This is a genomic window from Azospirillum terrae (genome assembly GCF_053470425.1).
In genome coordinates this window covers 218,971-273,677 of the sequence record NZ_JBPXMR010000005.1, presented here as the reverse complement: position 1 = coordinate 273,677, position 54,707 = coordinate 218,971, and the positions used below count along the sequence as shown (strand labels likewise).

The window sequence follows — 54,707 nt, the reverse complement described above, 5'->3', positions numbered from 1 at the left end:
CGGCGCGAGGCCGAAGCGGCGCCGAAGCGCATGGTGGAGCGCGCCGTGCCGAGGCGCCGGGCGGGCCAGCCGTAACTACCTCTCCGCTCCATCCGCCGCCGCGGCGACGATCTCCAGAAGGTCGGCGGGGACAATGGGCTTGTGCAGCAGCCACAAGCCGCGCGCCGCCGCTTCGCGCAGGCGGTCCGGGTCGGTGTCGCCGGTGATGATGACCGAGGGGATGCGGCGCTCCAGCCGCTCCGCCACCCGCTCGACCAGATCGGCGCCGGTCAGCGGGCCGGGCAGGCGATGGTCGGTGACGATGAACTCCGGCATCGCCTCCAGGCGCGCCAGAAGGTCGAGCGCGTCGGTGCCGTCGGCGGCGGAGGCGACCTCGTGGCCGGCATCCTCCAGAATGCGGCGCAGGGCGGCGCGCTGGTCGGCCTGGTCCTCCACCAGCAGGATGCGCAGGCCGCGCACCGGCGCCCGGCCGCGGTCGGCCGTGCGCGGTGGCGGAAGCTGCGCGGTGGAGGCCGCCAGCGGCACGGTGACGGCGAACAGCGAGCCGCGGCCAACGCGCGAGCGCACGGTCAGCGGATGCCCGAGCAGCCGGGCGGTGCGCTGCACCACCGACAGCCCGAGGCCCAACCCGTGCCGGTGGTCGCGCGCGGCGTTCTCCACCTGATAGAAATCCTCGAAGATCGCCTCGATCTTGTCTTGCGCGATGCCGATGCCGGTGTCCCACACCTCGATGCGCAGCTGCGAGCCGCGCGTGCGGCAGGCCACCAGGATGCCGCCGGCCTGGGTGTAGCGCACGGCGTTCGCCAGCAGATTGCCGACGATGCGGCCGAGCAGCAGCGGGTCGCTGCGCACCATGGCGGCGCAGGGGCGCTGGTGCACCGTCAGCCCCTTGGCCTCGGCCAGGGGGCGCAGCTCGGTCAGCTTGGCGTCGAGCAGGTCGCGGATGGGCAGGTCGGAGACCTGCGGCCGCACCGTCCCGGCCTCGAGCGTCGAGACGTCGAGCAGCGCGTTCAGCAGCATCTCGCCCGACTGCATGGCGGTGCCGAGCTGGCGGTGCGCGTCGTGCGCCCGCTCGCCGGCCAGACCGGCCTCCAGCAGGTAGTGGTAGAGGCGCATGGCCTGGAACGGCTGGCGCAGATCGTGGCTGGCCGCGGCCAGGAAGCGCGATTTCGACGCGTTCGCCAGTTCCGCCTCGCGGCGTCGGCGCGCCTCCTCGGCCAGCAGGAAGGCGCGCTCGGCGCCGGCCTCGTGCAGGCGTCCGCCAGCGTTGGCGATGGCGGCGGCCAGCTCGTCCACCTCCCGCACCCCGCAGCGGGCGAGTGGCGGCACCGGGCGGTCGTCCTCCAGCGCCCTGGCGGCCCGGGCCAGCGCGCGGATCGGTTCGGCGATGCGGCGGCCGGCGCGCAACGCCAGCAGCACCGCCACGGCGACCAGCCCGGCGCCGGGCAGCAGCATCAGCGCCAGATTGCGGTACAGCGGCTCGACCAGCGCCGCCTCGGGCGCCGCGAAGCCCAACGTCCAGCCGGCGACGGCGGAGCGCCGGAAGGCGATGGTGATCATGTGGCCCTGCACCGCGCGGCCGGTGACCAGCCCCTCGTCGGCGGCGCTGGTCGCGGCGCCATACCAGTCGGGCGAGGGTCGCGCGACATAGGCTTCGGGGTTGCGGGCGCGGGCGACGGCGATGTTGTTCTGGTCGACGATCGCGCCGACCCAGCCGTCCGGCACCTGCTGGTCGGCGAGGAGCCGGCTCCAGCGCTCGGCGTGCAGCACGGCCCCGACCACGCCGTTGACCACGCCGAAGCGGACCAGCGGCACCGCCACCGCCACCAGGGGCGGCTTGCTGGCCGAATTGGGGCTGGCCGAATTGGAACTGGCCGAGTCGGAGATGATCGGCGAGACCGCCGGCTTCGCCTTGATGATCGCCTGACGCACCGTTTCGGTGAAGGCCGGCGGCGGCTGGCCGTGGCGCGCGGCGGTGTCCATGATCGGCGTGCCCCAGGCGTCGGCCAGGAACACCGACTGCCAGAACGGGTGCGTCTGCTGGAGCATCGCGGCGGCGGCCTGGAAGCGGGCCGGGTCGTCGCCGGCAAAGCCGCTGGCCAGCGCCGCGCCCTCCAGCGCGTTGACGATGCCCGTGAGGTCGGCGTCCAGCGCCAGCACCAGGGCGCGCGCCGTCTCGCGCAGACTGCTCTCGGCCGCCGCGCGCTGGTCCAACGCGTTGCGCGTGACCAGAAAGCCGGCCAGCAGCAGCATCGGCAGCAGTGCGGCCAGCACCAGCGCCATCAGGTGCCGCCGCAGCGAGCGCGACGGACCCGGCGCGGTGCCGGTGCCGTTCTCCGGCGTGCGTGGTGCGGGGAGTTGGAAACGCTGTCGCATGGCTCCGACCTTACCGTCGTTGCCGAACGGGTCCGTGTGAAAATTGGGAGATTCGCCCACGACTCGGGTGTGGCACCCAGACTGCGGCGGTGCGCGCCTTTACGCGGAATGGCCGAACGGTTAAGGTTACCCGCAGTGCCCGATCCGCACACCCCCCGTCCGTTCCGGAGCCGGGAATGCCCGATGACTCGCTGCTCGAATTGACCGAGCAGGACTACCTGAAGATGGAAGAAGCGCTGTCGCAGACCTCGCGCGGCCGTGCTTTCCTGCGCATGCGCGACCGCCGCACGCGGCTGGTGGCGGTGGACGAGTTCCACCACGTCGCCGGCCTGCTGGAGCAGCAGGTCCAGCGCTTGGCCGCCGGTGACTTCGCGCCGGCGCAGCGGGCCGCCGCACCCGCCGCCGAGGGCCAGCTCGCCCGCATCCAGGAGGAACTGAGCGCGCTGCACGCGTTCGTCGATCAGGCGCGCGACGACATGGCCGCGCTGCGCCCCGCCGACGGCGGCAACGACCCGATTCTCGCCGCCACCGCCGAGTTGGACGCCATCGTCCAGGCGACCGAGCGCGCGACCACCGAGATCCTCGACGCCTCCGACGCCATCCAGGAATTCACCATCCGCATTCCGCGCGACGACCCGGATTGGGCCGAGCTGGCCAACGGCATCGAGATGCAGTGCATCGAGATCATGACCGCGTGCTCGTTCCAGGACATCACCGGCCAGCGCACCACCAAGGTCATCAACACGCTGCGCTACATCGAGGAGCGGGTGAACGCGCTGATCGAGGTGTGGGGCGTCGACCGCACGGGCAGCGGCGCCGTGCCGGACGTGGCGGCGGCGCACCGCAAGCTCAACGACGACCGCCCCGACGCGCACCTGCTCAATGGCCCGCAGCTGGAGGGGCAGGGGGTCAGCCAGAACGACATCGACGCGCTGTTCGACAACATGGCGACCGAGAACCCGCAGGTGCTCTCCCGCGCCGAGAGCGTCCCCGACACCGCGCCGGCCCCAGAGCCAGCCCCCGAACCAGCCCCGCAACCGAAGACGAAGTCCGCAGCGAAGAAGTCGCCCCCGCCGCCACCCCCGCCCGAGCCGCCCCCCGCGGAAGAGCCGGCGGCCGGCGGGGCGCCGATCTCGCAGAACGACATCGACGCGCTGTTCGCCTGATCCGCCATGGCATACGACGGCCACATCAACACCCGCATCCACCTGACGCAGGAGCAGCTCGACCGCGTCTGCGAGCGGCATGTGCGATTCATCGAGGGCCGGCCCGGCGGATCGCGGGCCAACCTGCCGTTCTTCGACCTGAGCGGGCTGGACCTGTCCGGGCGCAACCTGACCGGCGCATATCTGGCCGGCGCCGTCCTGTGCAGGGCCAATTTGAACCGCACGGTGCTGGACCACGCCGACCTGTTCGGGGCGGACCTGCGCGGCGCCGACCTGCGCGGCGCGCGGCTGTTCCGCACCGACCTGCGCGGCGCCAACGTGCGCGCCGTCAACATGGAAGGTGCCGCCATGGTCGAGGTGGACCTGCGCGACGGCGGCACCGTCAACAGGAACAGCATCGGCGAGAAGATGGTGGTCGGCTTCCACCCCGGCCCGGCGGACCTGACCGCGGCGCGTCTGGTCAACACCGACATGGCGCGGGCCAAGCTGACCGGCAGCTTCGCGCGCGCCGCCGACTTCACCAACGCGACGCTGAGCGGCGCCCGGCTGGAGCGCGTGGACCTGCGCGACTGCAACTTCGTCGGCGCCGACATGCACGGCGCCAACCTGACCGGGGCCGATCTGCGCGGCGCCAGCCTGGACGGCGCCTTCCTGAACGAGCTGGATCTGATCGCCACCGCCCGCACCGACGCCGAGGCCACAGCGATCAAGGCGCTGCCGCCGCTCCCCGTCGAGAACGAGGACGACACCCCGCCTCCCACCGAGCCCGAGGCGCTGGACGAGATGCTGCGCCAGCACCTGCTGTGGCTGGGCTCCAGCGGCAAGGTGGGGCGGCAGCTCGACCTGAGCGGGATAAACCTGTCCGGCGCCAACCTGTCGGGCGCAGTGCTGACGCTGGCGCGCGGCACCAAGGTGCAGATGCGCAAGGCCAACCTGCGTGGTGCCCAGCTCCAGGCCGCGCACCTCGACGGCGCCGACCTGCGCTCGGCCGACCTGCGCGGCGCCGACTTGCGCGGGGCTACGCTGAACCGCGCGGTGCTGATCGACTGCCAACTGGACGGCGCCAACCTGTCGCCGCTGGCGATCTCGGCGACGCATCAGGTCATGCGGGCGTCGATGGTGCGCGCGCGCTTGGCGGGTGCCTCGCTGGCCGAGGCCAACCTGACCGGCTGCGACCTGACCAACGCCGACCTGACCGGCGTCAACCGCACCGGCGCCACCCTGGACGACGCGGTCCTGGATGGCACGCGGATGACTGTCGAAGGCGGTTGAGCCCGGCGGCAGCTCCACAAGAAAAAGGCCCCTTCCCATCGGGAAGGGGCCTTTTTGCGGAAGGGGGCTAGCGGGCCGCTTCGACCGCCATGGGCGGGAGCGCGGTGACCGTCGCCGCCGGTTCCGGCGGTGCCAGATGCAGCGACACCCGCGGCGTCTTCCACTCCAGCGTGTCGAAGGCGTTGCAGTTGCCGCACAGGCCGGCCCATTCCTGGCTGACCGCACCGCAGCTGCGGCAGGTCCATGCCGGGTCGGGCGCCGCGGACGCCGCCTGGACCAGCCAGCCGCGCGCCGCTTCCTCGCTGCCGTGCTCGGAGCGTTCCAGGTCGGCCAGCAGATGGTAGACGCGGCGCGACGGCTGCACCTCCAGCGCCTTCATGAGGTGGCTGCGCGCCTCCCCCCACAGCTCGGCGTCCAGCGCGGCGCGGGCGACGGCCAGATGGCCCTCGACGTTGCCGGGCTTCTGCGCCGCCAGCTTCTCGAACAGCTTGAGGCGGGTCAGCGGGTCGTAGCCGGAGAGAATCTCGCGGTAGACGTCCGCCAGTTCCTGCGCCGGATGCTGCCGCCACGCGCGCTCGACCGTCTTGGAGGCCGGCTTCTGCCGGCCGGCGGCCAGCAGCAGCCGGGCCAGACGCGCCGCCGCCGGCACGAAGCCCGGCAGCAGATCGTGCGCTGACTGCGCATGGTAAAGCGCTGAGTCGCTCCGCCCGCGCCGCTCCGCCTCGAAGCTGCGTTCCAGCAGCAGCGCGGCGCGGCGATGGCGGCCCTCCTCGGCCGGGATGGCGCCGGCCTGCACGGCCGATTGCAGCGTGCCTTCCGCCGCCGCCCAGTCGCCCGAGCGCGCCTCCAGGTCATACAGCGTCGCCAGCACCCAGGGGGTGTTGGGTTGCAGCTTGTGCGCCCGGCGGGCGAGGCTCAACGCCTCCACCCGGTCGCCGGTCTTCATCGACTGCGTGAGCAGGCCGCGCAGGCCGAGGAACGCCGTCTCCGGCCGCTCCAGCATGGCGTGGAAATACTCGCCGGCGGCCTTGTCGTCGCCCTGCAGCTGGGCGGCCTGCGCCGACAGCAGCATGGTGAGCGGCGGCTCGTTCAGCAGGCCGTCGGCCTTGCGCGCCATCTTGCGGGCGGTGACCGGGTCGCCGGCGGCGACCGCGACCATGCCCTGGGTGAGCGCTCGGTAGCCCTTCTCCCGCCGCCGCGAGCGGCTGTGGTTCCGCAGGCTGCGCGGGGCGCCGACGATGGCGCGCCAGAACCGGTAGAGCAGCGCCGCGGCGCCCAGCGCGCCGACCGCGACCAGCACCATCATGGCGAAGCTCGTCTCGACGACGTAGCCCTGCCACGTGACGGCGACACTGCCGGGATGCTCGGCGAGCCAGATGGCGATCGCGACGAGGATCGCGACCTTGATGAGGAACCAGATGGCGCGGATCATTGCGACACCTTCCCGCCAGACGCCGCCGACATCAGCGCGATGGAGCGCCCGGTGAGCTGCTGCCCGGCGGTGTTGGCAGCCAGACGTGCCTTGGCATCGGCAAGCCAGCCGCTTGCGGCCTGTGCGGCGGGACCCTGGAGCGTGGACATCTCGTCCACCGCGCCCTTCAGGTTGCCGTCGTTCAGCGCGGCCTGGGCGCGGGCGACGGCGGCCTCGGGCGTGTCGCCGACCACGTCGCCGCCCTGGCGGCGCACGGTCACCAGCGTCGACAGCGTGCCGGTCACCTCCTTGATCCAGTTGCCGCCCTCGCCCTTGAGCGCGGCGCGGACGATGTCGCCGGCCTGCCGGTCGAGCCGGTCGGCAAGCTGCGCCTGCGTCGGGATGCCCTTGCCGGCGTACGGCGCGATGGAGTCGAGCGCCTGATTGAGTTGGGCGTCGCTGCTGCCCAGCGCCTTGACGGCCTGAAGCTCGCCCTGGAACGGGCCGCTGCCCGACAAGGCGCTGCGCAACTGCCCGGCGGCGAGCACCAGCGCCTCGGCGCTGGCCGCCGTGTCCTGCTTGGCGGTAGCCTGCTGGGCCAGCGTGGAGACCTGCTGCTTGAGCGCCGTCACGTCCTGGCCGAGCGTCGGGTCGGCCGCCGGCTTGCTCTCCAGCGCCGCGAGGCGGTCGGACAGGCCCTTGACCACCGCCGGATCGACGGAGGGCGCAGCGGCAACCGGAGCCGGGGCGGGCCGCTTCTCCAGCGCGTCGAGGCGCGCGGTGAGCGCCGACAGGTCGGCGGACGCGGCGGCGCTGCCGTTGCCGGAGGCGGCGGGGCGCTGTTCCAGCTTGGCGATGCGGTCGTTCAACTGCTGAACCTGGGCACTCAGGCCCGGATCGGCGACCGGCGCGACGGCCGTCGTCGTGGCGGCGGGCGGCTTCGGCCAGCCCGGCACGCGCGGCGACCACCACGGCTCGCTCAGCGCGGCGGCGCCGACCAGCAGCGCCAGCAGCGACACGGCGGTGGCGAAACCGGCGCCGGAGCGGCGCTCGACCACCGGGGGCGGGGTGTGGACCGTCTCGCGGTGTTCGATCACCGGCGGTTCGGGCCGCGGCTCGGGGGCGGCTTCGACCGTAACCGGCTCGACCACCGGCTCACCGGCGGGCGGCACGTCGGACGCGGCGACGATGGTGTCCGCATCGGCCGGCTTGTCGTCGGTGGTGTGCCGGTCCTCGGCCGGGGTCGCGGCCTCCAGGTCGGCTTCGTCGAGCGTGACGTCGTGCTTGGCGGCGGCGGCGCGCAGGTCGGCGTGGCGCGACAGCGGAATGGCGCCGCGCTTCTTCCAGCCCTGCACCGTGGTCACCGGCGTGTCGAGCTTGTGAGCCATGGGGCGGATGCCGCCGAAGCGCTCGATGAGGCGCTCCACGGCGGAGGCGCCGGGGGTGGCGGAGGAGTCCGAAGCCGGCTGGGCGTTCGGGTCCGTCTCGGGCTGATCGGAGCCTGGGCGAGAGGTCATGAAAGCCTTCTTGGTCGCGATTTTTGGTTGTGGGCGACGCGTTTCCTCGAAACCTGGGCAGCGTCGTCCCTGCGGAACGCCGTGTACGGCCGTGGCCCGATGGACCCGACCGGCTCTTGTAAGCCTGCCCTTAAGCCCCGCCGCGGCCCCGACCCGGCAGCAGAGCGAGCAGGCTGTCCTGTTCCGGCCGTTCGGCGACCTGTACGCTTCGCCACGGAACCTGTTCCGCGTCACACGTACGGGCGGCCTCCGCAACCGCCGGACTGAGGCAGAGCACATCGACTGTACGACAGCGGTCGAGCAGCCCGGCCTCCCGTACCAACCTAACAAACGAACGCGCCGTACGGGGAGAAAAAATCAGTACGGCGTCTATCTCACTTTTGGCCAGTCCGGCCGCCGTCGCACCCCCCAGAACGGCAGAGGGGCGGGCCTCGTACATGGCCTCCCGACGTACATCAAAGCCCTTGGCGCCCAACAGTCCCGACAGGTCGCCGGCCACCGTGGTGCCTGCGACATGAAGCAGCACCCCGGCCTCCGGGCGGCACCGTTCGCCCACCAGCGCGGCCAACGCGTACACGTCGCCCTGCGCGCTCGCCACGGACGCAAATCCGGCTTCGCGCGCGGCGCGGGCGGTGGCGTCGCCGACCGCATAAGCGGGGCGGTCGCGCCGTGCCGTACGTCGAACGAAGGCCCGTACGCCATTCGCGCTGGTGAAAAGGAGGGCCTGTACGTCTTCCAGATCCGGCGCCGGGCCGTCCAGCCAGACCATGTCCAGCATCGGCTCGATCAGCGCGGCGTGGCCGAGCGCGCGCAGACGCCCGGCCAGCGGCTCGGCGTCCTCCGCCGGCCGCGTGATGAGGAGCCGTAAAGCCCCTCCGCTCACGGCAGGAAGAAGTCCGGCGGCAGTTGCGCCTTGATCTCCGCCCCGGCGTCGGCGCCGAGTGCGGCGGCGTCCGCCGCCTTGCCCGTGCGGTGCGCCGTGAACACCTGCCGGCCGTCCGGCGACAGCACCTTGGTCTTGAACGTGAGAGTGTCGCCGTCCAGCACCGCCAGCGCCGCGATGGGCGTGCGGCACGAGCCGTCGAGCATGGCGAGCAGCGCCCGCTCCGCCGTCACGCGGGCCGCCGTTTCGGCGCAGTGCAGCGGGCCGAGCAGCGCGCGGGTCTTGTCGTCGCTGCTGCGGATCTCGATGCCGATGGCGCCCTGCGCCACGGCGGGCAGCATGGTCTCGGGTTCGAGGATCGCGGTGATGCGCTCGGTCAGGCCCAGGCGGCGCAGCCCGGCCAGCGCCAGCAGCGTGGCGTCCACCTCGCCGGCGTCCAGCTTCTTCAGGCGCGTCTGCACGTTGCCGCGCAGCGGCACGACCTTCAGGTCCGGCCGGCGTTCGAGAACCTGCGCCTGCCGGCGCAACCCGGCGGTGCCGACCACCGACCCGGCGGGCAGCGTGTCCAGCCCGTCGCCGGTGCGCGAGAAGAACGCGTCGCGCGGGTCCTCGCGCGGCAGCAGGGTGGAGATCTCCAGCCCGTCCGGCAGCCAGGTCGGCACGTCCTTCATGGAGTGCACGGCCAAATCGACGCGGTTGCCGAGCAGGGCGTCTTCCAGTTCCTTGGTGAACAGGCCCTTGCCGCCGGCCTCGGCCAGCGTGCGGTCGAGGATCTGGTCGCCGGTGGTCTTGATGACCACGATCTCGATAGCGTCCGGGGACGCCAGATGCGGGTGAGCCGCGGCCAGGCGGTCGCGGGTCTCGTGGGCCTGCGCCAGCGCCAAGGGGCTGCCGCGCGTGCCGATGCGGAGCGGAGTTGTCATGGGTCCGTTTCTATGCCGTTCCCCGCACTTTGCAAACCCCCGCCGTCGGCGCCTTGACCGAAATCAGTCGCGGCGCGCCGTCACCACCATGCGCCGGCTGTACGGCGTCCAGACGGTGCCCTCGAAATCGCCGGTCAGCGTGTCGGGCGTAAATCCGGCTTCGCGCAGCATCGGCTCCAGCTCGGCGTGGAAGATCATGCGCCAGTGGAAGGCGAAGTCGCTGCTGTGCACCGTGCCGCCCGGCAACAGCTCGTCGTACCAGCCGCAGACGAGCTGGCGCTGGCGGGTGTCGAGCCCGGTGTTCATGCCGTAGCGGACGTAGCGGTTGCCGGTGTCCGGCGCGGTGCGCGGTTCGGTCGGCGCCGGAGTGCGGTCGGCCTCCAGAGTCAGCGTCGGCGGGTTCATCACATCGAACGCCAGCGTGGCGCCCGGCGCCATGTGGGCGGCGATGGCTGCCAGCGCAGCCCGCTCCTCGTCCGGGTCGGGGATCAGCATCAGCGTGTTAAACGGCAGCAGCGCCAGCGCGAACCCGCGCTCGGGCAGGGCGAGGCACGCCGCGTCCTGCTGGACGACGCGCACGCGCGCCTGCACGGCGGGCTCCTCGCGGGCCAGCTTGGCGCGGAGCTGGGCCAGCATGCCCGCCGACACGTCCACCGCCCACACCTCCATCCCCAGCCGGGCCAGCGGGATGGTCAGGCGCCCGGTGCCGCAGCCGACCTCCAGCACCGGACCGCCCCCCTGAGCCAATATCCGGGCCGCCAGCTCCTTGTAGAAGCCGACGTCGCCGAGGATGCCCATGCGCTCCAGCTGCACCACGTGCTCGGCCAGCGGTTCGCCGATCTCCAGCGACGGGTAGTCGCTGTCGTAATAGCGGATCGCCGCGTCGTTGTCGGGGGTGTCTCTGTTCATGGGGCCCTGTTCATGGCGGAAGACCCTATACCGACACGGGCGCAACGGCTAGGTTGGCGGCCATGATCGTCCTTGGAATCGAAACGAGCTGCGACGAGACGGCGGCGGCCATCGTCACCGACGCGCGGGAGATCCGCGCCGACGTCGTGCTCTCCCAGATCGCCGACCACACGCCGTACGGCGGCGTGGTGCCGGAAGTGGCGGCGCGCGCCCATTTGGAGCACCTCGATGGCCTGATCCGCCGCGCGCTGGACGAGGCGGGGGTGGGGCTGTCCGACCTCGATGCGATTGCCGCGACCGGCGGGCCGGGGCTGATCGGCGGCGTCATCGTCGGCGTGATGACCGCCAAGGCCATCGCCGCGGCGCGCAAGCTGCCCTTCGTCGCCGTCAACCATCTGGAGGGGCATGCGCTGACGGCGCGGCTGACCGACGACGTGGCGTTCCCCTACTTGCTGCTGCTGGTGTCCGGCGGGCACTGCCAGTTGCTGGTGGTGGAGGGAGCGGGGCGCTACCGGCGCCTGGGCACCACCATCGACGACGCGGTCGGCGAGGCGTTCGACAAGACCGCCAAGCTCATCGGCCTCGGCTACCCCGGCGGCCCGCAGGTGGAGATCGCGGCGGCCGAGGCGACCGATCCCGGCCGGTTCGAACTGCCGCGCCCGATGCTGGGCCGGCCGGGCTGCGACTTCTCGTTCTCCGGGCTGAAGGCGGCGGTGCGCCGCGTGGCCGAGGGGCTGCCCAAGCCGCTGACCCCGGCGGACCGCGCCGATCTGGCGGCGGCGTTCCAGCGCGCGGTGGCCGACGTGATGGCCGACCGCTGCAAGCGCGCCATCCGCCTGTTCAAGCAGGCGCACCCGCAGGGCGGGGCGCTGGTGGTGGCCGGCGGCGTGGCGGCCAACAAGGCGCTGCGGGCGCGGCTGTCGGAGCTTGCGGCGGGGGAGGGCATGCCCTTCGTGGCGCCGCCGCTGCGGCTGTGCACCGACAACGCGGCGATGATCGCCTGGGCGGGCATCGAGCGCCTGCGGCTGGGCCAGACCGACAGCCTGGACTTCGCGCCGCGCCCGCGCTGGCCCCTCGATCCCACCGCCAAGCCGGCCATCGGCCGGCCGGACGTGGGGGCGGGGGTGAAGGCATAACCAAGAAAGTACCAAGGGGATACATGGCGGACGAACGACCCACCACCTTCCACCGAATCGGCGTCGTCGGCGGCGGCGCCTGGGGCACGGCGCTGGCGCTGGCGGCGTTGCGCGCAGGGCGCGAGACGCTGCTGTGGGCGCGCGAGCCGGCGGTGGTGGAGGCCATCCGGCGCGACCGCGAGAACCGCGACTATCTGCCCGGCGTGGAGTTGCCCGCGGCGTTGACGGCCACCGCCGACCTGGGCGACCTGGGGGCCTGCGACGCGTTGCTGCTGGTCACCCCGGCGCAGCATCTGCGCTCGGCCTGCGCCAAGCTGGCGCCGCACCTCAAGCCCGGCGCACCGGCGGTCATCTGCGCCAAGGGCATCGAGATCGACACGAGCGCGCTGATGTGCGAGGCGGTCGAGGCGGCGCTGCCGGCCGGCACGCCGGTCGCCATCCTGTCCGGTCCGACGTTCGCGGCCGAGGTGGCGCGCGGCCTGCCCACCGCGGTGACGCTCGCCTGCAAGAACCACGGCATCGGCGCGGCGCTGGCCGAGGCGCTGGGCAGCCGGACGTTCCGCCCCTACCTCACCGACGACGTAGTCGGCGCGCAGGTCGGCGGGGCGGTGAAGAACGTGCTGGCCATCGCCTGCGGCGTGGTGGCCGGGCGCAAGCTGGGCGACAACGCGCGCGCCGCGCTAATCACCCGCGGACTGGCGGAGATCACCCGGCTCGGGCTGCGGCTCGGCGCGCGGCCGGAGACGCTGATGGGGCTGTCGGGGCTGGGCGATCTGACGCTGACCTGCTCCAGCCTGCAATCGCGCAACATGTCGCTGGGCGCGGCGCTGGGCGAGGGCCGCACGCTGGACGAGGTGCTGGGCGAGCGCCGCTCGGTGGCGGAGGGCGTCTACACCGCCCGCGCGGTGGTGGCGCTGGCCGACCGGCTGGGCGTCGAGATGCCGATCTGCGCCGCGGTGGACGCCATCCTCAACCGCGGCGCCAGCGTGGACGACACCATCCAGGGCCTGCTGGCGCGGCCGTTCCGCGAGGAGGCGGTGTGAAGGCGGCGCTGCCCATCTTAAGTCTGCTTGGGCTGGCACTGCTGGGGGCTGCCCCGGCGCTGGCGGCGTGGGAGAACCCGGCCGAACTGCCGGGCCTGGGCGCCACCGACCGCCGGGTGCCCGTGGACGTGGCGCAGGACCCCTGGCGCTCGGTCGGCAAGGTGCAGACCAACCTGGGCACGCGCTGCACCGGCGCGCTGATCGCGCCGCGGCTGGTGCTGACGGCGGCGCACTGCCTTTTCAACCCGCGCACCCAGGCGATGCTGCCGGCCTCGTCGCTGCACGTGCTGTTCGGTTACAGCCACGGCGACTACCGCACCCATGTGACCGTCGAGCGCTACGCCTCCGATCCCGCCTTCGACGGGCGCAAGAACCGCGGCATGCTGTCGCCCGACAACGCCCATGTGGACTGGGCGCTGCTGACCCTGGCGCCCGCGCCGAAGGTGACGGAGCCGGTGCTGCCGCTGGCCGCCAAGCCGCTGCCGGCCGGCACGCCCTTGGCGCTGGGCGGCTTCAACCAGGACCGTTCGCACCAGTTGATGGCCGATCTTGCCTGCACGATTCTTGGCTGGGGCAACTTCCCGAACGGCGCGCCGATGATGCTGCACGACTGCTCGGCGACGCGCGGCACCAGCGGCGGCCCGATCCTGGCCCGGCGCGACGGCCGGTGGGAGGTGATCGGCATCAACGTCGGCGCCTCGCCCAAGGCCAATCTGGCGCTCCCCGCCGCGGCCTTCGCCGCCGAGGCCGCCAAGGCTCCCTGATAAATCCCCCTGACGCCCGGCCGTGGTTGCGCTACGGTCCGGGCGGTCAAAGAAACGGGAGGGTTTTCCGCATGCTGTTCATGTTCCACTGCACCGACAAGGCCGGTGCTGCCGACGTGCGCGCGTCCAACCGCAACGCGCACCTCGACTATCTGGAAGCCCACAAGGACCGCATCTTCGCCGCCGGGCCGTTGCTGAGCGACGATGGCAACGGGATGGTCGGCAGCCTGCTGGTCATCGAGTGCGCCGACAAGGCCGCGGCCGAGGACTTCGCCGCCAACGACCCCTACGCCAAGGCCGGCCTGTTCGAGAAGGTCGAGATCCGCGCCTGGCGCCGCGTCTTCCCCAAGGCCTGAGGGGGGCGGCGCGCATGGTCCGCTGGCTTCTGAAGTCCGAGCCGACCAAGTATGCCTGGGACCGCATGGTCGCCGATGGCCGCACCCATTGGGACGGCGTGCGCAACCATCAGGCGGCCAACAACCTGAAGGCCATGCGCGTCGGCGACCGCGCCTTCTTCTACCATTCCAACGAGGGGATGGAGGTGGTGGGCGTGGTCGAGATCGCGCGTGAGTACTACCCCGATCCCTCCGACGAGAGCGGCCGGTTCGGCATGGTGGACGTGGCGCCGGTGATGCCGGTGATGACCCCGGTCACCTTGAAGCAGATCAAGGCCGACCCACAGCTGGCCGGCATGGCGCTGGTGCGCCAGTCGCGCCTGTCCGTCTGCCCGGTCACCGACGCCGAATGGGCGCGGGTCTGCGAACTGGCCGGGATCGACGGTTAGTTCGCGGTGGAGCGGTGCCCCGCCCTACTCGGCGGGCACCGGCTCGATGGTGGCCTGGAAATCCTTGGCGGCCTGCATCATGCGGCGCGACAGCGCGCGGATCTCCGCCGCGGCCTCGGCGTAGTCCTGCTCATCCCCGGGCAGGGCGCCGAGCGTGGCGTCGATCACCATGAGGTTGGTGCGATTGCCCATCTGGTTGAGCCGCCCGACGATGTCGAGCCCACCCTTGCCGTCCGCGCTGGTGGTGCTGGCCATGGATGAATTCCGTCCGCATGCTGGTTCTGAATGCTCCCGGACGCTAATCCAAGCTGGTTAAGGCTGGGTTAAAGGCGTTCGCATGGGCGCGAACCGTCCGTTGATGCGACAAATGGCCGCGCCACATTCGGTCTATGCTGAATGTCTGGGGGTTATAAAGTTTCGCTGCGGCGCACAAAAACGGCCTCATAATTCGAAGGTGGGTGGAAGCCGGGCGGCCGAGCGACTTGTCGAGCCCTCTCCATGTGTGGATAATGCCGGCCAAAGGGGGCGGTCGGCAAGGCCGCCCTATAACGCCTACACGGGCAACCAGAAGTCAGCGGGGGAATCGCAAGCAAATGACCGATAACACGTACTTTCCTGTAAAGCCGGAGGTCGCCAAGGCCGCCTGGGTCGACGAAGCCAAGTACAAGGCCATGTACGAGCAGTCGACCAAGGATCCCGAGGGCTTCTGGGCCGAGCATGGCAAGCGGGTCGACTGGATCAAGCCGTACACCAAGGTCAAGGACGTCAGCTTCACCGGCGATGTGCACATCCGCTGGTTCCAGGACGGCACGCTGAACGTCTCCGCCAACTGCATCGACCGTCACCTCGCGACGCGCGGCGATCAGACCGCCATCATCTTCGAGGGCGACGACCCCGGCGTTTCCAAGCACATCACCTACAAGGAACTGCACGAGCAGGTCAGCCGCCTCGGCAACGTCCTGAAGAAGAACGGCGTCAAGAAGGGTGACCGCGTTACCATCTATCTGCCGATGATCCCCGAGGCCGCCTACGCCATGCTGGCGTGCGCCCGCGTCGGCGCCATCCACTCCATCGTGTTCGGCGGCTTCTCGCCGGACAGCCTGAAGGACCGCATCGTCGACTGCGACAGCCACTTCGTCATCACGTCGGACGAGGGTCTGCGCGGCGGCAAGCGCGTTCCGCTGAAGGCGAACGCCGACAAGGCCGTGGCCGGCGCGCCGATGGTCAAGAACGTGCTGGTGGTCAAGCACACCGGCGGCGACGTCGCGTGGACCGCGGGCCGCGACCTCTGGTACCACGAGGAAATGGCGTCGGTGTCCGCCGACTGCCCGCCGGAAGAGATGAACGCCGAAGATCCGCTGTTCATCCTCTACACCTCGGGCTCGACCGGCAAGCCGAAGGGCGTGCTGCACACCACCGGCGGCTATCTGGTCTACGCGTCGATGACGCACCAGTACGTCTTCGACTACCACGACGGCGACGTGTACTGGTGCACGGCCGACGTGGGTTGGGTGACCGGCCACAGCTACATCGTCTACGGCCCGCTCGCCAACGGCGCCACCACGCTGATGTTCGAGGGCGTGCCCACGTACCCGGACGTCTCGCGCTTCTGGCAGGTCGTCGACAAGCACAAGGTCAACATCTTCTACACCGCGCCGACCGCCATCCGTTCGCTGATGCGCGAAGGCGAAGGCCCGGTGAAGAAGACGTCGCGCGCGTCCCTGCGCGTCCTCGGTTCGGTTGGCGAGCCGATCAACCCCGAGGCGTGGCTGTGGTACTACAACGTGGTCGGCGAGGGCCGTTGCCCGATCGTCGACACGTGGTGGCAGACGGAGACCGGCGGCATCCTGATCACCCCGCTGATCGGCGCCATCGGCCAGAAGCCGGGTTCGGCCACCAAGCCGTTCTTCGGCGTCCAGCCGATCGTGGTGGACAACGAGGGCGCCATCCAGGAAGGCGAGACCGAGGGCAACCTCTGCATCGCCGACGCCTGGCCGGGCATGATGCGCACGGTGTACGGCGACCACGAGCGGTTCGTGCAGACGTACTTCTCGACCTTCACCGGCTACTACTTCACCGGTGACGGCTGCCGCCGCGACGCCGATGGCTACTATTGGATCACCGGCCGCGTCGACGACGTGATCAACGTGTCCGGTCACCGCATGGGCACCGCCGAGGTGGAGAGCGCGCTGGTGGCGCACCCGAAGGTCGCGGAAGCGGCCGTGGTGGGCTATCCGCACGACCTCAAGGGCCAGGGCATCTATGCTTACGTGACGCTCAACGCCGGCGAGACGCCGTCGGAAGAGCTGCGCAAGGAGCTGGTGAACTGGGTCCGCAAGGAGATCGGCCCGATCGCCTCGCCGGACCTGATCCAGTGGGCGCCCGGCCTGCCGAAGACCCGTTCGGGCAAGATCATGCGCCGCATCCTGCGCAAGATTGCCGCGAACGAGCACGACGCGCTCGGCGACACCTCGACGCTCGCCGATCCGGGTGTGGTCAACGAGCTGGTCGACAACCGCATGAACCGTGCCTGATCGTCCTGATCGGAAGCGGTGAGTTACGGACCAGGGGCCTTCGGGCCCCTGGTTTCGTTTCGGGATGCGGGATCGCCGGCCAGTCCCCTTCGCATGACTTGACCATTGTCAGGTTCGCCCGCCGCCCAGCCAACTAGGATGGCGCCGATTCTCATCGCGGAGACATCCAATGCTGCGCCGTCTGCCCGTCCTTGCCATCCTGCTAGCCTTCGGTTCACCCGCCTGGGCCGAGACCCTGTCGTGCCCCGACATGAGCCAAGCCGTTCAGGCCGGGTCCTGCCCGACCAAGGCCGAGCTGGAATACGGCTTCAACGGGTATTGCAGCGACAATGCGCGGATGATGGACAAGGAGACGATCTGCAACGATTTCGAGCTGTACCGCCAGTTGAAGGACAATTCCCTCTGGGAGGCTGGGGAGTTCCACGGCTATCTGTCCTGCAACCTGAAGCCCGACCAGATCCGTGGTGCCAAGGCGGTGTCGGTCTCCGTCGGCCGCGCGCCCGGAACCATGCAGCGGGTCGCGTGCACTTACGACAACGGCATGGTCATGGCGACCCGCACCCGCAGCACCTGCACCTCCAGCGGTGCCACCAGCGTGGAGTGCACGGCGCCGGCGCCCCGTGGCGCCGCCCCCTCCGACACGCGCAGCCCGGCGCAGTAGCCGGTTTCGTCTCGGGGAGCGGGCTGGACGCGTTCAGGGCGAGCGATTACCTTGAACGGCAACACCGTTGCATCGGACGCCGCTGATGGCCCTCGCACTGACCCAAGACCAGAAGGACGCGATCTGGTTCGTCCTGCGCCGGAATTTTGGTCCCGACGTGAAGGTCTGGGTCTTCGGATCGCGCGCCTTGGGCGAGGACACGGGTGACATCGATCTCTACGCCGAGGTGAGCGACGAGACAGACGCGATCATCGTGCCGCGCGGGCGGGCGCGCCGCCAACTCGAAGCGCTCCTCGACAACAAGGTCGACTTGATCGTCCGCCGCAGCAGCGGCCAGAAGAGCGTGTTCGACGAGGTCGCCCGGAAGCGCGGGGTCGCACTCCAGCCATGACCGACCTCGATCGCCGCCGGCTTTTCGCGGAGCAGTGCCGCCACCTTATGAGAGCGGCCATGCACCTCGGCTACACGCTCGGCCGGTGCCAAGGTGTTCTGCCGCATGGGGTGGCCGCACTGTCCCGCATTTCGGAGGAACACCTTGAGCGGCTCGATGCGCTGGCTGTGCGCTTCGCCCGTTGCCAGGAATTCACTGGGACGACGATGCGTGCCGAGGCCATTTTGCTTGGCGAAGCCTTCGAGGATTACCCGAAGCTGCTGGATGCACTGCGCAAGCGCGGTCTTCGGGTGTCCATCGGTGAATGGCAAGTTCTGCGCGATTTGCGCAACGACGTCGGCCACGCGTACCTTGGGACCGATGAGGAGTTCTTCGATTTTTATCGGGAAGTGCTCCAGCACGCGCCGAGCCTTATCGAGTCAGCGTGCCGGATGTACGACCATGCCGTGACGGACCTGGGCTTTGCCGAAACGGAACTCGGTGCCCGTCCCGTTTGAGCCTTACCCCGCCGCCCCCTCGCACCAGGGCTGCCGCTTTTCGCCGTGATACGGGCGCACCAGCCCCGCATCGAGCATCAATTGCGACAGGTCGGCCCCTGTGGAGGTCAGCACCCGTGCCCGCACGCGGCCGCCGTACTTGTCGGCCTGCACGTCCATGAGCCGGGCGCGGCCGTCGGCCAGCAGGCGGCGGGCGAAGTCGCGGGCGGCCTCGGCCTTTTCCTTTTCCTGGGCGCAGCGGGCGCGCATCTCCGGCGCGTCGATGCCGGACAGGCGCACGTGCGTCTCCACCGCCTGACCCAACCAGATCGTGGCGCGCACGGCGATGGTGTCGCCGTCCAGAACGTCGAGAATCTCGGCCGGGATCGGCCCCGGCAGGGGCGGCTGACCGGCAAGCGCCGGGGCTGCGACCAGCATCGCCAGCAACGCGGAACGAAGCAAAGGGGAGCGCACGGGCATGGCCTCCACACGAGCGGGCGTCACGCCCGGAACGCGCAAAGGCTACGCTCAAGCTAGGAACAAAGCAAGCGCGCAATAGGCATAAGATCCTGCACACAATTGTGTGCAGGTCATAAGTCCTAGAAATCCGAGCAGCGGCCCTTGAACTGCCAGTCGCCGTAGCGGGTCGGCTCCGGCCCCTTGGGGCCGCCGATCTCGCCGGGCTTCTGCTCGGGGCCTTTGCCGAGGGTTTCCGTGGGGGGCGTTTCGGGAACGGTGCCGACGGAGGTGTCTGCGGTCGGGGTGGGCTTGTCGTCGCTCATGATCGTGCTCGCGGGCATCTTGAACGGGGCGCTGAGCCAAGCCCATATCACCGACAGGACGTGGCGGGAAGCCCCGTCCGCAGGAATTGGGGCTCACAGGGACGTATGACCAGTTATCTGAAGACCACCGTGCTGCTTGCCGGCCTCACCGCGCTGTTCGTCGGGCTGGGCTATCTGCTGGGTGGGCAGGGCGGCATGCTGATCGCCTTCATCGTGGCGCTCGGCATGAACTTTTTCGCCTACTGGAACTCCGGCAACATGGTGTTGGGCATGTACGGCGCCCAGGAGGTCGATGCGTACTCCGCGCCGGAATACTACGGCATCGTCCAGCAACTGGCGCAACGCGCCGGGCTGCCGATGCCGCGCGTCTACGTCATCCACTCCGACCAGCCCAACGCCTTCGCCACCGGCCGCAACCCGGAGAACGCCGCCGTCGCCGCCACCACCGGCCTGCTGAACCGGCTCAGCGCCGAGGAGGTTGCCGGCGTCATGGCGCACGAACTGGCGCATGTGAGGAACCGCGACACCCTCGTCATGACGGTCACCGCGACCATCGCCGGCGCCATCTCCATGCTGACCAACTTCGGCATGGTCTTCGGCGGGTCCTCGAGCGGCGAGGACGGGCGCGGCGGCAACCCACTCGGCTTCGTCGGCGCGCTGCTGGTGATGATCATCGCACCCTTCGCGGCGATGATCGTGCAGATGGCGATCAGCCGCACCCGCGAGTACGAGGCCGACCGCATCGGCGCCGAGATCTGCGGCCAGCCGAACTGGCTCGCCTCTGCGCTGTTGCGCATCCACGAGGGCGTCGCCCACATCGCCGAGCCGCACGCCGAGGCCAACCCGGCCACCGCGCACCTGTTCATCGTCAACCCGCTGCACGGCGGCTCGTTCGGCAGCCTGTTCTCGACCCACCCCGCGGTCGAGGACCGTGTGGCGCGGCTCTACGCCATGAGCGGCTATGCGCCGCAGCCCGCCAGTCCTTGGGGTTGAGGATTGCGTCCACCATGGACCATGACTACCTTGCCTGACCCCAACGATTGGGGCAGGGCAATGGGGGAAGCATGGCCGAGGATCAGAAGTACCGTCTCGTCACCCGCTCCGACTTCGACGGGCTGGTGTGCGCCGTCCTGCTGAAGGAGTTGGACATGGTGGACGACATCAAGTTCGTCCATCCCAAGGACATGCAGGACGGCAAGGTCGAGATCACGGCCCGCGACATCACCACCAACCTGCCCTACGTGGAGGGCGCCCACCTCGTCTTCGACCACCATCTGTCGGAGACCATCCGCGTCGGCAAGCAGCCCAACCACATCATCCACCCCGAGGCCCCCTCGGCCGCCCGCGTCGTCTACGACCATTTCGGCGGCAAGGAGCGGTTCCCCAGGGTGTCGGACGAGATGATGCGCGCCGTCGATCAGGCGGATTCGGCGCAGTACGACCGCGACGACATCCTGAACCCGGTGGGCTGGACGCTGCTGAACTTCCTGATGGACGCGCGCACCGGCCTTGGCCGCTTCCGCGAGTTCCGGGTGTCGAACTATCAGCTGATGATGGAGCTGATCGACTACTGCCGGCAGCACGACATCGACCAGATCCTGGCGCTTCCCGACGTGGTCGAGCGCGTCGAACTCTACGCCCAGCACCGCGAGCTGTTTGCCGACCAGCTCAAGCGCTGCGCCACCGTGCACGGCAACGTCGTGGTCCTCGACCTGCGCAACGAGGAGACGATCTACGCCGGCAACCGCTTCATGATCTACGCGCTGTTCCCGCAGACCAACATCTCCATCCACGTGCTGTGGGGCCTGAAGCAGCAGAACACGGTGCTCGCCTGCGGCAAGTCGATCCTCGACCGCTCGTCGAAGACCAACGTCGGCGCGCTGATGCTGGAGTACGGCGGCGGCGGCCACCACGCGGCCGGCACCTGTCAGGTCGACAACGACAAGGCCGAGGCCGCGCTGGCGGAGATCGTCGGGCGGATGCGGGCGGACGGCTGACGCCGTTTGTCCATCGACACCCCGCCCCCGGCGCGCTACATCCCCCGCATGACCGATGCCTCCCTCGCCGCGCGCGTGATCGCGCTGGACATCCTGCGCGGAGTGCTGCGCAAGAACCTGCCGCTCGATGACGTCTTTGACGCTCACCCCAAGCTGGCGGATCTGGAGCCGCGCGACCGCGGTTTCGTGCGCATGCTCGTGTCCACGGTGCTGCGCCGGTTGGGGCAGATCGACGCGCTGATCTTCGCCTGCCTGAAGGAGCCGGGCCTGCCCAAGGCCTTGGTGCACGACGTGCTGCGCCTGGGCGCGGCGCAGCTCGTCTTCCTCGGCACGCCGGCGCACGCAGCGGTGGACACCACCGTCGAGCTGGCCGTCGCCAACGAGGCGCCGCAGTACAAGGGCCTGATCAACGCCGTCATGCGCCGTCTGGCGCGCGAGGGCGTCGAACTGGTCAAGGCGCAGGACGCCGGCCGGCTCAACGCGCCCGACTGGCTGTGGCTGTCCTGGCGGAAGGCCTACGGCACCGCCCGCGCCCGCGGCATCGTCGATGCGCACCTGCACGAAGCGCCTTTGGACATCACCGTCAAGTCCGACCCGCAGGGCTGGGCCGAGCGGCTGGAGGCGACTGTGCTGCCCACCGGCTCGCTGCGCCGGGCGGCCGGCGGGTCGGTGACCGAGCTGCCGGGCTTCGGCGAGGGCGCGTGGTGGGTGCAGGATCTCGCCGCCTCGCTGCCGGCCAAGCTGATGGGCGACATCAAGGGCAAGCGCGTCTACGATCTGTGCGCCGCCCCCGGCGGCAAGACGGCGCAGCTCTGCGCCGCCGGTGCCGACGTGGTGGCGATCGACCGCTCGGCCAAGCGGCTGGAGCGGGTCGGCGAGAACCTCGCCCGCCTGAACCTGACCGCCGAACTGATCGCCGCCGACGCCGCCACCTGGGACCCCCTCGAACCGGCCGACGCGATCCTGCTCGACGCGCCCTGCACGGCGACCGGCGCCATCCGCCGCCACCCCGACGTGATGCGCCTGAAGAGCGCCGAGGACGTGGCGAAACTCGCCAAGGCGCAGGGCCGGCTGCTGGCGCACGCGGTGGATCTGCTGATGCCCGGCGGCATCCTGGTCTACTGCACCTGCTCCATCCAGCCCGAAGAGGGCGAGGCGCAGATCGACCGCCTGCTGTCCAGGGACAGCCGGGTCGAGCGCGTGCCGGTCACCCCGGCCGAGCTGGACGGCCTCAAGGAGCTGATCAACGAGCGCGGCGAGGTGCGGTCGCTGCCCGGCATGCTGGCCGGGCACGGCGGCATCGACGGGTTCTTTGTGGCAAGACTGAGACGGTCGGAATAAACATTACCGGCTCTCTTGCGGCCTTCGCGGCGAATTGATACCACACGAACCATGTCGTTGATGAACAGTCGTCGCACGCCCGCTTCCGGCCGGGCCGGCTCCGCACGCCGCGGGCCGGGGTGAGCACCATGTCCGGGTCCCGCGACACGTTCGGCCGGTTCCGCGAAGGCGTCGCGCAGATCGCCTACGGCAACCCCATCTACCAGCTGACATTGGGCGGCCGGGCGCCGACGGCGCTGTCCGTGGTGCCGCCCGATCCCTGGCCCGGCGATGCCGGCGAGGGCACGGCGCTGCTGTCCGGCCTGTACCGCTTCGCCGGCCAGACGCTGCACGGCGACCCGGCCGGCGAGCCGCACTGGCGCCCGCTCGGTGCCGGCGCCGCGTGGCGCAACGCGCTGCACGGCTTCGAGTGGATGCGCGACCTGCGCGCGGTGGGCGGCGACGCGGCGCGGCGGCGGGCGCGGGCGATGGTGCTGTCGTGGATGGACCACAACGGCTCGTGGAACGCGCAGACCTGGGCGCCGGAGGTGCTGGGCGCCCGCATCGCCAACTGGATCGGCCTGCACGACTTCTACTGCGCCTCGGCGGATGACGAGTTCCGCGTCCGCGTCTTCGACAGCCTCGCCCGCCAGACCCGCCACCTCGCGCGCGTCACGCCGGGCACGCTGGAGGGCGCCGACCTCATCACCGCCATCAAGGGGCTGGCCTACGGCGGCCTGTGCCTGCCGGGCAGCGAGCGCCTTGCCGGCGACGCGCTGCGCCTGCTGGAGCGCGAGCTGCCGCGTCAGGTGCTGCCCGACGGCGGCCATATCGAACGCAGCCCGTCCGTTCAGCTTCGCGTGCTGCGCGACCTGATCGACCTGCGCGCGGTGCTGCGCGTCGCCCGCGTCGAGACGCCGGAATCCTTGCAGCACGCCATCGACCGCATGACCCCGGCCCTGCGCTTCTTCCGCCACGGCGACGGCGGGCTGGGGCTGTTCAACGGCGGCCGCGAGGAAGACCCGACGCTGATCGACGCCGTGCTGGCGCAGGCCGACGCCCGCGGCCGGCCGCTCAAGAGCGCGCCGCACGCCGGCTTCGAGCGGCTGATCGCCGGCCGCACGCTGGTGCTGATGGACACCGGCGCGCCGCCGCCGCCGGGCATGGACGCCCACGCCCACGCCGGCACGCTGTCGCTGGAGGTGTCGGTCGGCAAGGAGCGGCTGATCGTCAACTGCGGCGCCCACGCCGCCCCCATCGGCCCCTGGCGCGCGGCGCTGGCTGGCACGTCGGCGCACTCCACCGTGTCGGTGGCCGACACCAATTCATCGGAAGTGCGCGAGGACGGCGGCCTGGGGCGCCGCCCCGGCCTCGTGTCGTGCGAGCGGCAGGAGATCGACGGCGCGGTGCTGGTGGTGGCGACGCACAACGGCTACGCCCGCAACTTCGGCTATCTGCACCGCCGCCGCATCTATCTGGGCGAGAACGGCGAGGATCTGCGCGGCGAGGACATACTGGAGCCGCTGCTGGGCGCCAACCCCGGCTCGCAGATGTTCACCGCGCGCTTCCACCTGCACCCTCTGGTGCAGGCATCGGTGATCCACAACGGCCAGCAGGTGCTGCTGCGCCTGCCCAGCGGCGCCGGCTGGCGCCTGCACGCGGCCGGCGGGTTGTTGGAACTGGCGGAGAGCATTTATCTGGCATCGGGCGATGAGCCGCGCCGCACGACGCAGATCGTGCTGACCGGCCAAGCCGACGCCAACGGCACCACCGTCAAATGGGCCTTGCGCCGCGAGCGCAAGGGGGCGTGACAGCACTCTCCTTGCGCTTCGCTCCCTGAACATCATATCATTACGGGCATAATGATGGAGGTGGGCGATGCCGAGCGTTGTCACCATCAACCGACCTGACGTCGTCGCGCTGATCGAACAGGCGGCGAAGCTGACGGACGGCAACAAGACCGAGGCTGTTGCGCTGGCGATGCGGCGCCTGCTGGAGCAGGAAGCGCGCGGTGGCTCGCTGTTCGGCGCACATCGTGGATCGGTGCGCACGCGGCCGGGCTTCGACCTGACCGCGCCGCTTCTCGACGATGAGTCGGATGCAGAGACGGGACGGGAAGTCCGCCGATGACCGATGGTCTGCTGCTCGACACGCACATCGCGCTGTGGCTCGACAGCGGTGACGAGCAGCTTCGGCTGTCCACGCGTGACGTTATCGATGCCTGTTGGCGGCGGGGTGGTGCCATCTATCTCAGCGCCGTCAGCGCATGGGAGATCGCGGTGCTGGTGGACAAAGGGCACATCTCCCTGGACCTTCCCGTGGATCGGTGGATGTCGCGCTTCCTCGGGCGTCCGGGAGTCGAGGCGGTGCCGCTCGACCACCAAGCCGCCATGCGTGCCCATCAACTCCATCACTTGGAACACCGCGACCCAGGCGACCGTCTGCTGATCGCCAGCGCTATCGGACTGGGCTGCCCGCTCGTCACCTACGACGAGCGCATCCAGCGCTTCGGCCAATCGCATGGGTGGCAGTACGGCTTCACGGTTGCCGTATAGCCACATGACCCTTGCGCCGCGAGCGCAAGGGGGCGTAAATCCCGCGGCATTCCATGGCTCCCTCTTACGAGGGGGCCCTTTGTCGTTTTTTTGGGTCGTTTTTGGGAGCCGCCGCCATGACCGTCGATACCGTCCGCATCACCCGCGCCCTCATCTCCGTGTCCGACAAGACCGGCCTCGTCGCGCTGGGGCAGGCGCTGGCGGCGCGCGGGGTGGAGATCCTGTCCACCGGCGGCTCGGCCCAGCGCCTCGCCGAGGCGGGCGTGCCGGTGAAGGAGGTCTCCGACCACACCGGCTTCCCGGAGATCATGGACGGCCGCGTCAAGACGCTGCACCCGCGCATCCACGGCGGCATCCTGGCGCGTCGCGACACGCACGCCGCCGCCATGACCCAGCACGACATCCCGCCCATCGATCTGGTGGTGGTCAACCTCTACCCGTTCGAGGCGACGGTGGCCAAGGGCGCCGGCTTCGAGGATTGCGTCGAGAACATCGACATCGGCGGCCCCGGCATGATCCGCGCCGCCGCCAAGAACCACGACTTCGTCGCCGTGGTCACCGACCCCGAGGATTACGAGGCGCTGCTCGGTGAGCTGGACCGCAACGACGGCGCCACCACGCTCTCCCTGCGCCGCACGCTGGCGCAGCGCGCCTACGCCCGCACCGCCGCTTACGACGCCGCCATCTCCGCGTGGTTCGCCGGGCAGCTGGGCGAGACGTTCCCGCCGCGCTACTCCATCTCCGGCCAGCTCAGCCAGACGCTGCGCTACGGCGAGAACCCGCACCAGCAGGCGGCCTTCTACGTCACCGGCGAGCTGCGCCCCGGTGTGGCGACCGCCATCCAGCTCCAGGGCAAGGAGCTGTCCTACAACAACCTGAACGACACCGACGCCGCCTTCGAGCTGGTCGCCGAGTTCGAGCGCCCGGCCGTCGCCATCATCAAGCACGCCAACCCCTGCGGCGTCGCCGAGGGCGGCAGCCTGCTGGAGGCGTACAACCTAGCGCTCCGCTGTGATCCGGTCAGCGCCTTTGGCGGCATCATCGCGCTGAACCGCTCGCTGGACGCCGTCACGGCCGAGGAAATCGCCAAGCTGTTCGCCGAGGTGGTGATCGCCCCCGATGCCGACGATGCGGCGCGCGCGGTGCTGGCGTCGAAGAAGAACCTGCGCGTGCTGCTAACCAAGGACATGCCGGACCCGGCGGCGGCGGGCATGATGATCAAGGCGCTGTCCGGCGGCTTCCTGTTGCAGAACCGCGATTCCGGCCGCGTCTCGGCGGCGGAGCTGAAGGTGGTCACCAAACGCGCCCCCACCGAGCAGGAGATGCGCGATCTGCTGTTCGCCTTCCGCGTCGCCAAGCACGTCAAGTCGAACGCCATCGTCTACACCAAGGACGGCGCCACCGTGGGCATCGGCGCCGGCCAGATGAGCCGCGTCGACAGCGCCCGCATCGCCGCCATCAAGTCGGCCGAAGCCTCCAAGGCTGCCGGGTTCGCCGAGCCGCTGACCAAGGGGTCCGTGGTGGCGTCGGACGCGTTCTTCCCGTTCGCCGACGGCCTGCTGGCGGCGGCCGAGGCGGGTGTGACGGCGGTCATTCAGCCCGGCGGTTCGATCCGCGACAACGACGTCATCGCCGCTGCCGACGAGAAGGGCTTGGCGATGGTGTTCACCGGGATGCGTCACTTCCGGCACTGAGGTTTTTCTCGCCCTCTCCCGGCTCGGCCGGGAGAGGGGAGGGCAATATTACCGCTGTCCGAACATCATGCGGCTGAACAGGCCGGCCATGGTCGTCGGCGCAGCGGGCTCCGTGGCCTGCTCGCCCTCCGCGGCTTCCACGGACTTCGCACCATCCTCGGCCCCCGGCTGCGCCGCCTCAGCCTTCGCTGGCCCTTCCGCCGAAGCCTGTGCCGCCGCCATCAGGCGCGCCAGCAGGACAGCGGGGTGGTTCGACAGGTCGGCATCGCCCTCGCCGTGCGCGGCAGTACCGGACGCGCGGAACAGCGACTCGTTGATGCGGGCGAAAGCCTCGATGTCCTTGATGTGCAGCATACGCCGTGTCCTGCGCTGAAATCCCTGCGACGGCCGAACTCTATTGTGCGCCGCAGCAATGTATTTTGCCACAGGGAATGGACTCTGGAAACACACTCTTCCGTTCTAGGGCGTGGCCCGCAGCGGCTCGCGCACGCCCAGCATGACGACGAAACCTAGGGCGAAGAACACCATGATCGAGGCCATGCCGGCGCGTTGGCTGGAAAAAAACTCGGTGGCCCAGCCCAGCGCCAGCGGCCCGAAGAACCCGACCACCCGGCCCGACAGGCCGTAGAGCCCGAACATCTCACCCTGCATGTGCGGCGGCGACAGGCGCGCCATCATCGACCGCCCGGCCGCCTGCGCCGGTCCGAAGAACAGCCCCAGGCCCAGCGCCAGCACCCAGAACCATTGCTTGTCGCTCACCAGCAGCAGCGGCACGCCGGAGGCGATCAGCCCGGCGACGCTGATCAGGATGGTCAGGCGGGCGCCGATCCAGTCGTCGATCCAGGCGAACCCCACCGCCCCTAGCCCGGCCACCACGTTGAGCGCGATGGCGAACAGCACGATCTCCTCGAAGCTCATGCCGAAGGTGCCGGCGGCGTAGATGCCGCCGAACGCGGTGATGGTGTTGATGGCGTCGCGGTAGAGCGCGCTGGCGACCAGGAAGCGGACGATCTCCCGATACCTGCGCGCCTCGCGCAGCGTGCGCCCCAGCGTCGCCAGCCCCTCGCGCACGGCCTGGCCCAGCGTGCGGCCGGTGGCCGGCTCGTCCGGCACCCAGAGGAACAGCGGGATCGAGAACGCCCCGAACCACACCGCCACCAGCAGCGCCGTGGCCCGCACGTTCTCCTGATCGGCGGTCGAGAACAGGCCGAACACCGGCGCCTCGCTCTTGACGAAGCCGAACAGCGCGACGATCAGACAGGCCAGCCCGCCGAAATACCCAGTTCCCCAGCCCCAGCCGGACACCCGGCCGAACATGGCCTGCGGCGCCACGCCGGGCAGGCTGGCGTTGTAGAAGACGTTGGCCAGTTCGAACGCGATGGTGCTCAAGCCCACGGCGACCAGCGCCAGAATCATCGATGACGGCTGCGGCGTCACCCACCACAGCGCGGCGGTGAAGGCGACGGTCAGCGCGGTGAACAGCGCCAGCCACGGCTTGCGCCGCCCGGTGTGGTCGGCGACGGCGCCCAGAACCGGGCTGAGGACGGCGACGGCGAAGCCGGACAGCGCCATCATCCGGCTCCACGCCGCGGTGCCCAGCACCTCGTCCCCCGCGACCGAGCGTGTGAAGTAAACGGCGAAGATGAAGGTGGTGATGACCGTGTTGTACGCCGAGTTCGCCCAGTCATAGAGGCACCACGCGGCCACCGCGCGCCGGTCGAGGGTCATTCGGCGGCTGACGGCACGGCGGCAAGGCGGGTGGGGATGAGAGCGTTGATGGTGGCCCGCTGCTCGTCGAGCCGGCCGTCGATGCGCGCCAGCAGTTGCAGAACCTGGGCAAGCGTGGTCTTCAATTCGGCTTGGCCGCCTTTAAGCTCGGCAAGGTCCGCTTCGATGCGTTGCAGGCGGCTGTCCGTATCCATCGCGAGTCTCCGATCATCCCCCACATCCTACCCGAACCTCCGCCGCAGGACAAACGCGCCGCTTACTTTTCCGGCTTATACGGATCCGCGATCTCTTCAGGGTCGGCGGAGGGGCGCTTGTGCGGCACATCCCCCGGCTGCGGTTTGACGTGCTCGGCGGCTTCGTGCAGGTGACGCTCGACGGCGCTGTCGGGCACCGGGATGCCGGAATCGGGGCCGCGCACCGGCTCGACGGATGCGGGCGGGGCGGGCTGGCCGTTCGGCTTGGTCTCGTCGGTCATGGGGAAACTCCGTTCACGGACCGCGGTCGGGCTGCGAGGGGGTGGAGATGCGCTCCAGCGCGTCGCTGACGGCGCCGGTGTTCTTGGCGTCGATGGCGAGGTCGCCCAGCGACACGATGCCGACCAGCGCATCGTTGTGGTCCACCACCGGCACGCGGCGGATCTGCTGACCGGCCATCAGGCGGGTCACCTCGGAAACCGGGTCGTCCTCATAGCAATAGCGCGGGTCGTCGGTCATCACCTCGGCCACCGTGCAGCTCTCTGGGGACAGCCCGGCCGAGGTGGCGCGCACGGTGATGTCGCGGTCGGTGACCACGCCGACCAGGGCGGAGCCCTCACACACCGGCAGCACGCCGACGTTCAGCTCATCCATGATCTGGGCGGCCCGGCGGATCGTGTCGCCGGGCGACACGGTCTGCACGTCGCGGGTCATGATGTCGTGGATCTTCATCGCCAGGACCCCTGCTTCGCTGGTTGCGTTCCCTCCTGCAACAGCGCAACCGACCCCGACGTCTCAGGGGGGACGTCTCAGGCGGGAACCACTTCCGCCGGTGCCACCGCCGGGAAGCGCAGGGTGAACCGGGTGCCGGCCCCGGTGACGGTGTCCAGCCGGATCTGCCCGCCCAGCTTGGCGGTCACCAGATTGAAGACGATGTGCATGCCGAGGCCCGTGCTGCCGGCCCCGCGCCGGGTGGTGAAGAACGGGTCGAAGACCTTGGCGCGGTGCTCCTCCGGGATGCCGCAGCCGTCGTCGCTGTAGACCAGTTCCACCCAGCCCATCTGCGGGCGGGAGACGCTCAGGCGCATGATGCCCGTGTGGCCGGGCGGGTAGCCGTGCGTCACCGAGTTCATCACCAGATTGGTGACGATCTGCGCCAGCACGCCGGGGTAACCGTCCATCTCGATGCCGTCGGGGCAGTCCAGCTCGACGCGGTGGCCGGGCTTCTTCCAGCTCGGCGACAGGCTGAATAGGATCTCCTCCAGCCGCGGCTTCAGCGCGAAGTGGCGGCGGTCGTCGCTGGCCTGATCGACGGCCACCTGCTTGAAGCTCTGCACCAGCTCGGCGGCGCGGGCGATGTTGGAGGTCAGCAGCGCCGAGGTCTCCTCGGCGTCTGCGACGAACTGCTGGAATTCCGAGCGCTTGAGCTTGCCGGTGGCGGCGGCGTCCTTGATGCGCTCGGTCTCGCCGGCCAGGAAGCTGGCGCCGGTCAGCGCCACGCCCAGCGGTGAGTTGATCTCGTGCGCCACCCCGGCCACCAGCTGGCCGAGCGAGGCCAGCTTCTCCGACTGCACCAGCTGCGTCTGCGCCGCCACCAGCTGTTCGTTGGCGGCGCGCAATTCGCGCTCGCGGCGGCGGTCCCCGGTGACGTCCAGATAGACGCGCACCATGCCGCCGTCCGGCATGGCGTTGCGGCGCACCTGGATGATGCGCCCGTCGCTCAGGTCGATCTCCTCCGGGCCGCCCTCGAAGGCCAGCGTCAGGTCGGCGCGCACCACGCCGGCCCCGACCAGCGTCGCCAGCATGTCCTCGTAGCGCAGCCCCTCGCGGATCGCCAACCCCGGAAACATGACCTCGGCGCGGCGGTTCCACACGCGCAGCCGGTGCTCGGCGTCGAACACCGCCAGCGCGTCGGTCATGCTGGACAGCGTCGCCTGGAGCCGCTGCGACTGCGTGCGCAGTTCGCGCGTGCGCTCGGCCACCTGGGATTCCAGCGTGCGGGTGAAGGCGTTCAGCTCGTCGTAAAGACGGGCGTTCTCCAGCGCCGCGGCGATCTGCGCCGCCAGCAGGCGCGGCGCCTCCAGCCGCTCGGCGACGAAGGCGCCGCGCGCCAGATTGTTCTCCAGGTACAGCACGCCCACCAGCGCCCCCTGGCGCAGCAGCGGCAGGCACAGCACCGAGCGCGGCGTGTGCGAGCGCACGTAGGCGTCCTCGGCGAAGCGCACGTCCTCGCGGGCTTCGGCCAGCACCAGCGGCTCGCGGGTGCGCGCCACGTAGGCGACCAGGGCGGCGGGCACCCGCTCCCCGGCGGCATCCTCCAGCGGTTCGGCGGGCAGGGCGCGGTAGTCGGCGCGCGCGGTGTCGCCTTGCGCCGCGACGCTCAGTGCACCATCGGCACCGGCCACCAGCAGCGTGCCGCGCACCGCGCCCGCGGTTTCCAGCACCGTGCGCATCAGTGTGCCGAGCAGCGCGTCGCGGCGGATCTCGCCGGAGATCGCCTCGGCGGCGCGCAGGATCGCCGCCACGTCCAGCCCGCCGGCATCGCGCACCGTCGAGGTGGTGGAGATGGTGGCTTCCGGGTTGGCGGTCGGCCAGACGCGCAGCAGCGCCGGGTGGCTGTGCTCCAGCTCGCGCACCTTGGCGGTGGCGCCCCAGCGCTCGTACCCGTCGCGCGCCTGCGCCCGGTAGGCCAGCGCCGGGGTGGTGCGCCCGCGCTCGTCGTAGAAGCCGGCGGCGCGCTCGTTGGCGAGCGCCTCCTCGCTGACGAAGCCGTTCTCGCGGGCGGCGGCGATGGCGGCGTCGTACTTGGCTTCCGCCTCCGCGGTGCGCCCCTGCCGGCGCGCCGCCTCGGCCTCCAGCAGAGCCAGGCGGTGGCGGTGGTTGCGCGGGCCGATGGCTGCCAGCTTGCGGAACCGGCGCAGCGCCGGGCCGAGGTGTATCGGGTCGGCCAGCGCCATCAGCAGCAGCGCCGCCGGGTAGCTGCTGGTGGCGCGGATCTGGTCCAGGTGGCAGGCCAGCGTGGCGGCGATGGCCGCGGCGTCCGCCGTGTCGAAGATCACCGCCAGCTGCAGCTTCATCAGGTGCAGGTTGGCCAGCATCAGGACGTTGCGGGACGCCTCCAGCCCGGCCACGGTCGCGTCCTCGTCCAGATGCGCCCCGTGCAGGCGCGACGGCCGCGCCGCGCCGTCCTGAAGGATGGCGGCGGCCTGCTGGAACATGGCGACGGTGGAGATCTGGATGGTGTTGCCGATGCGCAGCAGCGTGTGCTGCACCTCGGCGGCGTCGGCCATCAGATCCGTTAGCCGCAGGCCGGTCAGCCAGCCGAAACGCAGCCATTGCAGCAAATGGTAGCCTGCACCCTCGCGGTCGCCGATGCGCACCGCCTGCTCGCAGGCGGTGCGGAAGCGCGGGCGCAGCGCCGCCAGCGGCTCCGACCAGTGCCAGCCGAAGGCCAGGAAGCCGAGCACCACGCGCGGCGTGACGCCGAAGCCCTCGCCGGCCAGAACCTCGTCGACGCCGGCGCTGTGCCGCGCCGCGTCGCGCCACGCCCCGGCGAAACTGCACAGCGTCACCCAGGCGGACAGCGCCACCACGCGCATGGACGGGTCGCCGGAGCGCAGCCCCAGTTCGACGGCGCGGAAGGCGAGGGGCACCGCCATGTCCTTGCGGGCGAACAGCACGCCGCCGAACACCACGAACACCAGCCGCGCCAGCACCCGCAAATCGGCGCCGGAGTAGGCGGACGGCCCCGGCGGCGGGGCGGGCCGCGCCAGCATCCAGCGCCCGCGCAGCAGGGTCGCCACGGTGGCGAGCTTGCCCGAGCGCTTCGGCAGCTTGATGCCCAGCGCGCGCAATGCCGCCAGCCCGCTCTCCGTCGCCTCGGCGACCTCGCCGCGGCCGAGGATGGCGGTGACGCGGATCAGGTGCGGGCGGATCGTCTCGCGCGGCTCGCGGGCGTGGGCCAGCGCCTCGGCGCACAGGCTTTCCATCAGCGCCGGCTCGCCGCACATGCCGGCGGCGTCGGCGGTCTCCTCGTGCAGCCCCAGCGCCAGCGCGTGGTCGATCCGCCAGCCGTCGCCACCGAGCAGGGCCAGCCCGGCGCGGCCATAGCCGAACGCCGGCTCGAACGCCGCCGAGGCCAGCGCCCGGCGGGTGGCGGCAAGGTTCAGCGCGGCGACGCGGCGCCGCTCCTCCGGATCGGCGATCAGCGCGTGCGCCCGGTTCAAATGGTCGAGGATGTCGAACAGATCCTCCGACCGCTCGGCGTCGGGGGTGCCGGTCAGCAGGCGGCGGCCGGTGCGCAGGTGCACCGCGGCGCGCTCGCCCTCGGGAATCAGCGAATAGGCGGCCTGTTGCACGCGGTCGTGCAGGAAGCGGTAGCGCACCCGCCGCCCGACATCCGACTCCAGCATCGCCTCGACGTAGCGGTAGGCGCCGTCGAGCGGCAGCACCAACCCTTCCTGCAACGCCGGGACCAGGGCGGCGGCCAGTTCCGCCGCCGGGGCGTCGCCCGCCGCGGCGAGGTCGGCCAGCTCGAACCGGCCACCAACGCAGGCGGCGATGCTCAGCGTGGTGCGCGTGGCCTCGTCCAGGCGGCGGATCTTCTCCACCATCAGATCGACCACGTTGTCGGTGCTGTCGCGCTGGGCGATCTGCTCCGCGTCCCAGCCCCAGATGCCGGTGGCGCGGTCGAGCGCGATCAGCCCGGCCGCGTGCATCGACAGCAGGAACTGGCCGAGGAAGAACGGGTTGCCCTGCGTCTTGGCCCAGCACAGCCTCGCCAGCTCGTCCACCGCGGCGTCGTCGCGGTGCGTCGTCTCGGCCACCAGCCGCCGCACGTCGGTGGCGGTCAGCGGCCCGACGCTCAGCCGCTCGACCCGGCTGCCGCCGGCGCGCAGGCGCTCGGCCATGGCGATGAGCGGGGCGATGGCGTCCGCCTCGCCGTCGCGGTGGGCGCCGATCACCAGCAGGTGCTTCATGTCCGGGTCGGCGATCAGCTTGCCCAGCAGCGCCAGCGACGGCCGGTCGGCCCATTGCAGATCGTCGAGGAACATCACCAGCGGCCGGTCCTGCCCGGTCAGCGCCGCCACGAGGTTCTGGAAGGTGAGCTGGAAACGGAACTCCGCCTCGCTGGGCGCCAGCTCCGGCACCGGCGGCTGCGGGCCCAGGATCAGCGCGAACGCCGGGATCAGCTCGGTCACCACCGCGCCGTTGGCGCCCACCGCGCGTTGCAGCGCGGCGCGGTGCTCCGCCAACTCGGCTTCGCTGGCGGTCAGCAGCTGGCGGGCCAGGGCGTCCAGCGCCTGGATGACGGCGGAGTAGGGGATGTTGCGCTTGAACTGGTCGAACTTGCCGTCGACGAAGAAGCCGCGCAGCGCCGTCATCGGCTTCTGCACCTCGTGCACCAGCGCCGATTTGCCGATGCCCGCCGGCCCGCCGACCAGCAGCAATTCCGCTCGGCCGTCCACCACGCGGGCGAAGCTGGCCAGCAGCGCCGCGACATCCGTCTCGCGGCCGTACAGCGTCTCCGGGATGCCGAAGCGCTCGGACCGGTCATGGCGGCCCAGCGTCAGCTGCGGCTGCTCGCCCGCTTCGAGCGCCTTCAGGCAGATCCCCAGGTCGGCGACGAGGCCGGCGGCGCTCTGGTAGCGCGCCTCCGGGTCCTTGGCGAGCAGCTTCAGGACGATGGCCGACACCGCCTGCGGGATGTTGGGGTCCAGCGTGTGCGGCGGCGTGGGCGTGCGGGCGATGTGGCCGTGCACGACGCTCAGCGGGTCGGCCTCCAGCGGATCGGACCCCAGCGGATCGAAGCCGCCGAATGGCGGCCGGCCGGCGAGCAGGCGGTACAGCGTGGCGCCCAGCGCGTAGAAGTCGGCCCGCCAGTCCACCGAGCGGTTCATCCGCCCGGTCTGCTCCGGCGCCATGTAGGCGACGGTGCCCTCCAGCGTGCGCACGTCGGCGGCGGTGGCGGTGGCGGCCTCGCGCGCCAGCTCGGCGGAGATGCCGAAGTCGATCAGCTCGACGGTGCCGGAGGCGCGGTTCCAGACGATGTTGGCCGGGGTGACGTCCTTGTGGATCAGCCCGGCGGCGTGCACGCGGTCCAGCGCCGCCGCCACCGCCATGCCGATGCGCAGCGTCTCGGCCGGGTCCAGGCGGCCGTCCACCAGCAGCCGGTCGAGGCTGTCGCCACCGCTGTCGGCCATGACCAGGGTCAGCCCCTCGGGCGTGTCCTCCAGCGCTTCGACGCGGACGATGCCGGGGCCGGCGAGGCGGCGGGCGATCTCCGCCTCGCGGCGGAAGTGCAGCACGTCGGCGCTGGCGGGGCGCGGGCGTTCCAGACGCTTCAGCACGACGGGCATGCCGTCGCCCTCGCGCAGGGCGCGCAGCACCGTCACCAGCGTGCCGCGATAGAGCACGTCCTGCACTTGGTAGGTCGCCGCCGCCATACTCGCCCCGTTTCGCCGGGCTCTGTCGGCCCGGACGTTCAACTGCGACTATACAGAGCCCGGCGAAGGATGGAACAGGACGTTAAGCCGCGACCTATTCGGAAATCGGGCGCAGCAGCAGGCGCACCTCGTCGCCGTGGGCGGTCTTGGTCACGCACTCCCAGCCGCGCTCCTCCAACTCGGGGTAGAGCAGCATGGGGTCGCGGTCGTGGTGCACGACGATCTCCTCCGCCTCGCCGGCCTCGACCAGGCGCAGGACGGCGGTCAGCGGGCCGGGCGGGGTCATGCCGCGCACGTCGACGTGCAGCGCCGCCCCCTCGCGCCACGTCTCACCGGGCTTGCGCAGAGCGGGCGGATCGAAGACGGAGTCGTCGGCCGCGCTGCCGTCGCGGCGGAAGCAGATGCGCCAGTGCCCCGGCTCGACCGGCCGGCCGACGGACATGAAGCCCTTGCCGGCCAGTACGCGGCGCAGCGGCGCCGGGTCGAACGGCGCGTCGAGCATCAGGAAGCCGCCGGGCTCCACCGTGGCCGAAGCCTGGAGCACCGAGGCGAAGGGATCCTGCCCCTCGGCCAGCAGGGGGCGGACGTCCACGATGGCGGCGCCGCTGCGCTCGGCCTGGGCGAACCAGTCGTTGCCCGACGCGGCGGCGGCCGGTGCCGGCGCCGGCTCGGACGCGGCGGCGGCTGGGCCGGCGGCGAGCATCAGCAGCGTGTCCACCGGCAGCCCGGCGATGGCCGCGGCGTCGGCGAAGTGGATGCGGCCCACCGGCAGGTTGCCGGCGGCGAGCAGCCGGCTCAGCGGGTTGTCGGGTCCGAGCCGGCCGGTCAGGCGCTCGGCGAGTTCGGGGTCGGCGCGCAGCGCCTTGGCAAGCGAGGTGTCGGCGGTCAAGGGCATGGCGGGCCTCATCCGGGAAGCCAATAGAGCGGGTCCACCCCGAACACCAGGGGGTGGGCGTAGAGGATGCCGGCGTACAGCGCCAGCGCGCCGAGCAGGCGCCCCGCGCCGATCTCGCCCCAGACGAGGCGCTGGCGGCCGGCCAGGATGGCGGCGAACGGCACGGCGCTGGTTCGGGCGCGGAAGGCGGCGGCGTCCGGGTTGGGGGAGTGGCGCAGCACCCAGTCGTTCTTGACCATGGCGAACAGCGCGATGGCGGCCATGGTGGCGAACAGGATGAAGCGCCGGGCGTCGCCGGTCGCCTGCAAATGCAACAGCGCCCACAGCAGCAGCCCGACCGAACCGGGAAAGCGCGTGATGCGGTAGATGCCCACTGGCGGGCGCGGTGCCGCGGGCTCGCCGAAGGTGGTGGTGACGCGCGCGACCATCAGGAACAGGGCGACGGGCATCGCCGCCACGGCCAGCTTGGCGGCGCCATCGGCCGGGAAGAACAGGTGCCCCGCGGTGTCCGCCGCCCGGTAGGCCAGCACGAACAGCGTCAGCGTCACCACCGACAGCGCGGAATGCAGGGCGATGAAGCCCGGCCGCCCCAGCCGCCCGAGCAACGCCGGCCGCACGCCCGGCCAGGACGGCACGGCGTGGCTGGCGAACAGCAGGATGGCGGAGGCGAGATAGACGAGGGTCGACATGGGAATCTCCGGTCGAAACTCTACAACATGGAAGCGGGTGCGCTGTCTTGATGATGGTCAAGCGGAACCGGGGCTGGGTCTCCATGAACGAATGCACGGTGTTTCAGGAACATTCGACAACCTCCAGCGTTGCTGCCAGCGCGTTGTCGGTGGTTCGATGGAAAGGAAATCTGCCATGACCCGGTGCCGTTCCGAAATGTCAGGACGCGGCGCGATCGCTGCCGTCCTGCTGTCGTTCGGTCTCGTCGCCTGCGTGAACGACGTGCCGCCGCCCACCGCCCAGTTGGGTGCCTCCAGCCAAGCCATTCTCACCGCCGAGCGCGCCGGTGCCGCGCAGTACGCGCCGGTCGAGCTGCAATCCGCCCGCGTCAAGCTGGCCGCCGCCGACGCCGCGATGCGCGCCGACGACCGTGTCGCTGCGCGCCGTCTCGCCGAGGAAGCGCAGAGCGACGCCTACTACGCCGCCGCCAAGGCGCAGGCCGCCGCCCAGCAGGCGGCAACCCCGATTCCCCCACCCGGCATGGCCGGCAGTTCGACCACCGTCACCACCACGGGGCCGGCCGTCCCGCCCGCCTACGGCGGCCCGACGTCCTGGAACCCCGAGGGCATCCGGCAGAGTGGAAGCACGACCACCACGACGACCACCGGGCCGATGCCGCTGTGGGCACCGGACACGACCACCTCGGTCGGGGCGGGCAAGAGCGTCAGCGTCGGGGTCCCGCGGTAAGCGCGCCAACTCTAAAGGTGCGTTTCGATGTCACTCATGGTCCTCTGCCCACAGACGCAACACCGGCCCGAGGGGGGGCGGCGCCATCCCGCACGCGGCGGAAAGGTTGGTCAGTATCCAGTCCCCCCCGGTGTTCCCTTCGAGGATGACCGGCCCCGCCGGTGTCAGGATCAGGTCCCAGTTGACCAGGGCCAGTCCGGGCAGCAGCGCCATGGCGTGCAGCACCATCGCCACCGCGGGCTCGAAACCGGGCAGCGCCCGGCCGGTCAGCGGGGCGTCGTTCCAGGGCAGCCGTTCATAGCGCCGCTCCGGGTGAAGGAACCGCAGACCGGCCGCAATCCGTCCATCGACGGGATCGACGGGAGCGCGCACATGCCCGCGCAGGAAGTTTCGGGGCTTCTCACCCGGCACCTCGATGGACAGCAGGGCGGAATGCAGGAACGGCGCCGCGCCGGGCCGGCGCGCCGTGGCCAGCCGCAGCACCGGCGCGGCGCCGGTCTCGGAAAGATCCGCCAACTCCGGCGCGGCCTCCAGCCGGGTCTGCACCAGAACATCGTCCGCCGCCGTCACCGCGGCCCGCAGGCGCTCGCCATCGACGGGCGAGCCGCCGTCGATCCGGTAGAGCCCGCCCTCCAGAACGTCGATCGCCATCGCGCCGTGCCCCGCCCAGCCGTGGCGCGGCTTGACGAAAAGCGGTCCCGGCCGCGACCAGGGAGCGGCTGACGGATCGAGGACCGCGCCGCGCGGGATGACCGCCAGCAACGGCGGCGTCGGCAGCCCCGCCCGCTCCAGCACCTCCGCTGCCGCCAGCTTGTCCGACAGAAGGCGATGCTCCTCCCGGTTGCCGAGACGCGGCAACACGGCAGCCGCCGCCCGAGCCGGCAGGGGATGCGGACCGGGTGAGGGGAAGGCGTTGCGCCAGATGAAGGCTTCCAGCGGCGGCGCCCCGCTGCACAGGCAATCGCCGAGCACCCGGCAGGCCACCGGCCAGCTCAGCCCGCGCCGTCGCGCGAAGCGGCGCGTCCGAACCGCCGCCGCCGCCGCCCCGGCCAGCCGGGCGAGCGGGATCAGCGGCGGGCGGCTCCACCAGGGAACCCGCTGCCAGAACCGGGCTGCCGCCCAGCGCCGCAATCCGGCCAGCGCGGCGTCCGCCGGTGGAACGAGGCCCTGACCGTCATAGGGCAGGCGCGTCCACAATGTGCTCAACCGTCCATGCATGCCCGCTACCATTGCCCCTATCGGGGCGACCTGTCGAGGGCTGCGTATGCACGCCGGCGCCGAGGGCGAACCTCACGCCGCCGCGGGTGCGCCGTGGTAGTTGCGCCACATGGCCTGGAACGCCGGCTGGCGCACCAGCAACTCGTCGAGCGTGCCGGCATCGATGCGCCGGCCCTCGGCCATCAGCACGACGCGGTCGAAGTGCTTCAGCAGGTGCAGCCGGTGCACCGCCGACACGATGCAGGCGTCGGGGAACTCGGCCATCAGGCCCTGGTAGATCGTCATCTCGGTGGTCGGGTCCATGCTGCTGGTGGGCTCGTCCAGCATGATCAGGCCCGACGCGCGCGAGGCCAGGATGCCGCGCGCCAGCGCCAGACGCTGCTTCTGTCCGCCGGACAGGTTCAGCCCGCGCTCGCTGATCACCGTATCGAGCCCCTGCGGCAGCCGCTCGACCACTGGCAGCAGGTGCGCCAGCCGGCAGGCGCGCAGCACCTCGGCCGGCGGGTAGCCGATGCCCATGGTGATGTTCTGGCGGATGCTGCTTTCGAAGATCTCCGGGTCCTGCGGCACCAGCGTGGCGATGCCGCCGAGGTCGCGCAGATCCGGCCGCTCGGCGCCGTCGACGCTGACGGCGATGCGGCCGGCCTCGTAGAGACCGGCCAGCACGCGCAACAAGGTGCTCTTTCCCGACCCGCTCTCGCCCACCAGTGCCACCCGCTCGCCGCGCAGCAGGTCCAGTTCCAGATCGTGCAGCGCCGGGCGCGTCCCGTACTGGAAGTCCAGGCCGCGGACGCGGACCGCGCGCCAGTCCTCGGGCAACGGGGCGGCCTCGGCGCCGACGCGCGGCGCGGCGTCGAGGATGGCGTCGGCGCCGGCCACGTCGGCCTGATGGCGGACGAGGTCCTGCCAGTGCGTCGCCATGGAGCCGACGACGGTGCCGATCTGCTGGGCGTACTGGTGCACCATGACCGCGGTGCCCAGCGGCACCACGCCGCCGTCGCGCCACGCCAGCCACGCGTACAGCACCACCAGCCCGGTGCGCAGCGCGTTGTTGGCGAGGTCGATGGCGCACCACTTCGCCTCGTTGACCACCACGTGCCAGCGCAGCGGCACGAACACCGCGGCCAGCCGCTCGCCCACCACCCGGCGCGTTGCCGCCTGGAGGCGCAGCGTCAGCACCGTGGCGATGTTGCCCAGGCAGTCCACCAGTTCCGCCATATAGCGGCGCTCGGCCTGGTTCTCCTGTTCCAGCAGGCGCACCATGGTGGAATCGAAGCGCACCAGCACCGTCAGCACCGCGGCATAGCCGGCCAGCGCCGCCGTCCCGGTGGCGGTGGACACCACGAACAGTGCGGCGATGGGGCCGAGCATCGCCACGAGGTTCTGAAGGTAGACGAACTGGTGCTGGGCGAAGCCGAACAGCGCCGCCGTCGCCTTGCCCATGCGCTGGATCGTCTCGCCGGAGTGGTGGCGCTCGTGCCAGCCCAGCGGCAGCGCGGTCAGCCGGGCGTACAGCGCGTCGGCGAACTGCGCCCGCGCCCGCACGGCGACGAAGCGCTCCATCACCCGTCCCGGCCCGTGCAGCGCCCAGGCGGCCACCGCGGCGCCCAGCGTCAGCGCCATGTAGGTGCCGGCGGTGTGCAGGTCCTGCGCCGCGGCGTTCTGCAAGGCGTTCACCGCCTCGCCGAAGAAGTAGGGGATGGCGAGCCGCACGAGCTGCGCCACGAACAGCAGCGTCAGGAACGCGGCCACCATGCCGCGCGCTCCCGCCGTGTTGCGCCAGAAGGTGCCGTAGAGCCGCCCGATGCCGCCGGGCCGGGTGGCGGGCTTGGTGCTGGTCATCCGCTGTCTGTCCTGCGGGTGGGTGAATCCGGCTGGGCAGGCTAGGGCGGGGCGGTTAAGCGGGGTTTACCGCAGCGCAGCGGCGGCGGTGTCAAATATGGGGCGGGCGCGGCGGGTGGGCGGTCTTTCACGCGCCGGAGGGCACGATTCGCGACCTTGGCTGTTTACCGCCATGAGGAAGGCTGCGCCGAACGCCTGGCGAGCGGCCTCCAACCACGGCGCGACCGTGGTTTGTTCGAAAACAGGGATCGGAGAAAGCGGATGCGTAACCTTTTGATCGGGACCGTCGCGGCGCTGGCGCTGCTCACCGGGTCCGCCATGGCTCAGGGCTCGGGCGGCGGTGGCGGTGGCGGCGAGCAGAACACCACCGTTCCGCGTGCTGGCCAATCCACCATGTCGCCGGGCTCTGCGGGGGCTGGCGGCGGCAACTGGTCGCCCGGCAATCCAGGTGGCACCACGGCGGGCTCGGGCGCTTCGGGCGGCTACAGCGCCAAGGGCACGGCGGCCAATCCCAACGGGGTGTCCAGCAGCGGCAGCATTGACTCCCGCAGCGACGCGACCACGCCGGGTCAGGGCAGGACCTACGACACCATGAAGCAAGGCCGCTCCGGTTCGTCGAGCGTCGACAGCACCACGACGACCGACGGCTCGACGACGACGAAGAAGAAGGCCAGCCGCTCGCCGCAGTCCGCGCAGCGGGCCACGGGCACGCACTGCCCGCCGGGCACGCCGGATTGCCGTCCGGGCAACCAAAGCGGTCGGTAAGCGTTCCGCGAACCACCGCCATGGCGGGCGCGCCGGGGCCATCCCCCCGGCGCGCCCGTTTCGTATCGAACCTCAGGCCGCCAGTTGCTCGGCGAGCGCGCGGCCCTTGGCGGCCTCGATCAGGGTGCGGAACAGGTTCTGCTGGCGCGGGTCGGCGACGAGGTACTCGGGGTGCCACTGCACGCCCATCAGGAACGGGTGACCCGGCGCCTCGATGCCCTGGACGACGCCGCAGCGTTCCCGCGCGACCACGCGGATGCCATCGCCCACCCGGTCCACCGACTGGTGGTGCAGCGCGTTCACCCGGCATTCGGAGATGCCGAGGATGCGGTACAGGCAACTGTCCGGCACGATGGAGATGCGCTTGCGCGGCAGCACCGTGTGCATGCGTTGCGCCCCCTCGTAGACCTCGTGGATGTCCACGTGCAGCGAGCCGCCGCGGTGCACGTTGATCATTTGCGAGCCGCGGCAGATGCCCAGCACCGGCATGCGCCGGCGCTCGGCGATGTCGAGGGCCTGCATCTCCAGCCGGTCGCGGTGAGGGTCGATGCGGATCTTCGGCCGGGCGGCCTCGCCGTACAGCGAGGTGTCGATGTCGTCGCCGCCGCCGATCACCAGCCCGTCGAGCTGCTCGAAGGGAAACGGCTCGGTGGCGGTGATGCGCACCGGCCGCCCGCCGGCCCGCCACACCGCCATGCGGTTGAACCACGAACTGATGCGGGCGCCGTGCGCCGACGCGGTGATGCCGATGAGCGGCCTGGGGAGCGGCCTCGCCATGCCGGCTCGCCCCCTCAGCCGGCCAGCCGCTGGCCGGCCTCGGACGCCCAGTCGTCCAGCGCCCGGCGTGTGGCGTAGTCGCGGTACGCGGTGCCCAACGCGTCCAGCCGGGCGCGGTCGGCCGCCAGCTCCTCCACCGTCACCCAGCGGTTCCAGTCCTGCGCCAGCGACCAGTCCGGCTCGCCGATCCGCGCGTTGGGCAGACGGTAGTGGAAGGTCGGCCGCGGCCGGACGTGCGGGTCGGCGATCTTGGCCCGCAGAACCTCGGGATCGAGGTGGGCGAACAGCGGGAACAGGTCCAGCTCGCGGTTGCGCGTGGGGTTGGCCTCCAGATAGTCGGCCACCAGCGTGTCCATGTCCGGCCGATAGGCGGGGTCGACCACCTTGACCGCGTACGCCACCGGGAAGGCGGCGATGAAGCCGGTCATGCGCCGCGTCGTGTCCACCCGGATCTGCGCGCGCAGCCACGGCGACAGGATCAGGAACGCCTTCAGATGGTCGAGCACGTAATCGGCGTCGGTGGCCGCCACCTCCGGGTTGAAGTGCAGCCCGAAGGCGAACAGCGGGCTCGCCCCGGTGCCGGACGCCCCCCGCTCGCGCAGGCCGGTGACCAGCGTTTCCAGCTCGGTCAGGCGCTCGACGGGCACCGGCGGGGCGGCGATCTCGAACGGCATCACCAGACTGCCGATGCTGCCCCACAGGGGCCGCAGCCTCTCCAGCAGCGCCTCCAGCGCGCCGGGCTCCGCGTCGCTCTCTTTGGGATGGGCCGAGCGCATGTCCAGTTCCACCGTGAAGTCGCCCAGGCGCGTGCCGCGGACGCGGCAGCGGTGCGGGTTCTCCACGGTGATCTCGCCGCCGTACAGGTCGCGGACGAGACGGGCGGCGCTCGGCGCATCGAGGTCGGCGAACTCCAGCTCGACTCCGACACGGCGGGGCGATCCATCGGGCGCCGTCAGGCGCGGGGGCATCAGAAGGGCCGTGGTCATTGCGACGAAACAACAGAGCCGCCGCCGCCGCGGTTCCGCGGCGGGTGCTCCGATGCCCCGGCGCCGCTCTAACCCTTTTTGGGTAATCGGAATGCGCAGTAAGATACAATGTAAGTCGGATAATAGAAAAAATTTTTCAGTTGTCGTCTTGGCATAACCATTTGGATGAAACGATTTCGTTAGGACGGCGCCAGATAACACCCAAAAAGAATGTCCATAATTAACTTGCAATTAACCAAGAGCGGTTAAGAAGGTCAGCATCCGGCAGAGGTCTGAAACCCTCTGCGCTCCCGCCTCCGGCGCACGGTGCTCGATGTCGCTTCTCGCACGCCTTTTCGTTCTGGTGCTCATCGCTGTCCTCCCTGCGGTCGGCATCCAGGCGTACAGCGTCGTCCGGCTGCGGGCCGAGCGGGCGCAGCAGGTGAGCGCCGAGGCGCAACGCCTGATGCAACTCGTCGAGGGCGAACAGGCGCGCCTGTTCGAGGGCGTGCGCCAGCTCGCCGTCACCGTGTCGGAGGGCAGCTTCCTGCGCACCGGCGAGAACGTGCGCTGTGAGCACTATCTGATCCGGCTGGCCCGCCGGGCGCTCGACCGCCAGACGGTCACCGTCACCGACACCGCGGGCAACGTGCTGTGCAGCGGTGCGCCGGGGATGACCGGGCGCTCGCTGGCCGGCCTGCCCGTCCTGCAACGCGCCATGGACGGCGGGAGCTTCACCCCCGGCGAATGGATGAATTGGCCGCTGGACGGGCAGCCGGTGCTGCCCTTCGCCATGCCGTACCTGGACGGGGAACAGCGGGTCGGCGGGGCCGTCCTGGTGACCCTGGACCTGCGCTGGCTGGCCGCCAGCCTCGCCGAGCGGCCGCTGTTCGGCGGGGTCACCCTGACGCTGGCCGACCGCAACGGCACGATCCTGGCGCAGGTGCCGGAACCGGATGGGGGCACGCGCACCGGTGCGCCGCTGCCCGACGCCATGCGCCCGCTGCTGAGCGCCGCCGCACCGGGTGTCGCCGACTTATCGGACGCGGACGGCACCACCCACGTGGTCGCCTATTCGCCGGTGCAGGAGGGCGTGCAGGACCTGTTCGTCGCCGTTGCCCTCGACCGACGGATCGCCATGGCGCAGATCGACCGGACCACCACGCAGGGCGTCGTGATGATGCTGGTGGGGCTGATGGTCGCCATGCTCGCCGCGTCGATCGGCGGCACCCTGTTCGTCCGCCGGCCGGTGGCGGCGTTGATGCGTGCGGTGCAGGACTGGCGCGAGGGCCGGTCGCATGGCCGTGCCGGCATCGGCGACGGCCGGTCGGAGATCGGTCGGCTCGGCCGCGCCTTCGACGACATGGCCGAGGCGCTGGAGCGCCGCGAGGCCGAGCTGCGCGGCAAGGAACAGCACCTGCGCGCCGTGCTGGACGGCCTGCCCGCCTTCGTCGCCGTGCTGACTCCCGCCGGGATCGTCCGCCACGTGAACCGCGCCGCACTGGGCGCCGCGGCGCTGGAGGCGGAGGACGTGGTGGGTTGGCCGTTCGACCAGATCCACTGCTGGGCCGCCGACCGCACGGTGCGCGCCCGCATGCGCGCCGGCATCGACGATGCGGCGTCCGGCACCTCGTCGCGCTTCGACAGCACGGTCCGCCTGACCGGTGGCCGCATCATGACCGTGGACGTCACGCTCACCCCCATGCTCGACGCCGAGGGCCGGGTCGAGCACATCATCGCGTCGGGCATCGACATCACCGAGCGCAAGCGCACCGAGCAGGCGCTGCGCATCGCCGAGGAACGCTTCCGCACCGCGCTGACCAATTCCGGCGTGGTGGTGTTCAGCATGGATTGCGACCTGCGCTACACCTGGATCTCCAACCCCGTCCTGCTGCCGCCGGAGCGCATCGTCGGCCGCACCGACCACGACATCTTCGACCGTGCCGAGGACGCCGAGAGGCTGACCGCCGTCAAGCGCCGCGTGGTGGAAACCGGCGAGCCGGCCCGCGAGGAGGTGCGCGTGTGCCTGCATGGCCGCGACATGGTGTTCGATCTGGTCATCGACCCGACGCGCGACGCCGCCGGCACAATCGTCGGGGTGACCTGCTCGGCCTTCGACGTGACCGAGCGGTGCGAGGCCGAGGCCGTCATCCGCCAGGCGCACGAAGAGGCGGAGCAGGCCAACGAGGCCAAGTCGAAGTTCCTCGCCGCCGCCAGCCATGATTTGCGCCAGCCCGTGCAGTCGCTGTTCCTGTTCAGCGCGGCGCTGGCCGACCGGCTGAAGGACCACCCGGCGTTGCCGCTGATGGACAGCATGCGCCAGGCGCTCGACGCGCTGAAGAGGCTGCTGGACAGCCTGCTGGACATGGCGCGGCTGGATTCCGGCAAGATCGTCGCGGAACCCGTGCGGCTGCGCCTGGACGAAATCGTCGGCCGGCTGGCCGCGGAATATGGCCCGCGCGCCCGGCAGAAGGGGCTGGATTTGCGCGCCGTGCCCAGCGGCGTCTGGGTGACCAGCGACCCGGCGCTGCTGGAGCGCATCCTGCGCAACCTTATCGAGAACGCGCTGAAATACACGCGCAACGGCCGTGTCCTGCTGGGGGCGCGGCGCCGGGGCGACCGCGTGAGCGTCGAGGTGTGGGACACCGGCATCGGCATCCCCGCCGACAAGATCGAAGCGATCTTCGAGGAGTTCACCCAGGTCCACGACACCCGCACCGAGCGCGGCCTGGGCCTTGGGCTCGCCATCGTCAAGCGGCTGGGGCGGCTTCTGGGGCACCGCGTGTCGGTGCGCTCGGTGCCCGGCAAGGGCTCGGTCTTCACGGTCGAGATGCCGCGCGACCGCCTGTCGGAGCCTATGGTGCCGGGGACGATGATGGAGGTGCGCCACGCCGCCAACGACGAGCTGGACAAGGGCGTGGTGCTGGTGATCGACGACGAGGCGATCATCCTGCTCGGCCTCAAGGCGATGCTGGAGGGCTGGGGCTACGAGGTGCTGGCGGCGCGCTCCGGCGCTCAGGCGCTGTCGCTGCTGGAGAAGGACGGGCGGCGGCCGCGGATGCTGCTGTCCGACTACCAGCTCCAGAACGGCCGCACTGGGCCGGAAGCGCTGACGGCCATCCAGGAGCGTGTCGGGTACGACGTGCCCGGCGTCATCCTGACCGGCGACGCCTCGCCCGAGCGTCAGGCCGAAGCCGACCGCAACGGCTACCGCCTGCTGCACAAGCCGGTGCTCGCCAACGAACTGCGCAAGGTGATCGGCGGGGGGTGAGCGGCTGTTGCCGTGGGGCAGGGCTTCCTGTGTTACAGTGCAGTGAGGCGACAATCGGAGATTGATGTGGCCGACGACACCGTGATGTTCGGCGTCGATGTGCCGGGCGATCTTGCGACCCGGTTCGATGCGATTTCGGATCGTCTTGGCCGCAGCCGTGACTGGCTCATCATCAAGGCGGTGGAGGTGCTGGTCGAAGCCGACGAGCGTCGAGAGGCCGACGTCGCCGAGGGCTTTTCTCAGTTGGACCGCGGCGAAGACGGAGCAGCGTCCGTTCCTGCAAGGGGAGCACCTTGAATCCGTCTCGAAGGCGTTCTCCCGTGAAGGGGCCTTCGCTCGACGAGACGGCGAACAACTGGCATGCGACCCACCGGCTGCTTGCCCGGTGCTTCGCCGCCCTCCAGCTGGACGCCAAGCCCGCGGACGGCACGCCGGGGGCAAGGTATGGCGCTGGTGCTGGCGGGGACCCAGAAGGACCTGCGGGCGGCGCTCCGGTCGACCAGCGACTTCGTGCTCGCCGACTCCAAGGGAGAGAGCCAGCCCAAGAAGCTGAAGATCCTGTGGGAGGTGCTCAACGGAACGCCACCGTCGCCAAGGTCGGCTTCACCAACGCCCTGAGGAAGATCCTGAACAGCACATCCTGATCGCCGCGGCGCAGGTCCTGCCGGAACCGTTCCGGGTTACCGGCGAGGCCCGGAAGCGTTTGAGGGCGCGCCCGATCGGGCGGTCATCATCCGCTCGAAGGCCGCCAGCGTCTCGTCGCTCACGTGGTGTTCGATGCCCTCGGCGTCGCGTTCTGCCGTCTCGTCGCTGACCCCGATCGCCTTGAGGAATCCGACCACGATCGCATGGCGGCGACGCGACCGCTCGGCCATCGTGCGTCCCGTCTCGGTCAGGAAGATCGAGCGGTAGGGCAGCGTATCGACCAACCCGTCCCGTTGCAGGCGAGCGATCGTCTTGACCACGGTTGGATGTGCGACGCCGAGCCGCCGCGCGATGTCGGCGGCGCGCGCCTCGCCGGTGGTGTCGATCAGGTCGGCGATGAGCTCGACGTAGTCCTCCGCCACCTCGGTCTGGTGGGCCTCCCGGACCCGCTGGAAGTTCGCCGCCTGCCGGTCCGCGTCCGGCAGCGACACCGGCATCCTGCGCACGCGCTCTGCGTTCACCGCCCCATCCTCCCGTTGTCCGCGCAGTGTGCCACACGGCCACGGGCGCGGCTGCGGCGCTTCCGGCTCTCCCAAAGGAGACTTTGGACCGCCGTTGAGAACTATAGCCGAGGCTACATGTTATGGCATCAGGCACGTCGCCGGGCCGCTGTGGTGTCGGCCCTGGGGAGAGATGCGCCCCCTCGTCGAGGTTGGAGAGCGATGCTTCACCGGACCAATGAGCCCTTCACGGACGTGCCCTCGACGGTGCCGCCCAGCCTTCAGGAGGTCTACCGCAGCGTCCGCATCCCCACCTCGGCGAGCGTGGGGCGGCGCCTGTTCGCGTTCGTCGGTCCCGGCTACCTCGTCGCCGTCGGCTACATGGACCCGGGCAACTGGGCCACCTCGCTGGCCGGAGGATCGGCGTACGGCTACACGCTGCTGTCGGTGGCGCTGCTCTCCTCGCTGATGGCGATGCTGCTGCAAGCCCTGTGCGCGCGGGTCGGCATCGCCACGGGGCAGGACCTTGCCCAGCTGTGCCGCGACCGCTTCCCGCGCCCGGTCGCCTGGGGGCTCTGGCTGCTGGCCGAGGTCGCCATCTGCGCCACCGACCTCGCCGAACTCATCGGCACCGCCATCGCGCTCAAGCTGCTGTTCGGCATTCCCCTGCTCGGCGGTGTCATGCTGACAGCGCTCGACGCGCTGTTGGTCCTCTGGCTCCAGCACCGCGGCATGCGTTGGCTGGAGGCGTTCATCGCCGCCATGATCGTCCTCATTGCCGGGTGCTTCCTGGCCGAGATCGCGCTGGCCGACCCGGACTGGGCGGCCGTGTTCGCCGGGTACGTGCCCTCGGCGTCGCTGCTGAGCGACTCCACGCAGCTGTACCTCGCCATCGGCATCCTCGGCGCCACCGTCATGCCCCACAACCTGTACCTCCACACGGCGACGGTGCAGTCGCGCGCGTACCGACAGGACGAACAGGGACGGCGCGAGGCCATCCGCTTCGCGACCATCGACTCCACGGTGGCCCTGTCGCTCGCGCTGGTCATCAACTCGGCCATCCTGATCCTGGCGGCGGCGGTCTTCCACGCCGCCGGGCGGACCGAGATCGCAGAGATCCAGGAGGCCCACCAGCTGCTCGCCCCCATGGTCGGCGTCGGGACGGCGGCGACGCTGTTCGCGGTGGCGCTGCTCGCCTGTGGGCTGACCGCAACGGTGACGGCGACGCTCTCGGGGCAGGTGGTAATGGAGGGGTTCCTGCGCTTCCGCATGCCGCCGGTGCTACGGCGGTTGGTGACCCGGCTCATCGCCATCGTCCCGGCCGTCGTGGTCACCTGGCAGTACGGCGAAAGCGGGACGGCGCAGCTGCTCATCCTGTCCCAGGTCACGCTGTCCCTTCAGCTGCCGTTCGCCGTCATCCCGCTGATGCTGTTCGCCACCGACCGTTCCCGGCTCGGCGCTCTGGCCGCGCCGCGCTGGCAGAGCGTCCTCGGCTGGGCAGCCACGGCCTTGATCGTCGCGCTGAACCTGAAGCTGCTTTACGACACCGCGGTTGGTTGACGGCAGCCCCGCGCGGCCACCGTATCCAGCCGTCCGCACACGGTTCATCCTTGCGGGTGGCGGGGCTTGGGATCAAGATCCGGCCGCATCGCCGCCAGTTTCTGCGGCCCGACCCAAAGCGTTCCTATGCCTACACCCTGGCCAGCGGCCACGATCCTCGGCTGCATCCTGCTGACCTGTTCGATGCCGAGCCTCGCTCCCGCGTCCGTCGGGAACATCGAAGATGACACCCGCCCCCTTTCAGTCCCCATCGGCTCCTCGCCCGGCGCGTGGCGGTTCGAGGGCGACGGGCCGGACGCGGTGGCACCGGAAGACGAAGCGGAAGGGGAGGCCATCGAGGGTGGCCAAGCCGAGAGCGGGCGCCCCGGCGCCGACGGCGCTCTGGCGATCACCGAGCTTCGGAGGGAAGCGGACGACGGTGACGCGGAGGCGCAGTACGAACTCGCCACTGCCTACGCCGTGGGGGGTGGTGTGCCGCGCGATCCGGCTGCCGCCGCCGAATGGATGGAGAGAGCCGCGCTTCAGGGCTTTCCTCCGGCCGTGGCTGACCTCGGGGTGATGTACCTTCATAGCGACGGCGTCCCCCGCGATCAGGTCAAGGCGTGCGCGCTCCTGACGGCCGCTGTTGGTCTCGCCGTTCCGGCGGAGATCCGGCCGGAGGTGGCGTGCGGCGCACTTTCGGCTGACGACCGGCAGGCGGCCAAGAGGATCACTGCGAACCGGGGGCTCTGGCGGCGCTCCTGACCCCTGTGTCCGCAGGACGACGGTCATCAGACGACATCGGACGGCGCCAAGTGGCAGTCGTCGCCGTCGTGTTCCACCTGGATGGTGGCATGGCCGATGCTGAACCGCTCCTTAAGATCGTGAGCGACCCGCTTCAGGAGCTCGTCGTCGGTCCCGGCGCCGGGGCGCACGAGGTGCGCCGTCAGCGCCGCGTCGGTCGTGCTCAGGCCCCAGATGTGCAGGTCGTGGACGGCGACGACGCCGGGCAGCCCAGCCAGATAGCCCTCGACCTCGGAGCGGTCGACGCCCTCCGGGACGGCGTTCATGGCAAGGTTCGCCGACTCCCGCAGCAGGCCCCAGGTGCCGACAACGATGACCCCCACGATGGCGAGGCTGACCAGCGGATCGAGCCAGAGCCAGCCCGTCCAGCCGATGAGCAGGGCCGCCGCGACGACGCCAAGCGACACGCCCGCGTCGGCCGCCATGTGCAGGTAGGCGCCCTTGACGTTCAGGTCGGTGTCCTTCCCGCCCATGAAGAGCCACGCCGTGACCGCATTGATGATGATGCCGACGGCGGCCACCCACATCACCACGCCGCCCTCGACCGGCTCGGGGTGCATCAGGCGCCCGGCCACCTCCCAGGCGATGGCGCCGACGGCGATCAGCAGGACGACCGCGTTGATCAGGGAAGCCAGGATGGAGGAACTGCCAAATCCGTAGGTGTGCCGGTGTGTCGGACGGCGCCGGGTGAGCCAAGCGGCGCCCCAGGCCAGCAGGAGACCGAGCACGTCGGACAGGTTGTGACCGGCGTCGGCCAGCAGCGCGACCGAGTTCGCCACGACGCCGTAGAACGCCTCGACGGCGACGAAACCGAGGTTCAGCGCCGTGCCGATGGCGAAGGCGCGGTCATAGCGCACCGGGCCATGATGATGGCCTCCGAGGCCGTGGGAGTGGCCCCCATGGTGCGCATGACCGTGGTCGTCGGCCTCATGGGTATGCCCGCCATGCCCGTGGGCATGCGCGTGGTCGTGCGACATGAACGTCGTCTCCTCGTCATTCGGGGTTCATGGCGCCGGGCTTGCCGACCTTGACCGGCACCTGCACGGTCCCAGCCCTCTCGAACGTCACCGCGAGCGGGAACTCCTGACCGGGCTTCAGCCCGCCCTTCAGGCCCATCAGCATGATGTGCGTGCCTCCCGGCTTCATCTCGACGATGCCTCCTGGCCGAAGCGCCAGCGGCCCCGCCTCCTGCATCTTCAGCACGTCACCCTCCTGCTTGGTCTCGTGCGCCATGACGTGCCCGGCAACCGGAGCCTGCATGGCGGTGATGCGGTCGGGCTGCTGGCCGGTGTTGCGGATGGTCAGGTAGGCGGCTCCGGTCGGCGCGGACGCCGGCGTCGCACGCGCCCACGCCTGTTCCACGACGAGGTCGCTGGACCGTATGGCATCGGCGCCCGCGGCGCCCGGCAGAGCGACCCACAGGGCGGCGAGCGCGAGGTGTTTGGTTCTCATGGGTCTCCTACTCCCGGGTGCCGCGATAGTGCCCAAGCAGCCGCAGCGCGTTCATGGTGACGATCACCGTCGCTCCGGTGTCCGCCAGGATGGCAGCCCACAGGTCCGTCACGCCAGTCACCGTGGTGGCCAGGAACACGGCCTTTAGGCCGAGGGCGATGGTGACGTTTTGATGGATGTTGGCCAGTGTCGCCTGCGACAGGGCGACCAGCGCGGCGACGTCGGCGACCCGGCCCCGCAACAGCGCGGCGTCGGCGGTCTCCAGCGCCACGTCCGTGCCGCCGCCCATGGCGATGCCGACGTCGGCGGCGGCCAGGGCCGGGGCGTCGTTGATGCCGTCGCCGACCATCGCGACCGATCCCTGCTCCCGCATCGCCGCGATCTCGCGGAGCTTGTCCTCGGGCAGCAGGTCCGCCTTCACGTTCAGGGCGATCGTTCGTGCGATGGCTTCGCTGGTCCGGCGGTTGTCGCCGGTCAGCATAACTGTGCCGAGGCCGAGCCTGTGCAGGGCGGCGACGCCATCCAAGGCGTCCGCCCGCGGCTCGTCGCGCACGGCGACGAGCCCGATCGGCTGGCCGTCCACGATGACGACGGCGACGGTCTTGCCCGCGTCCTCAAGGGTGGCGATGCGGTCGGCCAGGGTGTGCTCCGGCCCGCAGCGTTCCGCGTAGTGGCGCGGCGAGCCGACCTCGACGAGCTTCCCGCCGACAACCGCCTGCACCGCCCGCCCGGGGATGGCCTTGTGGTCGCGGGCCGGGCGGGGCGGCACTCCGGCGGCGGCGGCCCGCTCCAGCATGGCCGCGGCGATCGGGTGGGTGGACCCGTTCTCGACCGATGCCGCCAGCCCCAGCAGCGTGCGTTCGCTGCCGGACGCCGGGACGATGTCCGTCACCTGCGGCCGCCCCCGGGTCAGGGTTCCGGTCTTGTCGAAGGCGACGGTGCGGACGCGGCCGATCGCCTCCAGGGTGGCGCCCCCCTTGACCAGCAAGCCGCGCCGGGCACCGGTGGCGAGGCCCGAGGCGACGGCGGCCGGGGTGGAGAGCACCAGCGCGCAGGGGCAGGCGATCAGCAGCAGCGCGAGGCCGCGGTAGATCCAGGTGTGCCAGTCGGCCCCGAGCGCCAGCGGCGGGACAACCATGACCAGGGCTGAGAACCCGATCGCAGCGGGCGTGTACCGGGCGCTGAACCGCTCGATGAAGCGGGCCGTCGGCGACTTGCTCGCCTGCGCCTCCTCAACGAGGTGGATGATGCGGGCGATGGTGTTGTCGGCGGCGGCGCGGGTGACGCGGACCTGGAGGGCCGCGGTCGTGTTGATGCCGCCCGCGAAGACGGCCGAGCCAACCCGCTTGAGGACCGAAACCGACTCCCCCGTGACGGGGGATTCGTCGACGTCGGACTCGCCGTCCATCACCTCGCCGTCGGCAGGGACGCGCTCGCCGGGGCGGACCAGAACGATCTGTCCGATCTCCAGGCGGGAGGCCGGAACCTCGCGCGCGACATCCCCCTCGAGGAGCAGGGCAGTGCGGGGCACGAGAGCGCCGAGCGCCGCGATCCCGGAGCGGGCATGGCTCGCCGCGACGCCCTCCAGCAGTTCGCCGACGGCGAAGAGCAGGACCACGACGGCCGCCTCAGGCGTCTCGCCGATGAGCAGCGCGCCGCCCGTGGCGACACTCATCAGCATTTCGATGCTGAAGGGCGACCCGGCTCGGGCCAGCGCGACGGCACGGCGGCCGAACATGGCCAAGCCGACCAGGGCGGCCGGAAGCAGCGCGTACAGCTGCGCAAGGGGGATGAGCCAGGAGGCCAGGTAGCCAGCCGCGACGAGGACGCCGATCAGCGCCGCCGACCTGCCCCTGGGCGTACCCCACGACCACGGCCGCTCGCCGGGAATGGGAGCTCCGTCACCGCCGAGGCCCGCGCCGCCTGCGATGACCCGGGGATCCTCCAGCGTGGCGACCTCGAACCCGAGGCTCCGGATGGTATCCTCCAGCTTCGGCCGTGGCGTGGCTGTCTCGTCCAGTTTCAGCTTCAGCACCTGGGTGTGGAAGTTGAGGCTGATGTCATCGGCGCCAGGGACGCGGCGCAGGGCGGTCTCGACCTTGGCGACGCAGCTGGCGCAATCCATGCCCGTCACCCTGTAGCGCAAGGTCTGTTCTGCCGCGCGTGTGGCCCGTTCGACGGTGTGCTCCTGCATGCCGCGCTCCGGTGTCTGGACCGGCGCCGCATGCCTTCGGATGCTGCGCTCGGCCCCTCATCGCGCTACCATGGACCCTGTACCAACTACAGGGTCAACAGGCGATGTCGGGAAAATCAGCAGCCCGGGGATGCACGATCGGCACGCTGGCCAAGGAGACCGGCGTAAACATCGAGACGATCCGGTTCTACGAGCGCGAGGGGCTCGTCCCGGCGCCGCCGCGGACGGCGGGGAACTACCGGCTCTACGGGGCCGAGCACGTGCGCCGCCTGACATTCATCCGTCGGGCGCGCGACCTCGGGTTCCCGCTCGACGTGGTCCGGGCAATGCTCGCACTGGCCGACCAGCCGGACCGGCCGTGCGGGGAGGTGGACGACCTCGTCGTCGAGCAGCTGCACGAGGTCGAGCGCAAGATCGCCGACCTCCAGCGGTTGCGCGAGGAGCTCGACCGCTTGGCCCACCAGTGCCGCCGCGGGGGCCGCATGGCCGACTGCCGCATCATCGAGGCACTGTCGCCATGACTTTCGGTTCGCATCCGCTCGCCGCCTAGCTGAACCAGGCCAGCACTTCGTCGAGCGTTGCCCCCCACTCGGATTGTGCGACCGCCGTACAGCTGCACGATGGTCTCATCGCGACAGGGATCGGCGTCACACAAGGAACCGTCGGCACCGGAGAAACTCCATTCACCGAGTGGAAATATCCTAGAGGGGTGAATGCCGCGCCTCCGGCGCGGCAGAGGGGCCGTCAATGAGGCCCCTCGTGCCTCGGGCGCGAGGACGTGACCATCCGGAGGGGACGCGCAGCGGAGTGAGGGAAGGAGCGGGAGCGCCCCGCGTTCAAGGGAACAGCGGCGCGCTGATCCAATACGTGATCGCGGCAATGACAGCGGACGCGGGGATGGTGATGATCCAAGCCCAGACGATGCCGCGGGCGACCCCCCAGCGGACGGACGACGTCTTCCTCGCGGCGCCCGCGCCCATGATACCGCCGGTGATGGTGTGCGTCGTCGAGACCGGAACGCCCATGTACGTCGCCAGGAACAGGGTAATTGCCCCGGCACCCTCGGCGCAGAACCCTTGCATGGGCTTCAGGTCGGTGATCTTCGAGCCCATGGTCTTGACGATGCGCCAACCGCCCATCAGCGTTCCCAGGCCCATTGCCGCTTGGCAGATGAGGACCACCCAAAACGGGATGTGGAACTCGCTACCCATGTATCCCTGGGAAAACAACAAAATTCCGATAATCCCGATGGTCTTTTGAGCGTCGTTGCCTCCATGTCCCAAGGAATAAAGGGCGGCGGAGAAGAGTTGTCCGTGGCGAAAACGACGGTCTACGGTAAACGGCGTAGCTTTCACGAACAGCCACGACACAATAACCATTAGAAGCTGTGCAATGATAAAGCCAAGGAGTGGAGACAAGACAATGCCAGCAACCGTCTTGCTGATGCCTTCCCAAGCCAATA

At 70.7% G+C, this 54,707-nt stretch carries 53 protein-coding genes (2 of these 53 only partly in view); 27 read left to right on the top strand and 26 right to left on the bottom strand.

What is annotated here, in order from left to right; all coding sequences use genetic code 11:
* Positions 1-75 carry the 3' portion of a hypothetical protein gene (locus ACSVDD_RS15880; RefSeq protein ID WP_448190339.1) on the top strand. The gene continues 237 nt to the left of window position 1, outside the view, so the window shows 75 of its 312 coding nt (coding positions 238-312); its start codon lies off the left edge, out of view; the stop codon is at positions 73-75.
* On the opposite strand, the gene ACSVDD_RS15875 is transcribed toward ACSVDD_RS15880, so the two are convergent.
* Positions 76-2,376: a hybrid sensor histidine kinase/response regulator gene (locus ACSVDD_RS15875; RefSeq protein WP_448190338.1), complete on the bottom strand. Its 2,301-nt coding sequence runs from the start codon at positions 2,374-2,376 to the stop codon at positions 76-78.
* Positions 2,377-2,552: 176 nt separating this feature from the next.
* Here ACSVDD_RS15875 and ACSVDD_RS15870 point away from each other — a divergent pair, with 176 nt between their 5' ends.
* Both ACSVDD_RS15870 and ACSVDD_RS15865 read left to right on the top strand, forming a co-directional pair.
* The gene (locus ACSVDD_RS15870; RefSeq protein WP_448190337.1) at positions 2,553-3,542 is read left to right on the top strand and encodes a protein phosphatase CheZ; all 990 of its coding nucleotides are present in this window, start codon (positions 2,553-2,555) and stop codon (positions 3,540-3,542) included.
* Between the two features lie 6 nt (positions 3,543-3,548).
* Positions 3,549-4,814, top strand: coding sequence for a pentapeptide repeat-containing protein (locus ACSVDD_RS15865; protein ID WP_448190336.1), 1,266 nt, complete (start codon positions 3,549-3,551; stop codon positions 4,812-4,814).
* A gap of 67 nt (positions 4,815-4,881) precedes the next feature.
* Here ACSVDD_RS15865 and ACSVDD_RS15860 read toward each other — a convergent pair whose 3' ends face one another.
* From ACSVDD_RS15860 to ACSVDD_RS15840, 5 genes are all read right to left on the bottom strand, one after another.
* Positions 4,882-6,246, bottom strand: a complete 1,365-nt coding sequence (locus ACSVDD_RS15860; RefSeq protein WP_448190335.1) for a heme biosynthesis protein HemY — start codon at positions 6,244-6,246, stop codon at positions 4,882-4,884.
* Positions 6,243-7,742 carry a COG4223 family protein gene (locus ACSVDD_RS15855; RefSeq protein WP_448190334.1) on the bottom strand — a complete coding sequence of 500 codons (1,500 nt, stop codon included), beginning with the start codon at positions 7,740-7,742 and terminating at the stop codon, positions 6,243-6,245. The genes ACSVDD_RS15860 and ACSVDD_RS15855 overlap by 4 nt, the downstream gene beginning before the upstream one ends.
* A gap of 130 nt (positions 7,743-7,872) precedes the next feature.
* Positions 7,873-8,625: a uroporphyrinogen-III synthase gene (locus ACSVDD_RS15850; protein WP_448190333.1), complete on the bottom strand. Its 753-nt coding sequence runs from the start codon at positions 8,623-8,625 to the stop codon at positions 7,873-7,875.
* Positions 8,622-9,548 carry a hydroxymethylbilane synthase gene (gene hemC, locus ACSVDD_RS15845; protein WP_448190332.1) on the bottom strand — a complete coding sequence of 309 codons (927 nt, stop codon included), beginning with the start codon at positions 9,546-9,548 and terminating at the stop codon, positions 8,622-8,624. The genes ACSVDD_RS15850 and hemC overlap by 4 nt, the downstream gene beginning before the upstream one ends.
* A 63-nt stretch (positions 9,549-9,611) precedes the next feature.
* On the bottom strand, positions 9,612-10,457 hold the full coding sequence (locus tag ACSVDD_RS15840; protein WP_448190331.1) for a class I SAM-dependent methyltransferase: 846 nt from the start codon (positions 10,455-10,457) through the stop codon (positions 9,612-9,614).
* A 62-nt stretch (positions 10,458-10,519) separates the two neighbouring features.
* Here ACSVDD_RS15840 and tsaD point away from each other — a divergent pair, with 62 nt between their 5' ends.
* The 5 genes from tsaD (at position 10,520) to ACSVDD_RS15815 (ending at position 14,184) form a co-directional block, all read left to right on the top strand.
* On the top strand, positions 10,520-11,593 hold the full coding sequence (gene tsaD / locus ACSVDD_RS15835; protein ID WP_448190330.1) for a tRNA (adenosine(37)-N6)-threonylcarbamoyltransferase complex transferase subunit TsaD: 1,074 nt from the start codon (positions 10,520-10,522) through the stop codon (positions 11,591-11,593).
* 23 nt (positions 11,594-11,616) lie between these two features.
* Positions 11,617-12,636, top strand: coding sequence for an NAD(P)H-dependent glycerol-3-phosphate dehydrogenase (locus ACSVDD_RS15830; protein WP_448190329.1), 1,020 nt, complete (start codon positions 11,617-11,619; stop codon positions 12,634-12,636).
* The gene (locus ACSVDD_RS15825) at positions 12,633-13,400 is read left to right on the top strand and encodes a trypsin-like serine peptidase (protein WP_448190328.1); all 768 of its coding nucleotides are present in this window, start codon (positions 12,633-12,635) and stop codon (positions 13,398-13,400) included. Before ACSVDD_RS15830 ends, ACSVDD_RS15825 begins: the two co-directional genes overlap by 4 nt.
* A gap of 71 nt (positions 13,401-13,471) precedes the next feature.
* Positions 13,472-13,756 (top strand): YciI family protein, encoded by a 285-nt coding sequence (locus ACSVDD_RS15820; protein WP_448190327.1) that lies wholly within the window; start codon positions 13,472-13,474, stop codon positions 13,754-13,756.
* Between the two features lie 14 nt (positions 13,757-13,770).
* Positions 13,771-14,184 carry an EVE domain-containing protein gene (locus ACSVDD_RS15815; RefSeq protein WP_448190326.1) on the top strand — a complete coding sequence of 138 codons (414 nt, stop codon included), beginning with the start codon at positions 13,771-13,773 and terminating at the stop codon, positions 14,182-14,184.
* A 24-nt stretch (positions 14,185-14,208) separates the two neighbouring features.
* Here the strand turns inward: ACSVDD_RS15815 and ACSVDD_RS15810 are convergent, their stop codons facing one another.
* Positions 14,209-14,439, bottom strand: coding sequence for a hypothetical protein (locus tag ACSVDD_RS15810; RefSeq protein ID WP_448190325.1), 231 nt, complete (start codon positions 14,437-14,439; stop codon positions 14,209-14,211).
* A 338-nt stretch (positions 14,440-14,777) separates the two neighbouring features.
* Here ACSVDD_RS15810 and acs point away from each other — a divergent pair, with 338 nt between their 5' ends.
* The 4 genes from acs (at position 14,778) to ACSVDD_RS15790 (ending at position 18,267) form a co-directional block, all read left to right on the top strand.
* Positions 14,778-16,718 (top strand): acetate--CoA ligase, encoded by a 1,941-nt coding sequence (acs, locus tag ACSVDD_RS15805; protein ID WP_448190324.1) that lies wholly within the window; start codon positions 14,778-14,780, stop codon positions 16,716-16,718.
* A gap of 169 nt (positions 16,719-16,887) precedes the next feature.
* Positions 16,888-17,379, top strand: a complete 492-nt coding sequence (locus ACSVDD_RS15800; protein WP_448190323.1) for a hypothetical protein — start codon at positions 16,888-16,890, stop codon at positions 17,377-17,379.
* 85 nt (positions 17,380-17,464) lie between these two features.
* Positions 17,465-17,770, top strand: coding sequence for a nucleotidyltransferase domain-containing protein (locus tag ACSVDD_RS15795; RefSeq protein ID WP_448190322.1), 306 nt, complete (start codon positions 17,465-17,467; stop codon positions 17,768-17,770).
* Complete coding sequence (locus ACSVDD_RS15790) at positions 17,767-18,267, top strand: hypothetical protein (protein ID WP_448190321.1); 501 nt, start codon at positions 17,767-17,769, stop codon at positions 18,265-18,267. The genes ACSVDD_RS15795 and ACSVDD_RS15790 overlap by 4 nt, the downstream gene beginning before the upstream one ends.
* A gap of 3 nt (positions 18,268-18,270) precedes the next feature.
* Here the strand turns inward: ACSVDD_RS15790 and ACSVDD_RS15785 are convergent, their stop codons facing one another.
* Positions 18,271-18,726 (bottom strand): thermonuclease family protein, encoded by a 456-nt coding sequence (locus tag ACSVDD_RS15785; protein ID WP_448190320.1) that lies wholly within the window; start codon positions 18,724-18,726, stop codon positions 18,271-18,273.
* A gap of 119 nt (positions 18,727-18,845) precedes the next feature.
* Positions 18,846-19,046, bottom strand: a complete 201-nt coding sequence (locus tag ACSVDD_RS15780) for a succinate dehydrogenase assembly factor 4 (RefSeq protein ID WP_448190319.1) — start codon at positions 19,044-19,046, stop codon at positions 18,846-18,848.
* Between the two features lie 87 nt (positions 19,047-19,133).
* On the opposite strand from ACSVDD_RS15780, the gene htpX reads away from it, so the two are divergent.
* The 7 genes from htpX to purH all read left to right on the top strand — a co-directional run bounded on the left by htpX (position 19,134) and on the right by purH (position 26,594).
* Positions 19,134-20,021, top strand: a complete 888-nt coding sequence (htpX, locus tag ACSVDD_RS15775) for a zinc metalloprotease HtpX (RefSeq protein WP_448190318.1) — start codon at positions 19,134-19,136, stop codon at positions 20,019-20,021.
* 71 nt (positions 20,022-20,092) lie between these two features.
* The gene (locus ACSVDD_RS15770; protein WP_448190317.1) at positions 20,093-21,025 is read left to right on the top strand and encodes an exopolyphosphatase; all 933 of its coding nucleotides are present in this window, start codon (positions 20,093-20,095) and stop codon (positions 21,023-21,025) included.
* A 48-nt stretch (positions 21,026-21,073) separates the two neighbouring features.
* Positions 21,074-22,366, top strand: coding sequence for an RsmB/NOP family class I SAM-dependent RNA methyltransferase (locus tag ACSVDD_RS15765; RefSeq protein WP_448190481.1), 1,293 nt, complete (start codon positions 21,074-21,076; stop codon positions 22,364-22,366).
* Between the two features lie 128 nt (positions 22,367-22,494).
* Entirely contained in the window at positions 22,495-24,156 is a 1,662-nt protein-coding gene (locus ACSVDD_RS15760) for a heparinase II/III family protein (RefSeq protein WP_448190316.1), read from the top strand.
* A gap of 67 nt (positions 24,157-24,223) precedes the next feature.
* On the top strand, positions 24,224-24,475 hold the full coding sequence (locus ACSVDD_RS15755) for a hypothetical protein (RefSeq protein WP_448190315.1): 252 nt from the start codon (positions 24,224-24,226) through the stop codon (positions 24,473-24,475).
* Positions 24,472-24,900: a type II toxin-antitoxin system VapC family toxin gene (locus ACSVDD_RS15750; RefSeq protein WP_448190314.1), complete on the top strand. Its 429-nt coding sequence runs from the start codon at positions 24,472-24,474 to the stop codon at positions 24,898-24,900. Before ACSVDD_RS15755 ends, ACSVDD_RS15750 begins: the two co-directional genes overlap by 4 nt.
* 116 nt (positions 24,901-25,016) lie before the next feature.
* Entirely contained in the window at positions 25,017-26,594 is a 1,578-nt protein-coding gene (purH, locus tag ACSVDD_RS15745) for a bifunctional phosphoribosylaminoimidazolecarboxamide formyltransferase/IMP cyclohydrolase (protein ID WP_448190313.1), read from the top strand.
* Between the two features lie 48 nt (positions 26,595-26,642).
* On the opposite strand, the gene ACSVDD_RS15740 is transcribed toward purH, so the two are convergent.
* The 8 genes from ACSVDD_RS15740 to ACSVDD_RS15705 form a co-directional block, all read right to left on the bottom strand.
* Complete coding sequence (locus ACSVDD_RS15740) at positions 26,643-26,948, bottom strand: hypothetical protein (RefSeq protein ID WP_448190312.1); 306 nt, start codon at positions 26,946-26,948, stop codon at positions 26,643-26,645.
* A 105-nt stretch (positions 26,949-27,053) separates the two neighbouring features.
* Entirely contained in the window at positions 27,054-28,322 is a 1,269-nt protein-coding gene (locus ACSVDD_RS15735) for an MFS transporter (protein ID WP_448190311.1), read from the bottom strand.
* Positions 28,319-28,516, bottom strand: coding sequence for a hypothetical protein (locus ACSVDD_RS15730; protein ID WP_448190310.1), 198 nt, complete (start codon positions 28,514-28,516; stop codon positions 28,319-28,321). Before ACSVDD_RS15730 ends, ACSVDD_RS15735 begins: the two co-directional genes overlap by 4 nt.
* 62 nt (positions 28,517-28,578) lie before the next feature.
* Positions 28,579-28,797: a hypothetical protein gene (locus tag ACSVDD_RS15725; protein ID WP_448190309.1), complete on the bottom strand. Its 219-nt coding sequence runs from the start codon at positions 28,795-28,797 to the stop codon at positions 28,579-28,581.
* Positions 28,798-28,810: 13 nt separating this feature from the next.
* On the bottom strand, positions 28,811-29,248 hold the full coding sequence (locus ACSVDD_RS15720; protein WP_448190308.1) for a CBS domain-containing protein: 438 nt from the start codon (positions 29,246-29,248) through the stop codon (positions 28,811-28,813).
* 77 nt (positions 29,249-29,325) lie between these two features.
* Positions 29,326-34,962, bottom strand: coding sequence for an AAA family ATPase (locus tag ACSVDD_RS15715; protein WP_448190307.1), 5,637 nt, complete (start codon positions 34,960-34,962; stop codon positions 29,326-29,328).
* A 94-nt stretch (positions 34,963-35,056) separates the two neighbouring features.
* Entirely contained in the window at positions 35,057-35,857 is an 801-nt protein-coding gene (locus ACSVDD_RS15710; protein ID WP_448190306.1) for a DUF2249 domain-containing protein, read from the bottom strand.
* A gap of 8 nt (positions 35,858-35,865) precedes the next feature.
* Positions 35,866-36,546, bottom strand: a complete 681-nt coding sequence (locus ACSVDD_RS15705) for an NnrU family protein (protein WP_448190305.1) — start codon at positions 36,544-36,546, stop codon at positions 35,866-35,868.
* A gap of 175 nt (positions 36,547-36,721) precedes the next feature.
* On the opposite strand from ACSVDD_RS15705, the gene ACSVDD_RS15700 reads away from it, so the two are divergent.
* On the top strand, positions 36,722-37,273 hold the full coding sequence (locus ACSVDD_RS15700) for a DUF4398 domain-containing protein (RefSeq protein ID WP_448190304.1): 552 nt from the start codon (positions 36,722-36,724) through the stop codon (positions 37,271-37,273).
* A gap of 30 nt (positions 37,274-37,303) precedes the next feature.
* On the opposite strand, the gene ACSVDD_RS15695 is transcribed toward ACSVDD_RS15700, so the two are convergent.
* Both ACSVDD_RS15695 and ACSVDD_RS15690 read right to left on the bottom strand, forming a co-directional pair.
* On the bottom strand, positions 37,304-38,479 hold the full coding sequence (locus ACSVDD_RS15695) for a sugar-transfer associated ATP-grasp domain-containing protein (RefSeq protein ID WP_448190303.1): 1,176 nt from the start codon (positions 38,477-38,479) through the stop codon (positions 37,304-37,306).
* An 84-nt stretch (positions 38,480-38,563) separates the two neighbouring features.
* On the bottom strand, positions 38,564-40,333 hold the full coding sequence (locus tag ACSVDD_RS15690; protein ID WP_448190302.1) for an ABC transporter ATP-binding protein: 1,770 nt from the start codon (positions 40,331-40,333) through the stop codon (positions 38,564-38,566).
* A 261-nt stretch (positions 40,334-40,594) separates the two neighbouring features.
* Here ACSVDD_RS15690 and ACSVDD_RS15685 point away from each other — a divergent pair, with 261 nt between their 5' ends.
* Positions 40,595-41,098 carry a hypothetical protein gene (locus tag ACSVDD_RS15685; protein WP_448190301.1) on the top strand — a complete coding sequence of 168 codons (504 nt, stop codon included), beginning with the start codon at positions 40,595-40,597 and terminating at the stop codon, positions 41,096-41,098.
* 72 nt (positions 41,099-41,170) lie between these two features.
* Here the strand turns inward: ACSVDD_RS15685 and ACSVDD_RS15680 are convergent, their stop codons facing one another.
* Together ACSVDD_RS15680 and ACSVDD_RS15675 are read right to left on the bottom strand one after the other, a co-directional pair.
* Complete coding sequence (locus ACSVDD_RS15680) at positions 41,171-41,875, bottom strand: gamma-glutamyl-gamma-aminobutyrate hydrolase family protein (RefSeq protein WP_448190300.1); 705 nt, start codon at positions 41,873-41,875, stop codon at positions 41,171-41,173.
* 14 nt (positions 41,876-41,889) lie between these two features.
* Positions 41,890-42,861 carry an amidoligase family protein gene (locus ACSVDD_RS15675; RefSeq protein WP_448190299.1) on the bottom strand — a complete coding sequence of 324 codons (972 nt, stop codon included), beginning with the start codon at positions 42,859-42,861 and terminating at the stop codon, positions 41,890-41,892.
* A 313-nt stretch (positions 42,862-43,174) separates the two neighbouring features.
* On the opposite strand from ACSVDD_RS15675, the gene ACSVDD_RS15670 reads away from it, so the two are divergent.
* From ACSVDD_RS15670 to ACSVDD_RS15660, 3 genes are all read left to right on the top strand, one after another.
* Positions 43,175-46,111: an ATP-binding protein gene (locus ACSVDD_RS15670; RefSeq protein WP_448190298.1), complete on the top strand. Its 2,937-nt coding sequence runs from the start codon at positions 43,175-43,177 to the stop codon at positions 46,109-46,111.
* Between the two features lie 66 nt (positions 46,112-46,177).
* Positions 46,178-46,408 carry a CopG family ribbon-helix-helix protein gene (locus ACSVDD_RS15665; protein ID WP_448190297.1) on the top strand — a complete coding sequence of 77 codons (231 nt, stop codon included), beginning with the start codon at positions 46,178-46,180 and terminating at the stop codon, positions 46,406-46,408.
* A 147-nt stretch (positions 46,409-46,555) separates the two neighbouring features.
* On the top strand, positions 46,556-46,729 hold the full coding sequence (locus ACSVDD_RS15660) for a hypothetical protein (RefSeq protein WP_448190296.1): 174 nt from the start codon (positions 46,556-46,558) through the stop codon (positions 46,727-46,729).
* A 62-nt stretch (positions 46,730-46,791) separates the two neighbouring features.
* Here the strand turns inward: ACSVDD_RS15660 and mntR are convergent, their stop codons facing one another.
* Positions 46,792-47,277, bottom strand: a complete 486-nt coding sequence (mntR, locus tag ACSVDD_RS15655) for a manganese-binding transcriptional regulator MntR (protein WP_448190295.1) — start codon at positions 47,275-47,277, stop codon at positions 46,792-46,794.
* Positions 47,278-47,478: 201 nt separating this feature from the next.
* Between mntR and ACSVDD_RS15650 the strand changes: the two genes are divergently transcribed.
* Positions 47,479-48,816 carry an Nramp family divalent metal transporter gene (locus ACSVDD_RS15650; protein ID WP_448190294.1) on the top strand — a complete coding sequence of 446 codons (1,338 nt, stop codon included), beginning with the start codon at positions 47,479-47,481 and terminating at the stop codon, positions 48,814-48,816.
* A 183-nt stretch (positions 48,817-48,999) separates the two neighbouring features.
* Positions 49,000-49,560: a tetratricopeptide repeat protein gene (locus ACSVDD_RS15645; protein ID WP_448190293.1), complete on the top strand. Its 561-nt coding sequence runs from the start codon at positions 49,000-49,002 to the stop codon at positions 49,558-49,560.
* A 26-nt stretch (positions 49,561-49,586) separates the two neighbouring features.
* Here ACSVDD_RS15645 and ACSVDD_RS15640 read toward each other — a convergent pair whose 3' ends face one another.
* From ACSVDD_RS15640 to ACSVDD_RS15630, 3 genes are read right to left on the bottom strand one after another with little or no spacing between them, the layout of a single operon-like run.
* Positions 49,587-50,576, bottom strand: coding sequence for a cation diffusion facilitator family transporter (locus ACSVDD_RS15640; RefSeq protein WP_448190292.1), 990 nt, complete (start codon positions 50,574-50,576; stop codon positions 49,587-49,589).
* Between the two features lie 16 nt (positions 50,577-50,592).
* A complete protein-coding gene (locus ACSVDD_RS15635; RefSeq protein WP_448190291.1) occupies positions 50,593-51,051 on the bottom strand; it encodes a copper chaperone PCu(A)C in 459 nt (152 codons plus the stop codon).
* Between the two features lie 7 nt (positions 51,052-51,058).
* Entirely contained in the window at positions 51,059-53,245 is a 2,187-nt protein-coding gene (locus ACSVDD_RS15630) for a heavy metal translocating P-type ATPase (protein WP_448190290.1), read from the bottom strand.
* Between the two features lie 104 nt (positions 53,246-53,349).
* Between ACSVDD_RS15630 and ACSVDD_RS15625 the strand changes: the two genes are divergently transcribed.
* On the top strand, positions 53,350-53,766 hold the full coding sequence (locus ACSVDD_RS15625; RefSeq protein ID WP_448190289.1) for a MerR family transcriptional regulator: 417 nt from the start codon (positions 53,350-53,352) through the stop codon (positions 53,764-53,766).
* A gap of 315 nt (positions 53,767-54,081) precedes the next feature.
* Here ACSVDD_RS15625 and ACSVDD_RS15620 read toward each other — a convergent pair whose 3' ends face one another.
* Positions 54,082-54,707: the 3' portion of an inorganic phosphate transporter gene (locus ACSVDD_RS15620; RefSeq protein ID WP_448190288.1), read on the bottom strand. Its footprint extends 388 nt past the window's final position; 626 of the gene's 1,014 nt are visible here — the last part of the coding sequence; its start codon lies beyond the right edge, outside the window; its stop codon occupies positions 54,082-54,084.

Excerpts from the sequence above, each read along its gene's own strand:
- ACSVDD_RS15740 (WP_448190312.1), bottom strand. The coding sequence starts at position 26,948 with ATGCTGCACATCAAGGACATCGAGGCTTTCGCCCGCATCAACGAGTCG.
- ACSVDD_RS15840 (WP_448190331.1), bottom strand. The coding sequence starts at position 10,457 with ATGAACAGAGACACCCCCGACAACGACGCGGCGATCCGCTATTACGAC.
- ACSVDD_RS15720 (WP_448190308.1), bottom strand. The coding sequence starts at position 29,248 with ATGAAGATCCACGACATCATGACCCGCGACGTGCAGACCGTGTCGCCC.
- ACSVDD_RS15865 (WP_448190336.1), top strand. The coding sequence starts at position 3,549 with ATGGCATACGACGGCCACATCAACACCCGCATCCACCTGACGCAGGAG.
- ACSVDD_RS15790 (WP_448190321.1), top strand. The coding sequence starts at position 17,767 with ATGACCGACCTCGATCGCCGCCGGCTTTTCGCGGAGCAGTGCCGCCAC.
- ACSVDD_RS15670 (WP_448190298.1), top strand. The coding sequence starts at position 43,175 with ATGTCGCTTCTCGCACGCCTTTTCGTTCTGGTGCTCATCGCTGTCCTC.
- ACSVDD_RS15780 (WP_448190319.1), bottom strand. The coding sequence starts at position 19,046 with ATGCCCGCGAGCACGATCATGAGCGACGACAAGCCCACCCCGACCGCA.
- ACSVDD_RS15765 (WP_448190481.1), top strand. The coding sequence starts at position 21,074 with ATGACCGATGCCTCCCTCGCCGCGCGCGTGATCGCGCTGGACATCCTG.
- ACSVDD_RS15820 (WP_448190327.1), top strand. The coding sequence starts at position 13,472 with ATGCTGTTCATGTTCCACTGCACCGACAAGGCCGGTGCTGCCGACGTG.
- acs (WP_448190324.1), top strand. The coding sequence starts at position 14,778 with ATGACCGATAACACGTACTTTCCTGTAAAGCCGGAGGTCGCCAAGGCC.
- ACSVDD_RS15855 (WP_448190334.1), bottom strand. The coding sequence starts at position 7,742 with ATGACCTCTCGCCCAGGCTCCGATCAGCCCGAGACGGACCCGAACGCC.
- ACSVDD_RS15645 (WP_448190293.1), top strand. The coding sequence starts at position 49,000 with ATGCCGAGCCTCGCTCCCGCGTCCGTCGGGAACATCGAAGATGACACC.
- htpX (WP_448190318.1), top strand. The coding sequence starts at position 19,134 with ATGACCAGTTATCTGAAGACCACCGTGCTGCTTGCCGGCCTCACCGCG.
- ACSVDD_RS15795 (WP_448190322.1), top strand. The coding sequence starts at position 17,465 with ATGGCCCTCGCACTGACCCAAGACCAGAAGGACGCGATCTGGTTCGTC.
- ACSVDD_RS15800 (WP_448190323.1), top strand. The coding sequence starts at position 16,888 with ATGCTGCGCCGTCTGCCCGTCCTTGCCATCCTGCTAGCCTTCGGTTCA.
- ACSVDD_RS15830 (WP_448190329.1), top strand. The coding sequence starts at position 11,617 with ATGGCGGACGAACGACCCACCACCTTCCACCGAATCGGCGTCGTCGGC.
- ACSVDD_RS15660 (WP_448190296.1), top strand. The coding sequence starts at position 46,556 with ATGGCGCTGGTGCTGGCGGGGACCCAGAAGGACCTGCGGGCGGCGCTC.
- ACSVDD_RS15750 (WP_448190314.1), top strand. The coding sequence starts at position 24,472 with ATGACCGATGGTCTGCTGCTCGACACGCACATCGCGCTGTGGCTCGAC.
- ACSVDD_RS15860 (WP_448190335.1), bottom strand. The coding sequence starts at position 6,246 with ATGATCCGCGCCATCTGGTTCCTCATCAAGGTCGCGATCCTCGTCGCG.
- tsaD (WP_448190330.1), top strand. The coding sequence starts at position 10,520 with ATGATCGTCCTTGGAATCGAAACGAGCTGCGACGAGACGGCGGCGGCC.
- ACSVDD_RS15675 (WP_448190299.1), bottom strand. The coding sequence starts at position 42,861 with ATGACCACGGCCCTTCTGATGCCCCCGCGCCTGACGGCGCCCGATGGA.
- ACSVDD_RS15810 (WP_448190325.1), bottom strand. The coding sequence starts at position 14,439 with ATGGCCAGCACCACCAGCGCGGACGGCAAGGGTGGGCTCGACATCGTC.
- ACSVDD_RS15635 (WP_448190291.1), bottom strand. The coding sequence starts at position 51,051 with ATGAGAACCAAACACCTCGCGCTCGCCGCCCTGTGGGTCGCTCTGCCG.
- ACSVDD_RS15785 (WP_448190320.1), bottom strand. The coding sequence starts at position 18,726 with ATGCCCGTGCGCTCCCCTTTGCTTCGTTCCGCGTTGCTGGCGATGCTG.
- ACSVDD_RS15735 (WP_448190311.1), bottom strand. The coding sequence starts at position 28,322 with ATGACCCTCGACCGGCGCGCGGTGGCCGCGTGGTGCCTCTATGACTGG.
- ACSVDD_RS15875 (WP_448190338.1), bottom strand. The coding sequence starts at position 2,376 with ATGCGACAGCGTTTCCAACTCCCCGCACCACGCACGCCGGAGAACGGC.
- ACSVDD_RS15700 (WP_448190304.1), top strand. The coding sequence starts at position 36,722 with ATGACCCGGTGCCGTTCCGAAATGTCAGGACGCGGCGCGATCGCTGCC.
- ACSVDD_RS15625 (WP_448190289.1), top strand. The coding sequence starts at position 53,350 with ATGTCGGGAAAATCAGCAGCCCGGGGATGCACGATCGGCACGCTGGCC.
- ACSVDD_RS15760 (WP_448190316.1), top strand. The coding sequence starts at position 22,495 with ATGTCCGGGTCCCGCGACACGTTCGGCCGGTTCCGCGAAGGCGTCGCG.
- ACSVDD_RS15690 (WP_448190302.1), bottom strand. The coding sequence starts at position 40,333 with ATGACCAGCACCAAGCCCGCCACCCGGCCCGGCGGCATCGGGCGGCTC.
- ACSVDD_RS15715 (WP_448190307.1), bottom strand. The coding sequence starts at position 34,962 with ATGGCGGCGGCGACCTACCAAGTGCAGGACGTGCTCTATCGCGGCACG.
- ACSVDD_RS15685 (WP_448190301.1), top strand. The coding sequence starts at position 40,595 with ATGCGTAACCTTTTGATCGGGACCGTCGCGGCGCTGGCGCTGCTCACC.
- hemC (WP_448190332.1), bottom strand. The coding sequence starts at position 9,548 with ATGACAACTCCGCTCCGCATCGGCACGCGCGGCAGCCCCTTGGCGCTG.
- ACSVDD_RS15630 (WP_448190290.1), bottom strand. The coding sequence starts at position 53,245 with ATGCAGGAGCACACCGTCGAACGGGCCACACGCGCGGCAGAACAGACC.
- purH (WP_448190313.1), top strand. The coding sequence starts at position 25,017 with ATGACCGTCGATACCGTCCGCATCACCCGCGCCCTCATCTCCGTGTCC.
- ACSVDD_RS15870 (WP_448190337.1), top strand. The coding sequence starts at position 2,553 with ATGCCCGATGACTCGCTGCTCGAATTGACCGAGCAGGACTACCTGAAG.
- ACSVDD_RS15725 (WP_448190309.1), bottom strand. The coding sequence starts at position 28,797 with ATGACCGACGAGACCAAGCCGAACGGCCAGCCCGCCCCGCCCGCATCC.
- ACSVDD_RS15650 (WP_448190294.1), top strand. The coding sequence starts at position 47,479 with ATGCTTCACCGGACCAATGAGCCCTTCACGGACGTGCCCTCGACGGTG.
- ACSVDD_RS15770 (WP_448190317.1), top strand. The coding sequence starts at position 20,093 with ATGGCCGAGGATCAGAAGTACCGTCTCGTCACCCGCTCCGACTTCGAC.
- ACSVDD_RS15705 (WP_448190305.1), bottom strand. The coding sequence starts at position 36,546 with ATGTCGACCCTCGTCTATCTCGCCTCCGCCATCCTGCTGTTCGCCAGC.
- ACSVDD_RS15710 (WP_448190306.1), bottom strand. The coding sequence starts at position 35,857 with ATGCCCTTGACCGCCGACACCTCGCTTGCCAAGGCGCTGCGCGCCGAC.
- ACSVDD_RS15755 (WP_448190315.1), top strand. The coding sequence starts at position 24,224 with ATGCCGAGCGTTGTCACCATCAACCGACCTGACGTCGTCGCGCTGATC.
- ACSVDD_RS15730 (WP_448190310.1), bottom strand. The coding sequence starts at position 28,516 with ATGGATACGGACAGCCGCCTGCAACGCATCGAAGCGGACCTTGCCGAG.
- ACSVDD_RS15640 (WP_448190292.1), bottom strand. The coding sequence starts at position 50,576 with ATGTCGCACGACCACGCGCATGCCCACGGGCATGGCGGGCATACCCAT.
- ACSVDD_RS15680 (WP_448190300.1), bottom strand. The coding sequence starts at position 41,875 with ATGGCGAGGCCGCTCCCCAGGCCGCTCATCGGCATCACCGCGTCGGCG.
- ACSVDD_RS15815 (WP_448190326.1), top strand. The coding sequence starts at position 13,771 with ATGGTCCGCTGGCTTCTGAAGTCCGAGCCGACCAAGTATGCCTGGGAC.